Origin of the sequence: Streptomyces sp. NPDC100445, assembly GCF_044759735.1 — a bacterium.
GTDB lineage: Bacteria > Actinomycetota > Actinomycetes > Streptomycetales > Streptomycetaceae > Streptomyces.
On record NZ_JBIVZV010000020.1, the window covers coordinates 1 to 51524 of the forward strand.

At 72.6% G+C, this 51524-nt stretch carries 40 protein-coding genes and 2 pseudogenes; 23 read left to right on the top strand and 19 right to left on the bottom strand.

The window, feature by feature from the left end:
- Positions 1 to 126: 126 nt before the first annotated feature.
- The 4 genes from opcA (ACIQVT_RS34270) to tkt (ACIQVT_RS34285) are packed head-to-tail and all read right to left on the bottom strand — an operon-like array spanning position 127 to position 5872.
- The gene (opcA, locus tag ACIQVT_RS34270) at positions 127 to 1053 is read right to left on the bottom strand and encodes a glucose-6-phosphate dehydrogenase assembly protein OpcA (protein ID WP_403763528.1); all 927 of its coding nucleotides are present in this window, start codon (positions 1051 to 1053) and stop codon (positions 127 to 129) included.
- Entirely contained in the window at positions 1050 to 2636 is a 1587-nt protein-coding gene (gene zwf, locus ACIQVT_RS34275; protein WP_403763531.1) for a glucose-6-phosphate dehydrogenase, read from the bottom strand. The genes opcA (ACIQVT_RS34270) and zwf (ACIQVT_RS34275) overlap by 4 nt, the downstream gene beginning before the upstream one ends.
- Entirely contained in the window at positions 2636 to 3778 is a 1143-nt protein-coding gene (gene tal, locus ACIQVT_RS34280) for a transaldolase (protein ID WP_403763534.1), read from the bottom strand. Before tal (ACIQVT_RS34280) ends, zwf (ACIQVT_RS34275) begins: the two co-directional genes overlap by 1 nt.
- A gap of 18 nt (positions 3779 to 3796) precedes the next feature.
- Entirely contained in the window at positions 3797 to 5872 is a 2076-nt protein-coding gene (tkt, locus tag ACIQVT_RS34285; protein ID WP_403763537.1) for a transketolase, read from the bottom strand.
- Positions 5873 to 6015: 143 nt separating this feature from the next.
- On the opposite strand from tkt (ACIQVT_RS34285), the gene ACIQVT_RS34290 reads away from it, so the two are divergent.
- Entirely contained in the window at positions 6016 to 6945 is a 930-nt protein-coding gene (locus ACIQVT_RS34290; protein ID WP_403763540.1) for a helix-turn-helix domain-containing protein, read from the top strand.
- A 91-nt stretch (positions 6946 to 7036) separates the two neighbouring features.
- Here the strand turns inward: ACIQVT_RS34290 and ACIQVT_RS34295 are convergent, their stop codons facing one another.
- Positions 7037 to 8425, bottom strand: a complete 1389-nt coding sequence (locus ACIQVT_RS34295; RefSeq protein WP_403763543.1) for a glycoside hydrolase family 16 protein — start codon at positions 8423 to 8425, stop codon at positions 7037 to 7039.
- 386 nt (positions 8426 to 8811) lie between these two features.
- On the opposite strand from ACIQVT_RS34295, the gene ACIQVT_RS34300 reads away from it, so the two are divergent.
- On the top strand, positions 8812 to 9150 hold the full coding sequence (locus ACIQVT_RS34300; protein ID WP_403763546.1) for a nuclear transport factor 2 family protein: 339 nt from the start codon (positions 8812 to 8814) through the stop codon (positions 9148 to 9150).
- A gap of 206 nt (positions 9151 to 9356) precedes the next feature.
- Positions 9357 to 10694: a 6-phospho-beta-glucosidase gene (locus tag ACIQVT_RS34305; protein ID WP_403763549.1), complete on the top strand. Its 1338-nt coding sequence runs from the start codon at positions 9357 to 9359 to the stop codon at positions 10692 to 10694.
- Between the two features lie 604 nt (positions 10695 to 11298).
- On the opposite strand, the gene ACIQVT_RS34310 is transcribed toward ACIQVT_RS34305, so the two are convergent.
- Positions 11299 to 12411: an ATP-grasp domain-containing protein gene (locus tag ACIQVT_RS34310; protein WP_403763552.1), complete on the bottom strand. Its 1113-nt coding sequence runs from the start codon at positions 12409 to 12411 to the stop codon at positions 11299 to 11301.
- A 276-nt stretch (positions 12412 to 12687) separates the two neighbouring features.
- Between ACIQVT_RS34310 and ACIQVT_RS34315 the strand changes: the two genes are divergently transcribed.
- Both ACIQVT_RS34315 and ACIQVT_RS34320 read left to right on the top strand, forming a co-directional pair.
- Positions 12688 to 13593: a metallophosphoesterase family protein gene (locus tag ACIQVT_RS34315; protein ID WP_403763555.1), complete on the top strand. Its 906-nt coding sequence runs from the start codon at positions 12688 to 12690 to the stop codon at positions 13591 to 13593.
- Entirely contained in the window at positions 13541 to 14221 is a 681-nt protein-coding gene (locus tag ACIQVT_RS34320; RefSeq protein ID WP_403763558.1) for a 4'-phosphopantetheinyl transferase, read from the top strand. The genes ACIQVT_RS34315 and ACIQVT_RS34320 overlap by 53 nt, the downstream gene beginning before the upstream one ends.
- Before the next feature lie 140 nt (positions 14222 to 14361).
- Here ACIQVT_RS34320 and ACIQVT_RS34325 read toward each other — a convergent pair whose 3' ends face one another.
- Together ACIQVT_RS34325 and ACIQVT_RS34330 are read right to left on the bottom strand one after the other, a co-directional pair.
- Positions 14362 to 14589 (bottom strand): hypothetical protein, encoded by a 228-nt coding sequence (locus ACIQVT_RS34325; RefSeq protein ID WP_403763561.1) that lies wholly within the window; start codon positions 14587 to 14589, stop codon positions 14362 to 14364.
- A gap of 314 nt (positions 14590 to 14903) precedes the next feature.
- Positions 14904 to 15560, bottom strand: coding sequence for a helix-turn-helix domain-containing protein (locus ACIQVT_RS34330; protein WP_403763564.1), 657 nt, complete (start codon positions 15558 to 15560; stop codon positions 14904 to 14906).
- 240 nt (positions 15561 to 15800) lie between these two features.
- Here ACIQVT_RS34330 and ACIQVT_RS34335 point away from each other — a divergent pair, with 240 nt between their 5' ends.
- The 7 genes from ACIQVT_RS34335 to ACIQVT_RS34365 all read left to right on the top strand — a co-directional run bounded on the left by ACIQVT_RS34335 (position 15801) and on the right by ACIQVT_RS34365 (position 24899).
- Positions 15801 to 16472 (top strand): hypothetical protein, encoded by a 672-nt coding sequence (locus tag ACIQVT_RS34335; RefSeq protein WP_403763567.1) that lies wholly within the window; start codon positions 15801 to 15803, stop codon positions 16470 to 16472.
- Positions 16473 to 16702: 230 nt separating this feature from the next.
- Positions 16703 to 17701 (top strand): LacI family DNA-binding transcriptional regulator, encoded by a 999-nt coding sequence (locus tag ACIQVT_RS34340; protein WP_403763570.1) that lies wholly within the window; start codon positions 16703 to 16705, stop codon positions 17699 to 17701.
- 120 nt (positions 17702 to 17821) lie between these two features.
- Positions 17822 to 19168 (top strand): ABC transporter substrate-binding protein, encoded by a 1347-nt coding sequence (locus tag ACIQVT_RS34345; protein WP_403763573.1) that lies wholly within the window; start codon positions 17822 to 17824, stop codon positions 19166 to 19168.
- Positions 19169 to 19173: 5 nt separating this feature from the next.
- On the top strand, positions 19174 to 20127 hold the full coding sequence (locus tag ACIQVT_RS34350; RefSeq protein ID WP_403763576.1) for a carbohydrate ABC transporter permease: 954 nt from the start codon (positions 19174 to 19176) through the stop codon (positions 20125 to 20127).
- Positions 20124 to 21005 carry a carbohydrate ABC transporter permease gene (locus ACIQVT_RS34355; RefSeq protein ID WP_403763579.1) on the top strand — a complete coding sequence of 294 codons (882 nt, stop codon included), beginning with the start codon at positions 20124 to 20126 and terminating at the stop codon, positions 21003 to 21005. The genes ACIQVT_RS34350 and ACIQVT_RS34355 overlap by 4 nt, the downstream gene beginning before the upstream one ends.
- Positions 21006 to 21058: 53 nt before the next feature.
- A complete protein-coding gene (locus ACIQVT_RS34360; RefSeq protein ID WP_403763582.1) occupies positions 21059 to 22666 on the top strand; it encodes a glycoside hydrolase family 13 protein in 1608 nt (535 codons plus the stop codon).
- Between the two features lie 55 nt (positions 22667 to 22721).
- The gene (locus tag ACIQVT_RS34365) at positions 22722 to 24899 is read left to right on the top strand and encodes a discoidin domain-containing protein (RefSeq protein ID WP_403763585.1); all 2178 of its coding nucleotides are present in this window, start codon (positions 22722 to 22724) and stop codon (positions 24897 to 24899) included.
- A gap of 108 nt (positions 24900 to 25007) precedes the next feature.
- Here ACIQVT_RS34365 and ACIQVT_RS34370 read toward each other — a convergent pair whose 3' ends face one another.
- Positions 25008 to 26330, bottom strand: a complete 1323-nt coding sequence (locus ACIQVT_RS34370; protein ID WP_403763588.1) for a toll/interleukin-1 receptor domain-containing protein — start codon at positions 26328 to 26330, stop codon at positions 25008 to 25010.
- A 276-nt stretch (positions 26331 to 26606) separates the two neighbouring features.
- Here ACIQVT_RS34370 and ACIQVT_RS34375 point away from each other — a divergent pair, with 276 nt between their 5' ends.
- On the top strand, positions 26607 to 28667 hold the full coding sequence (locus tag ACIQVT_RS34375) for a phosphocholine-specific phospholipase C (protein ID WP_403763591.1): 2061 nt from the start codon (positions 26607 to 26609) through the stop codon (positions 28665 to 28667).
- 55 nt (positions 28668 to 28722) lie between these two features.
- A complete protein-coding gene (locus tag ACIQVT_RS34380) occupies positions 28723 to 29556 on the top strand; it encodes a phospholipid scramblase-related protein (protein WP_403763594.1) in 834 nt (277 codons plus the stop codon).
- Between the two features lie 87 nt (positions 29557 to 29643).
- Here ACIQVT_RS34380 and ACIQVT_RS34385 read toward each other — a convergent pair whose 3' ends face one another.
- Together ACIQVT_RS34385 and ACIQVT_RS34390 are read right to left on the bottom strand one after the other, a co-directional pair.
- Positions 29644 to 30774, bottom strand: a complete 1131-nt coding sequence (locus ACIQVT_RS34385) for a hypothetical protein (RefSeq protein ID WP_403763597.1) — start codon at positions 30772 to 30774, stop codon at positions 29644 to 29646.
- Positions 30771 to 31571, bottom strand: a complete 801-nt coding sequence (locus tag ACIQVT_RS34390; protein ID WP_403763600.1) for a phosphatase PAP2 family protein — start codon at positions 31569 to 31571, stop codon at positions 30771 to 30773. Before ACIQVT_RS34390 ends, ACIQVT_RS34385 begins: the two co-directional genes overlap by 4 nt.
- 246 nt (positions 31572 to 31817) lie before the next feature.
- Here ACIQVT_RS34390 and ACIQVT_RS34395 point away from each other — a divergent pair, with 246 nt between their 5' ends.
- The gene (locus ACIQVT_RS34395; protein ID WP_403763603.1) at positions 31818 to 32432 is read left to right on the top strand and encodes a TetR/AcrR family transcriptional regulator C-terminal ligand-binding domain-containing protein; all 615 of its coding nucleotides are present in this window, start codon (positions 31818 to 31820) and stop codon (positions 32430 to 32432) included.
- Between the two features lie 162 nt (positions 32433 to 32594).
- On the opposite strand, the gene ACIQVT_RS34400 is transcribed toward ACIQVT_RS34395, so the two are convergent.
- Complete coding sequence (locus ACIQVT_RS34400; RefSeq protein ID WP_403763641.1) at positions 32595 to 33548, bottom strand: heme o synthase; 954 nt, start codon at positions 33546 to 33548, stop codon at positions 32595 to 32597.
- 390 nt (positions 33549 to 33938) lie between these two features.
- On the opposite strand from ACIQVT_RS34400, the gene tkt (ACIQVT_RS34405) reads away from it, so the two are divergent.
- From tkt (ACIQVT_RS34405) to pgl, 5 genes are read left to right on the top strand one after another with little or no spacing between them, the layout of a single operon-like run.
- Positions 33939 to 36026, top strand: coding sequence for a transketolase (gene tkt / locus ACIQVT_RS34405; protein ID WP_403763606.1), 2088 nt, complete (start codon positions 33939 to 33941; stop codon positions 36024 to 36026).
- Between the two features lie 33 nt (positions 36027 to 36059).
- Complete coding sequence (tal, locus tag ACIQVT_RS34410; protein ID WP_403763609.1) at positions 36060 to 37178, top strand: transaldolase; 1119 nt, start codon at positions 36060 to 36062, stop codon at positions 37176 to 37178.
- A 1-nt stretch (position 37179) separates the two neighbouring features.
- Positions 37180 to 38718, top strand: coding sequence for a glucose-6-phosphate dehydrogenase (gene zwf / locus ACIQVT_RS34415; protein ID WP_403763612.1), 1539 nt, complete (start codon positions 37180 to 37182; stop codon positions 38716 to 38718).
- Complete coding sequence (gene opcA, locus ACIQVT_RS34420; RefSeq protein ID WP_403763615.1) at positions 38715 to 39776, top strand: glucose-6-phosphate dehydrogenase assembly protein OpcA; 1062 nt, start codon at positions 38715 to 38717, stop codon at positions 39774 to 39776. Before zwf (ACIQVT_RS34415) ends, opcA (ACIQVT_RS34420) begins: the two co-directional genes overlap by 4 nt.
- Complete coding sequence (gene pgl / locus ACIQVT_RS34425) at positions 39773 to 40555, top strand: 6-phosphogluconolactonase (protein WP_403763618.1); 783 nt, start codon at positions 39773 to 39775, stop codon at positions 40553 to 40555. The genes opcA (ACIQVT_RS34420) and pgl overlap by 4 nt, the downstream gene beginning before the upstream one ends.
- A gap of 69 nt (positions 40556 to 40624) precedes the next feature.
- Here pgl and ACIQVT_RS34430 read toward each other — a convergent pair.
- The 6 genes and pseudogenes from ACIQVT_RS34430 to ACIQVT_RS34455 form a co-directional block, all read right to left on the bottom strand.
- Positions 40625 to 40789, bottom strand: a pseudogene (locus ACIQVT_RS34430) (LLM class flavin-dependent oxidoreductase); the annotation flags it as partial.
- Positions 40790 to 40860: 71 nt separating this feature from the next.
- Positions 40861 to 41700: a carbohydrate ABC transporter permease gene (locus ACIQVT_RS34435; protein ID WP_403763620.1), complete on the bottom strand. Its 840-nt coding sequence runs from the start codon at positions 41698 to 41700 to the stop codon at positions 40861 to 40863.
- Positions 41697 to 43058, bottom strand: a complete 1362-nt coding sequence (locus tag ACIQVT_RS34440; protein ID WP_403763623.1) for an ABC transporter permease subunit — start codon at positions 43056 to 43058, stop codon at positions 41697 to 41699. Before ACIQVT_RS34440 ends, ACIQVT_RS34435 begins: the two co-directional genes overlap by 4 nt.
- Before the next feature lie 8 nt (positions 43059 to 43066).
- Complete coding sequence (locus ACIQVT_RS34445) at positions 43067 to 44392, bottom strand: ABC transporter substrate-binding protein (RefSeq protein ID WP_403763626.1); 1326 nt, start codon at positions 44390 to 44392, stop codon at positions 43067 to 43069.
- Positions 44393 to 44429: 37 nt separating this feature from the next.
- Complete coding sequence (locus ACIQVT_RS34450) at positions 44430 to 46055, bottom strand: glycoside hydrolase family 13 protein (RefSeq protein ID WP_403763629.1); 1626 nt, start codon at positions 46053 to 46055, stop codon at positions 44430 to 44432.
- 168 nt (positions 46056 to 46223) lie between these two features.
- Positions 46224 to 47495 (bottom strand): ABC transporter substrate-binding protein, encoded by a 1272-nt coding sequence (locus ACIQVT_RS34455; protein ID WP_403763632.1) that lies wholly within the window; start codon positions 47493 to 47495, stop codon positions 46224 to 46226.
- 123 nt (positions 47496 to 47618) lie between these two features.
- On the opposite strand from ACIQVT_RS34455, the gene ACIQVT_RS34460 reads away from it, so the two are divergent.
- The 3 genes from ACIQVT_RS34460 to ACIQVT_RS34470 all read left to right on the top strand — a co-directional run bounded on the left by ACIQVT_RS34460 (position 47619) and on the right by ACIQVT_RS34470 (position 51281).
- Positions 47619 to 48125, top strand: a complete 507-nt coding sequence (locus tag ACIQVT_RS34460; RefSeq protein ID WP_403763635.1) for a PadR family transcriptional regulator — start codon at positions 47619 to 47621, stop codon at positions 48123 to 48125.
- Positions 48122 to 48874 (top strand): ABC transporter ATP-binding protein, encoded by a 753-nt coding sequence (locus ACIQVT_RS34465; protein WP_403763638.1) that lies wholly within the window; start codon positions 48122 to 48124, stop codon positions 48872 to 48874. The genes ACIQVT_RS34460 and ACIQVT_RS34465 overlap by 4 nt, the downstream gene beginning before the upstream one ends.
- 124 nt (positions 48875 to 48998) lie before the next feature.
- Entirely contained in the window at positions 48999 to 51281 is a 2283-nt protein-coding gene (locus tag ACIQVT_RS34470) for an FtsX-like permease family protein (protein ID WP_403763644.1), read from the top strand.
- Positions 51282 to 51329: 48 nt separating this feature from the next.
- Here ACIQVT_RS34470 and ACIQVT_RS34475 read toward each other — a convergent pair.
- Positions 51330 to 51524 (bottom strand): annotated as a pseudogene (locus ACIQVT_RS34475) (glucose-6-phosphate isomerase); the annotation flags it as partial.

The following is a 51524-nucleotide window of genomic DNA, read 5'->3' on the forward strand; positions in this document are numbered from 1 at the left end:
GTGTACCGCTCCGCACGACCGGGATCGGCCTCGAACAACTCCCGCAGACGCAACCGCCCACGAGCATGATGATCGGCCAGCGCCGCCCACTCGGGGCGGTCGGTGAGGTTGGGGTAGTCGGCCATGTCAGGCGATCTCCTTGGCGGCCTCGCCCTGGAGGGCGATGGCGTACATCTCGTCGGCGTCGAGGCGGCGGAGCTCCTCGGCGATGAGTTCGGAGGTGGGGCGGACCTTCAGGGCGAGGCTGCGCGGCGGCTGGCCCGGGAGGGTCAGCGTGGCGAGGGGCCCGTCGGGACGGTCGATGACGATCTCGCCGTTGTCGGTGCCGAGCCGAACGGCCGTGACGACCGGGCCCGGACTGACCACGCGGTTAACGGACACCTTCAGGCGGGCCTCCAGCCAGCGGGCCAGCAGTTCGGCGCTGGGGTTGTCCTCCTCGGCCTCGACGGCGGCGGAGGTCACCTTCACCCGGGCCTGGTCCAGGGCCGCGGCGAGCATCGAGCGCCACGGCGTGAGCCGGGTCCAGGCGAGGTCGGTGTCGCCGGGCGCGTAGGTGCGCACCCGGGCCTGGAGGACCTCCAGCGGCCGCTCGACGGCGTACAGGTCGGTGATCCGGCGCTGGGCGAGCGCGCCCAGCGGGTCCTCGGCGGGGGCGGCGGGGGCGTCCACCGGCCACCACACGACGACCGGCGCGTCCGGCAGCAGCAGCGGCAGGACGACGGAGTCGGCGTGGTCGGAGACGTCGCCGTAGGTCCGCAGGACGACCGTCTCGCCGGTGCCGGCCTCGGAGCCGACCCGTACCTCGGCGTCCAGCCGGGAGTGGGTGCGGTCGCGCAGTGTGCGGGCGTGCCGCTTGATGACGACCAGGGTGCGCGAGGGGTGCTCGCGCGAGGCCTCCTCCGCGGCCCGGATGGAGTCGTAGGCGTTCTCCTCGTCCGTGACGATGACCATCGTCAGGACCATGCCCACGGCCGGTGTGCCGATGGCGCGGCGGCCCTGCACCAGCGCCTTGTTGATCTTACTTGCCGTGGTGTCGGTCAGGTCGATCTTCATGGCCTGCGCCAGCTCCGTCCGTCTCGTGCGAGCATCTCGTCGGCTTCCCTCGGTCCCCAGCTGCCCGACGCGTACTGCGCCGGCCTGCCGTGCGCCGCCCAGTACTCCTCGATCGGGTCGAGGATCTTCCAGGACTCCTCCACCTCCTGGTGGCGGGGGAAGAGGTTGGCGTCGCCGAGCAGCACGTCCAGGATGAGCCGCTCGTACGCCTCCGGGCTCGACTCCGTGAACGACTCGCCGTAGGCGAAGTCCATGGACACGTCCCGGATCTCCATCGAGGTGCCCGGCACCTTCGAACCGAAGCGCACGGTCATGCCCTCGTCCGGCTGGACGCGGATGACGATCGCGTTCGAGCCCAGTTCCTCGGTGGCGGTGGAGTCGAACGGGGAGTGCGGGGCGCGCTTGAAGACCACCGCGATCTCGGTGACCCGGCGGCCCAGCCGCTTGCCGGTGCGCAGGTAGAACGGGACGCCCGCCCAGCGCCGGTTGTCGATGCCCAGCTTGACCGCGGCGAAGGTGTCGGTCTTCGACTGGGGGTCGATGCCGTCCTCCTCCAGGTAGCCGACGACCTTCTGGCCGCCCTGCCAGCCGGTCGCGTACTGCCCGCGCACGGTGTGCCGGCCGAGGTCCTCCGGCAGGCGCACCGACTTCAGCACCTTCAGCTTCTCGGTGAGCAGCGCCTCCGCGTCGAAGGCGATCGGCTCCTCCATGGCGGTCAGCGCCATCAGCTGGAGCAGGTGGTTCTGGATGACGTCGCGGGCGGCGCCGATGCCGTCGTAGTAGCCGGCCCGGCCGCCGATGCCGATGTCCTCGGCCATGGTGATCTGCACGTGGTCGACGTACGAGCGGTTCCAGACCGGTTCGTACATCTGGTTGGCGAAGCGCAGCGCCAGGATGTTCTGGACCGTCTCCTTGCCGAGGTAGTGATCGATCCGGAACACCTGCTCCGGGTCGAACACGTCGTGGACGACCTTGTTCAACTCCTCGGCCGACTTCAGGTCGTGCCCGAAGGGCTTCTCGATGACCGCGCGCCGCCAGGCACCCTCCGGCGGACTGGCCAGGCCGTGCTTCTTCAGCTGCTGCACGACCTTGGGGAAGAACTTCGGCGGTACCGACAGGTAGAACGCGAAGTTGCCGCCCGTGCCACGGGAGGCGTCCAGCTCCTCGACGGCGTCCTTCAGCTGCTTGAACGCGGTGTCGTCGTCGAAGTCGCCGGGGATGAACCGCATCCCCTCGGCGAGCTGCTGCCACACCTCCTCGCGGAACGGGGTGCGGGAGTGCTCGCGCACGGCGTCGTGCACGACCTGCGCGAAGTCCTGGTTCTCCCAGTCACGGCGGGCGAACCCGACGAGGGAGAAGCCCGGCGGCAGCAGACCGCGGCTGGCCAGGTCGTACACGGCCGGCATGAGCTTCTTGCGGGACAGGTCACCGGTCACCCCGAAGATGACCAGGCCGGACGGCCCGGCGATCCGGGGGAGCCGGCGGTCACCGGCGTCCCGCAGCGGGTTCACCCAGTCGGCGGCCGGGCCGACCGGCACGCGAACCTCCTCGGGTGCCTGGGCGGCGGGTGCGTTCTCGGTCATCAGGCGTCAACTCCCTTGCTCTCCAGGGACGCGGCGACGGCATCCAGCAGGTCCTGCCAGGCCGCCTCGAACTTGGCGACGCCCTCGTCCTCCAGCTGCCGGACGACCTCGTCGTAGGAAACACCGAGCCGCTCCAGGGCGGCCAGGTCGGCGCGGGCCCGCTCGTAACCGCCGGTCACCGTGTCACCGGTGATCACGCCGTGGTCGGCGACGGCACGCAGCGTGGCCTCCGGCATGGTGTTGACGGTGCCCGGCGCGACCAGCTCGTCCACGTACAGGGTGTCCTTGTACGCGGGGTCCTTCACCCCGGTGGACGCCCACAGCGGGCGCTGCCGGTTCGCCCCGTCGGCGGCGAGCGCGCGCCAGCGTCCGGAGGCGAGGACCTCCTCGTACGCCTCGTAGGCCAGCCGGGCGTTGGCGAGGGCCGCGCGGCCCTTGAGCGCGAGGGCCTCGTCGGTGCCGAGGGCGGTCAGCCGCTTGTCGATCTCGCTGTCCACGCGGGAGACGAAGAAGGACGCCACCGAGTGGACCGTCGACAGGTCGACGCCGCGCTCGCGGGCCTTCTCCAGGCCCGCCAGGTAGGCGTCCATGACCTCCCGGTAGCGCTCCAGGGAGAAGATCAGGGTCACGTTGACGCTGATGCCGAGGCCGACGACCTCGGTGATCGCCGGGAGCCCCGCCCGGGTCGCCGGGATCTTGACCATGACGCCCGGCCGGTCGACCAGCCAGGCCAGCTGCCTGGCCTCGGCGACGGTCGCCGCGGTGTCGTGGGCGAGCCGCGGGTCGACCTCGATGGAGACCCGGCCGTCCAGCCCGCCGGAGGCGGTGTACACGGGTTCCAGGACGTCGGCGGCGTCGCGCACGTCGGCGGTCGTCATCATGCGCACCGCCTCCTCCACCGTCACCCCGCGCACGGCGAGGTCGGCGAGCTGCTCCTCGTACCCCTTGCCGGAGCCTATGGCCGCCTGGAAGATCGACGGGTTGGTGGTGACACCGACGGCGCTTCCGCTCGCCACCAGCTCGGCGAGGCTCCCCGAGGTGAGCCGCTCGCGGGACAGGTCGTCCAGCCAGACCGACACCCCCTCGTCGGCGAGGAGCTTGAGCGCCCCCGGGGTCGCGATTGCTTCGGTCACAGTGATCATCTTTCTTTCGCGTCGGTATCAGGCGCGCGCGGCGGCGAGCGACTCGCGGGCCGCAGCGGCGACGTTCTCGGGGGTGAAGCCGAACTCGGCGAACAGGGTCTCGGCGTCCGCGGAGGCACCGAAGTGCTCCAGGGAGACGATGCGGCCCGCGTCGCCCACGAACCGGTACCAGGTCAGACCGATGCCGGCCTCGACGGCGACCCGGGCCTTCACGGCCGGCGGCAGCACCCGCTCGCGGTAGGCGCGCGGCTGCTCCTCGAACCACTCCACGGACGGCATCGACACCACACGGGTACCGATCCCCTCGGCCTCCAGCCGCTCCCGCGCGGCCACGGCCAGCCGCACCTCGGAACCCGTCGCGATGACGATCACCTCCGGCACCTCCGTCGAGGACTCGCGCAGCACGTAGCCGCCCTTGGCCGCGTCCTCGTTCGGCGCGTACACCGGCACGCCCTGGCGGGTGAGCGCGAGCCCGTGGGGGGCGGGGTTCGTGGCGTGCCTCCTCAGGATCTCGGCCCAGGCGATCGCGGTCTCGTTGGCGTCCGCCGGGCGGACGACGTTCAGGCCCGGAACGGCACGCAGCGAGGCCAGGTGTTCGACCGGCTGGTGGGTCGGACCGTCCTCGCCCAGACCGACGGAGTCGTGCGTCCACACGTACGTCACCGGGAGCTGCATCAGCGCCGACATCCGGACGGCGTTGCGCATGTAGTCCGAGAAGACCAGGAAGGTGCCGCCGTAGACGCGGGTGTTGCCGTGCAGGGCGATGCCGTTCATCGCGGCGGCCATGGAGAACTCGCGGATCCCGAAGTGGACCGTACGGCCGTACGGGTCGGCGCCGGGCAGCGGATTGCCCTCGGGCAGGAAGGAGCTGTCCTTGTCGATGGTGGTGTTGTTGGAGCCGGCGAGGTCGGCCGAGCCGCCCCACAGCTCGGGCAGGACCGGGCCGAGCGCCTGGAGCACCTTGCCGGACGCGGCCCGGGTGGCGACCGGCCTGCCCTCCTCGAACACCGGCAGCGCGTCCTCCCAGCCCGCGGGCAGCTCGCCCTTGCTGACCCGGTCGAACAGCTCGGCCCGGTCGGGGGCGGCCGCGCGCCACTCGGCGAGCCGCTTGTCCCAGGCCGCGTGCGCCTCGGCACCCCGGTCCTGGGCGCGGCGGGTGTGGGCGAGGACCTCGTCGGCGACCTGGAAGGTCTTCTCCGGGTCGAAGCCGAGGAGGCGCTTGGTGGCGGCGATCTCCTCCTCGCCGAGGGCGGAGCCGTGCGAGGCCTCGGTGTTCCGCGCGTTCGGCGCGGGCCAGGCGATCACCGTGCGCATCGCGATGATCGACGGCCGCCCGGTCTCGGCCCGGGCGGCCTCCAGGGCCGTGTACAGGGCGGGGACGTCGATGTCGCCGTCGGCGGCGGGCTCGACGCGCTGGGTGTGCCAGCCGTAGGCCTCGTACCGCTTGAGCACGTCCTCGGAGAACGCGGTCGCGGTGTCGCCCTCGATGGAGATGTGGTTGTCGTCGTAGAGGAAGACGAGGTTGCCGAGGCGCTGGTGGCCGGCGAGGGACGACGCCTCGCCGGAGACGCCCTCCTCCAGGTCGCCGTCGGAGACGATCGCCCACACGGTGTGGTCGAAGGGGGAGGTGCCCTCGGGGGCGTCCGGGTCGAACAGGCCGCGCTCGTAGCGGGCGGCCATCGCCATGCCGACGGCGTTCGCGGCGCCCTGGCCGAGCGGTCCGGTGGTGGTCTCCACGCCCGCCGTGTGGCCGTACTCGGGGTGGCCCGGCGTCCGGGAACCGTGGGTGCGGAACGCCTTCAGGTCGTCCAGCTCCAGCTCGTACCCGGCGAGGAAGAGCTGCGTGTAGAGCGTCAGCGAGGTGTGGCCGGGGGAGAGGACGAAGCGGTCGCGGCCGGTCCACTCGGGGTCGGCCGGGTCGTGACGCATCACCTTCTGAAAGATCGTGTACGCGGCGGGCGCCAGGGCCATCGCCGTGCCCGGGTGCCCGTTGCCGACCTTCTGGACCGCGTCGGCCGCCAGAAGACGGGCGGTGTCCACGGCGCGCCGGTCGAGGTCCGTCCACTCGAAGCCGTCGGAAGTCTGGGTCGTCATCTTCAAGAAATCCTCGTTCAGTGCGGTTGGCTGGCCGGACGTGTTCAAACTTAAAAGTCTGACTTTTCCGGGGAAAGGTCGGGGTGTGTCAGCCTGTGGTGAATCTGGGACAGTGATCGCGACAGGGACGGCACGAAACGGGCATGACCGACAAGACCGACGGGACACAGCACGCCGCCGATGCCGGCAGCGGCGGCGGGACGAGCGACGACGACGGAATCAGAACCCTTCCCTTCCCGGCCGACCTGGCCGTCGGCGGCGTCGGCCTCCAGATCGGACCGATGGGCGAGGACCGCACCTGGCACACCGACGCCCCCCTGCACCGCGTTCACCGCATCGACTTCCACGTGGTCATGCTCTTCACCGACGGCCCCGTACGACACATGGTCGACTTCGCCGAGTACGAGGCGACGGCCGGCGACCTGCTGTGGATACGCCCCGGACAGGTCCACCGCTTCTCCCGGGAATGCGTGTACCGCGGAACCGTCCTGACCATGCAACCCGGCTTCCTGCCGCCCGCCACCGTCGAGGCCACCGGCCTGTACCGCTACGACCTGCCGCCCCTGCTGCACCCCGGCCCCGCCCAGCTCGGCGCGCTCCAGGCGGCCCTGGACCAGCTGCGCCGCGAGTACGAGGACACCGCGACGCTCCCGCTCGGCCTCCACGCGGCCGTGCTGCGGCACACCCTGACCGCGTTCCTGCTGCGTCTGGGCCACCTCGCCGCCGGCACGGCACAGGACGGCCCGCAGCAGGCCGACAGCGCCTTCACCCGCTTCCGGGACGCCGTCGAGGAGGGCTTCGGCGCCCAGCACAGTGTCAGCGCCTATGCCGACGCGCTCGGTTACTCCCGTCGCACCCTGGTCCGCGCCGTCCGCGCGGCCACCGGGGAGACCCCGAAGGGATTCATCGACAAACGCGTCGTACTGGAGGCCCGGCGCCTCCTCGCCCACACCGACCTGCCGATCGGACGCGTCGGCGCGGCGGTGGGCTTCCCCGACGCGGCCAACTTCTCCAAGTTCTTCCACCTGCACACCGGCCAGACCCCGGTCGCCTTCCGCGCGGAGCTGCGGTAGCGCAAGCACCGGACCGGCACCGGACCGGCACGCCGAAGGGGCCCGCGGAGGATCCGCGGGCCCCTTCGCTCGACCGGTCGCCCGGTGGCCGTCAGTGTCCGAAGTCGAACCAGTTCAGGTTCACGAAGTCGGCCGGCTGGCCACTGGTGAAGGTCAGGTAGACGTCGTGGGTGCCCGTCACCCCGCTGATGTTGGCCGGCACCGTCCGCCAGGACTGCCAGCCACCGGTGCTGCCCACGGCGAAGCTCCCGACGGGCGCGTTGCCGCGGTTGTCGAGCCGTACCTCGACCAGGCCGCTGACCCCGCCCGCGGCGCCGCTCGCGACCCGGGCGACGAACTGCCTCGCGGGCGAGGAACCGAAGTCGACGCCCTTGTACAACGCCCAGTCACCGTTGGCCAGGGAGCCGATGTCCTGCCCGCCGCCGGTGTCCGTGGTGGCCTCGGTGACGACCCCCGACTGGCTGTCGTAGGACTCGCCCTGCACGGGGGAGTAGGCGTCGCGGTTGCCGGGCGGCGGGGGAGTGGGGCCGCCTCCGCCGCCCGTGGACTGGAGGACCTGCACGTAGTCGACGACCATCGGGTGGCCCGGTTCGGTCCCGCCGTCCGGTCCGCCGCCGAAGGCGCCCGGGAAGCCGCCGCCCATCGCCACGTTCAGGATGAGGAAGTAGCCGTGGTCGGTGGCGTTCGCCCATGTCGTGGCGTCGACCTGGTTCGCCCTGACGGTGTGGAAGTTGACGCCGTCCAGGTAGAAGCGGATCTCCTCGGGGCTGGTCGAGCGGTCCCACTCCATGGCGTACGTGTGGAAGCCCGCCTGGCAGGTGGTGCCGGCGCAGGGGGTGGAGCCGCCGATGCCGGTGGTCTCGTTGCACGGGCCGCCCGAACCGGTCCCGCAGTGCATCGTGGCCCAGTCGTTGTTCAGGCCCTGGACGTTCTCCATGACGTCCAGCTCACCGATGCCGGGCCAGTTCCAGAAGTTGCCGCGGAACGGCGCGCCCAGCATCCAGAACGCCGGCCAGTAGCCCTTGGCGGCGGCGCCGGTGACGTTCGGCATCTGGATGCGGGCCTGCACGCGCAGCTTGCCGCCGGCCGGGGGCCGGAAGTCGGTGCGGTTGGTCTCGATCCGGCCGGACGTCCAGTGGCCCGAGGCGTCCCGGCGCGGGGTGATGAGCAGGTTGCCGTTGCCGTCCAGCGCGACGTTGCTCGTGCTGGACGTCATGGTCTCGACCTCGCCGGTGCCCCAGTTGGCCGCGCCGCCGGGATACGACGTACCGGTGTCGTACTGCCAGTCGGCGCCGTTGACGCCGGAGCCCGCCGCGCCGTTGAAGTCGTCCGCGAAGACCTGGGTCCAGCCGGAGGGCGGCGAGGGGGCGGAGGCGCCGGCGGGCAGGGTGCCGGCGGCCACCGCGGCCAGGGTGAGGCCGAGCGTGCCGAGCGCGGCCACGAGTGCCCTGCGGACGGACCGTCGCCGGCCGGTGGTCACCGGCCGCGGGCCTCCGAGGGGTCTGCCGTCGTGGGATCTGCCGCCGTGCGGTCTCCCGCCGTGCGGGGGCGGTGTTGCGGGGGTTTCGCTCATCGGTTGCCTCTCTGGGTACGGCGTGGACGCGCGGGTGTGCTTGAGAGCGCTCTCAGATGTGCGGCCAATGTGCTCCCCGCCCTGGCGGTCGTCAAGGGTTGAAACAGATAAACGCCTTCAACGGCAGGGGAGTTCACCGTGTGAAGGCTGCGGCGGGGCCGTCGGCCGGCCGGCGGGGACCCCGTGGCCGGTCCCGCAAGTTCCGCGCGGACACCCCGGCGGCACCGCCCGTCCCGGACCCGTGACCGGCCTATCGTGGCGGGGTACGGTCACCCTCCCACCGAGGACAGCGCATGAACGGGTCTCCGGCCGGCGTCGTAGAGGCGGCCTTCCGGCACTACCGGGCACAGGACCGCGCGGCGGCCCTGCCCCTCTACGCCGACGACTTCACCTTCACCAGCCCCCAGGACGACCACATCGACAAGGCGGCGTTCTTCGCCCGCTGCTTCCCCACCGCCGACCGGTTCGCCGAGCAACGGATCCTGCACCTCGTCGCCGTGGACGAGGAACTGGTCCTCGTACACTACGAGTACGAACCGGTCTCCGGCGGGCGGTACCGCAACGTCGAGGCCGTCACGGTGCGGGACGGCCGCATCCGGGAGGTGCAGGTCTTCTTCGGCGGCGCGGTGTGAGCAGGCGGTGCGGGTCCTCCTCGGCCGGGCGGCCCGGGTCGTCGGGCACATCGGGCACGGCGGGCACATCGGGCACGACGGACGGCGCCGGCACGTGCGGGACGGCGCCGGACGGCGAGTAGGGTCGGCGGGACGGCCGCTCCGGACGGCCGCGCCGCGCGCGGACCCGGTCAGGCGGTCTCGGGAAGCGGGCGAAGGGGACGGGTGTGAAGCTGACGATTCTGGGTGGCGGCGGGTTCCGGGTGCCCCTCGTGTACGGGGCACTGCTGACCGACCACGCCGAGGGGCGGGTCACCGAGGTCACCCTCCACGACCTGGACGACCGCCGGCTGCACGCGGTGACCCGGGTGCTGGCGGAACAGGCCGCCGGTGTCCCCGACGCGCCCCGCGTGTCCGCCACCACCGACCTGGACGACGCCCTGCGCGGCGCCGACTTCGTCTTCTCCGCCATCCGTGTCGGCGGCCTCGCCGGGCGGGCGGACGACGAACGCGTCGCGCTCGCGGAAGGCGTGCTCGGACAGGAGACGGTCGGTGCGGGCGGCATCGCCTACGGCCTGCGCACCGTCCCCGTCGCCGTGGACATCGCCCGGCGCGTGGCCCGCCTCGCCCCCGACGCCTGGGTCATCAACTTCACCAACCCGGCCGGACTGGTCACCGAGGCCATGTCCCGCCACCTCGGCGACCGCGTCATCGGCATCTGCGACTCGCCGGTGGCCCTCGGTCGCCGCATCGCCCGCATCCTCGGCGCCGATCCGGGGGAGGCCTTCATCGACTACGTCGGCCTCAACCACCTCGGCTGGGTGCGCGGCCTGCGCGTCGGCGGACGCGACCAACTCCCGCGGCTGCTCGCCGACCCCGAGCTGCTCGGCTCCTTCGAGGAGGGCCGGCTGTTCGGCGCCGACTGGCTGCGCTCGCTCGGCGCGGTCCCCAACGAGTACCTGCACTACTACTACTTCAACCGGGAGACCGTCCTCGCCTACCAGGAGGCCGAGCGCACCCGCGGGGCGTTCCTGCGCGACCAGCAGGCCCGGTTCTACGCGGAGGCGGGCGACCCCGGGACCTCCGCCCTGCTCGCCTGGGACCGCACCCGCGCCGAGCGCGAGGCCACCTACATGGCGGAGAACCGGGAGAGCGCCGGTGCCGGCGAGCGCGAGGCGGACGACCTGTCCGGCGGGTACGAGAAGGTCGCCCTCGCCCTGATGCGGGCCGTCGCCCGCGACGAGCGCACCACCCTGATCCTCAACGTCCGCAACCGCTCCACCCTGTCCGCGCTCGACGCCGACGCCGTCGTCGAGGTCCCGTGCCTGGTCGACGCCAACGGCGCCCACCCGCTGGCCGCGGCGCCGCTCCCCGGTCACGCCACCGGACTGGTCTGCTCGGTCAAGGCGGTCGAACGCGAGGTGCTGGCCGCCGCCGAGTCCGGTTCCCGCAGCCTGGCCGTGAAGGCGTTCGCCCTGCATCCGCTGGTCGACTCCGTCACGGTGGCGCGCCGACTGGTCGAGGGCTACACCGCCGTCCATCCGGGCCTGTCGTACCTCACCTGAGCCTGCGCATGGGGCTCGTGGCCGCATGGGGCGCGGGTGACGGGCCCGGGCGCGGGTGCTGGTGCTGTGGGGGTCCGCCCGAGTCCAGCGGCAGCGCCTGGTCCGCCCGCCCCGATGCCGGGCACCTGCCGGGGTGGGGTGGCGAGGGGGTTGGGGTGACGTCGGCCGGCGGCTCCCGCAGCTGAGCCCACGCGCCCCGGGCCGTGGCCCACGGAGCGTCGGTGACGCGCCCGGCGCACGTGCCGTGACGCGTCCGTCGGCCTACAGCGGCAGCGCCTGGGCCGCCCGTCCCGGTACCGGGCGGTGAGGGCTTCCGCGTTGCGTCCGCCGGCGGCTCCGTGCCCCACCTGGGCTTGCGCGCCGGGCTCGTGGCCGCATGGGGCGCCGGTGGCGGGCCGGGTGCGGGTGCTGTGGCGGTCCGCCCGACCCGGCCGCAGTGTTTCGGCCTCCCGCTCTGGTGCCGGGAGTCTCCCGGTGCAGGGTCGTGAGGGCGTTCGGGTCGCGTCGGCCGGCGGCTCCCGCAGCTGAGCCCACGCGCCCCGGGCCGTGGCCCACGGAGCGTCGGTGACGCGCCCGGCGCACGTGCCGTGACGCGTCCGTCGGCCTACAGCGGCAGCGCCTCCGCTGCCCGGCCGGGGGCCGGTACGGCGGGCAGTACCGTCTCGGTGGACGTCGTCCGCTGTCGGGGCAGCGAGACGGGTGCGAGCGGGCGCGGGCCGGACACGACCGTGTAGTCCTGGCCGAGGAACGGCGGATCGATCACCCCGGGGTCCTCGCCCAGCGCCAGCCGCACCGCGGCCCAGGGCGCGTTGATCCCGCACAGCGCCAGCTGGTGCAGCCCCCCGGCGGGACGCGTGTTGACGTCGAGCAGCACCGGCCGGTCGCCGAGCATGCGGAACTGGATGTTCGACAGATAGTGCAGCCCGAAGCCCTCGGCGATCAAACGGGCCGGTTCCAGCCACCGTTCGTCCAGGGTGAAGCCCCGGCGGCGGCCGTTCTTGGTGCGGCCCACCGCGAGCCGCAGCCGGTTGTCCGGCCCGGTCAGGCAGTCGACGGACACCTCCGGCTGCTCCAGACGCGGCATCACCAGCCAGTCCACGGGCTCCTCGGCCCGCCGCAGCGCCTCGACCACGAGGTCGAGCCGCACGTGCGGGCCGGGGAAACCGGCGAGGGCGGACAGCGAGAGAGGGGCCCGGGTGATCACCCGGAAGCCGACGCCGCCCGCACCGGAGGCCGGTTTGAAGCACACCTGGTGCCCACCCGACTCCAACTCTTTGACGACCACAAGGAGTTCGTCGGCCGTGCGGACCCGTCGCCACGGCGGCACCGGGACGCCCACCGAGCGGACCGCCTCGTATGCGGTCGCCTTGTCCTCGAACACCGCCACCGCCTCGGGCGTCGGCGCCAGCAACGCCGTACCCACCGCCGAGAACTCGGCCCGATGGGCCACGAGCGCCGCTTGGTGCAGCCGGGGCACGAACACGTCGATGCCGCGCCGGGCGCACTGGTCGAGGGCGTACTCGACGTACGCGGCCGGGGACAGGCCCTCGGGCTCCAGCTCGGCGGTGTCGGCGGCGGCCAGCACGGGGGAGTCCGGGTCGCCGTGCGTGGCGTGGATCTCCACCGCCCGGTCGCTGGGATTGCGCCGGAGCTGATCCATGAAGAACACGTTCTCCGCGTACGTGCGGTTGAGCCAGACGCGTACGCGAGAGGGCATACCGGCCGCCTTTCGGGGGTGTGCGGGCACGGCGGAGCGGCCCGGGCCCGGGCAGGAAGGAGGAAGGGTCACCGAACGGCCCCGCGAAGGGAGAAGGGAAGGGCGCCGGTGTCGGGGCGATCATACGGCTTTCACCTGCCCGCTCGTGCAACGCGCGTGTTACGGATCCGGGCCGTCCGCCGCCGCGCCGGGACACGCGGCCGGGGAGCCCCTTGTCCGTTGCCCCGCGCATGTGTTGTTGTGGTCCTGTCGGATGATCGGGAAGGGGCGTGCGGGGTGGAGTCGACGGCCGGGGCCGGACAGCTGCTGGCCATCAGCGACCTGCACATCAGTTACCCGGACAACCGCGCACTGGTCGACACCATGCGCCCCGGGAGCGACGAGGACTGGCTCATCGTGGCCGGTGACGTCGCGGAGACCGTCGCCGACATCCGCTGGGCACTCGGCACGCTCGCGAAACGCTTCCGCAAGGTCCTGTGGGCGCCCGGCAACCACGAGCTGTGGACCCACCCGAGCGACCCGGTCACCCTGCGCGGCGCCGCCCGCTACGACCACCTGGTCGAGATGTGCCGGGAGCTGGGCGTGGTGACCCCCGAGGACCCCTACCCGGTGTGGCGCGGCGCCGGCGGCCCGGTCGTCGTGGCCCCCCTGTTCCTGCTGTACGACTACTCGTTCCTGCCGGCCGGCTGCGCCACCAAGGCGGAGGGACTGGCCTACGCGGAGAGCACGGGCATCGTCTGCAACGACGAGTACCTGCTGCACCCCGACCCCTACCCGAGCCGTGAGGCCTGGTGCCGGGCGCGGGTGGCCGAGACCGAGCGCCGGCTGGCCGAACTGCCCGAGGACCTCCCGACCGTGCTGGCCGGCCACTACCCGCTGGACCGGCACCCCACTCAGGTGCTGTGGCACCCCGAGTTCGCCATGTGGTGCGGCACCCGGCTGACCGCGGACTGGCACCGCCGGTTCCGGGTCGCCACGATGGTCTACGGCCATCTGCACATCCCCCGCACCACCTGGCACGACGGAGTCCGCTTCATGGAGGTCTCCGTGGGCTACCCCCGCGAATGGCGCAAGCGACCGGATCCGCCGGGAAGGCTGCGCCGCGTCCTGCCGATGGAGGTCCAGGCGAGTGATCGAGGAGCTGCTCCCGGAGTCGGTCGTGGCCGTGGAGGCGCACGCTGACGACCCGCTGTGGCAATCCCCGCTCCATCCGGCCGAGGAAGCGCTCGTCGCGCGGGCCGTGGACAAGCGGCGCCGTGAGTTCGCCGCCGTCCGGGGCTGCGCCCGGCGCGCCATGGAGAAGCTCGGCGTGCCGCCGCAGCCCGTCCTCAGCGGCGAGCGGGGCGCGCCGCGCTGGCCGGACGGCCTGGTCGGCAGCATGACCCACTGCGACGGCTACTGCGCCGCCGCCCTGGTCCGCGCCACCGACCTCGCCTCCCTCGGCATCGACGCCGAGCCGCACGGCCCGCTCCCGGACGGGGTCGGCGCGTCCGTCTTCCTGCCCGTGGAGGTGGCGCGGCTCGACCGGCTCTCGGGCCGGCGGCCCGCCGTGCACTGGGACCGCGTCCTGTTCAGCGCCAAGGAGTCCGTCTACAAGGCGTGGTTCCCCCTCACCCGGAAGTGGCTGGACTTCTCCGAGGCCGACATCACGCTGCACCCGGACCCCGATGCCGAGGCGTGCGGCACTCTGAGCGCCACACTCCTCGTGCCCGGCCCCGTGGTCGGCGGCCGGCGGCTGGGGGTCTTCGAGGGACGCTGGGCCGTGCGCGACGGGGTGGTCACCACGTCCGTGGTCGTCCCCCACACCTGAGCACCGCCCTACGGCCCACCCCGACGCCGCACCCACGCCCGCACCCGTCTGCGTGGATCGGGCCGGCCCCAGTCGGCCCCGGTCGCCCCGGTCGCGTCCCGGGAGCCCGTTCGGGACTCGACCGGGAGCCGTCCGGGAGGTCAGGCGCGCGGCCCCGAGTCGCGCAGCAGCCGGAAGAACCTCTCCTCGTTGCCGGTGAGGCCCGCCCGGGCCAGTGCCCGTTCCGCCTCGGCGAGCACGGTGGGCGGGACGACGGCGGGCCGGTCCTCCCGCGACGGCCCGTCGAATGCGGCGCGCACCGTGTGGAGCAGCCGCAGATAGGCCTGCACGGCGGTGCGCTCGCGGTCGGTCAGTACGGCGGTGGGCATCGGTCGGCTCTCCCCGAGTAGGCGTCACGGTCACGCGCCCCGCGGCGCGTACGGAACCAGCTTGCCGCCCACCACTGACAACGCCGTTCGGCTCGGCCCGGGTTCGCCCGCTCAGCGGACGCGGAACCGCACCGCCGGCGGCGCGGGCGACCCGGGGCCGCCCGGACGAGACCGGGCGCACCGTCTCCCGGGGCCGGACCGCACGGTGTTGAACCGGTCGGTGGAAGAGGTCACTTGCCGGCCACGGGGTGCGGAGGGCCTGGCGTCCCGCGGGGCGCACGTGCCCCGTGCCGGCTGCCACGGACGTGTCCCGCTCAGGACTCGGGGCGCTTGACACTCTCCAGCAGCATGTCGAGCCACTCCGCGACCTTGTCCCGGTGCTGGTCGGTGGGCAACTGCGCGGCACGCCAGGCGATCCCGCGCACGCCGTGGTCCTGGAGCAGCCGCTCCAGCGGGTCCTCGGGGTCCTGGGCCGCGGCCCGCTCCCGGTCGGCCAGCTTCTGGAGCAGCTCCTGCTCGGTGCGCTGCAACGCGCCGGCCAGGGCCTCCGGATCCTCCGCGGTGAGGAATCCCGCGTGCACCCGGAAGAAACGCTGGAGGGCGTCGCAGTGCTCCATCGTGGGCCGCCGGTCACCGTTGATGAGCGCGCCGGCCTGCTGCCGGGACATGCCCGCGCCGTCGGCTATCTCCTGCTGGGTGTACCGGCGTCCGCCGGGCTTCAGCCGGGTGCGGCGCAGCAGGTTCAGGCGCTGGAGGAAGCGCGCCTGGACGTCCGGTTCACCCGCGGGCCGGCCGCTGAGCAGCGCCCTGACCACCGCCTCCGGCACGCCGCAGGCGACGGAGAGCCGCCCGACGTCGAAGACCTCGGTGTGCGGTACACCGAGCCGGTCGGCGAGCGCGGTGACGCGGGCGACGACGGCCGGCAGCTGGGCGGTCGCCGCGGCGCCCGGATCCTCGTAGCCATCCGTCACCGACAGAACTCCTACGTCTCTCGAGGGCTTCAGATGCGTCCGTGCTTCTCACGAGCGGTCGCCGTGAACTTCCCGGAGAGTAGCGGGTGCCTCGAACTCACATCCAGGTGTCGCCACAACTGTGGCGAATTTCAGCCGTCAACCGGCATGAAATGCCACGATAGTTGACACGAACCCTGCTGGGCAGCAGGATCGCAACGCCGCGTGAAAGGCCGCAGAGGCAAGAGGGGTGACCTCCCGATGGCACATCAGGCAGGAGGGCAGCGGCCGGCACCGCGGCCCGTCCCCGACACCTGCGAGACCCAGGCGTACCTCCAGGATTACGCAACACTGCTGGAACAGCTGTCCTGCCCGTCCCTGGTCGTCGACCGCCACTGGAACGTGGTCATGACCAACAACGCGTTCGAGACACTCTTTCGCGGTGTGCGCCCGCATCCGACGGCCATGCCCGGCGACAACTTCCTCCGCTTCGTCCTGTTCCACCCGGACGCGGGCGAGGTCCTCGGCGAGCACGAGCCGGGCTGGTGCCTGCCGATGCTCGCCCAGTTCCGCGCCGCCCTGGAGACGTACGGACACGACCACGAACTCCAGGCGGTCCGACGGGAGATCGCCCAGGACCCGATCATGGAGGCCGCCTACCGGCAGGGGCTGCCGCACTGGATCCGGGCCGTCGGCGAGGCCGGGAGCCGCCTGGACGGCGCCGTGCGCCTGCTGCTCCACCCCGACCCGCGCCGCGGGCACACCGAGTGCCGCATCGTGGAGGAGGCGCCGGAGCAACTGCGGGAGCTGGGCTACCGGCGCCTGTCGATGGTCCTGCGCGACCCCCGCCGGCCCCCGGCCCCGGTGCGCCGTCCGCGCCGTGCCCGGGGCGTGGGCACACATCTGACGGTCGTCGCGTCCCCCGACAGCTGACCCGGCACCGCCGGCGTTCAGGTCGCCGGCGGCGCCGGGCCGGCACAACAGGTACCCGGTCATCCGAACGGCAACCGGCCGGCGCACGCGAACCCGGTCACCCGATCGGCGCCCGGACCCCGCCGCCCGAACGACACCAGCCCCCCTCCTGTAACCGACCGCACGGCCCGCTCTCTCCTCCTGCATCCGCTACGCAAGTCGTTTGCATGACTTGCGCTACGCTTGCGCGCATGACGCGACGACTTGCGGAAGTGGCGAAGAAGGTCGGGGTCAGCGAGGCCACGGTCAGCCGGGTGCTCAACGGCAAGCCCGGGGTCTCCGACGCCACCCGGCAGGCGGTGCTGACGGCCCTCGACGTCCTCGGCTACGAGCGCCCCACCCAGCTGCGCGGTGAACGCGCCCGGCTCGTCGGCCTGGTCCTGCCCGAGCTCCAGAACCCCATCTTCCCGGCGTTCGCCGAGGTCATCGGCGGTGCGCTGGCCCAGCTGGGGCTCACCCCGGTGCTGTGCACGCAGACCAAGGGCGGCGTCTCGGAGGCGGACTACGTCGAACTGCTGCTCCAGCAGCAGGTCTCCGGCGTCGTCTTCGCCGGCGGTCTCTACGCCCAGGCCGACGCGCCGCACGACCACTACCGGCTGCTCGCGGAGCGCAACATCCCGGTCGTCCTGGTCAACGCGGCCATCGAGCACCTCGGCTTCCCGGCGGTCTCCTGCGACGACACCGTGGCCGTCGAGCAGGCCTGGCGCCACCTGGCCTCCCTCGGCCACGAGCGCATCGGCCTGCTGCTCGGCCCGCGTGACCACGTGCCTTCCGCCCGCAAACTGGCCGCCGCCCGGGCGGTCGCCGGCGACCTGCCCGAGGAGTTCGTGGCCCGGGCCATCTTCTCCCTGGAGGGCGGACACGCGGCCGCCTCCCGGCTGATCGACCGCGGCGTCACCGGCCTCATCTGCGCCAGCGACCCCCTGGCCCTCGGCGCCGTGCGCGCCGCCCGCCGCAAGGGCCTCGACGTCCCCGGCCGCGTCTCCGTCGTCGGCTACGACGACTCGGCGTTCATGAACTGCACCGAGCCCCCGCTCACCACCGTCCGCCAGCCCATCGAAGCCATGGGCCGCGCGGCCGTGGAGCTGTTGAACGCGGGGATCGCCGGCACCGCCGTACCCGCCGAGGAGCTGTTGTTCGAGCCGGAACTGGTGGTGCGCGGCTCCACCGGGCAGGCGCCCCGCGACTGATGCCGCGGCTGCCTGTCGAATAATTGCAAATTCTGCGCGACATCTTGCGGTCCGGTCGGGACGGTGCTTGAGTGTGCGGCGCCCACCGCTCCCGCCACGCGTGCCATGAGGGGTCCACCGATGACAAGCACCGGGTTCCGCCGTACCGTCGTCGCGATCGGCGTCTGCTCGTCCCTCGCCCTAGCCGCCGCCTGCGGGTCGGGCGACGACGGCTCGGCGAGCGGCAAGACCCGTATCACCGTCAACTGCGAGCCGCCCAGGAGCGCCCAGGTCGACCGCGCCTTCTTCGAGGAGGACGTCGCCGCGTTCGAGAAGCGGAACCCGGACATCGACGTCGTCGCGCACGACGCCTTCCCCTGCCAGGACCCGAAGACCTTCGACGCCAAGCTCGCCGGCGGCCAGATGGAGGACGTGTTCTACACGTACTTCACCGACGCCCGGCACGTCGTGGACGTCCGCCAGGCCGCCGACATCACGCCGTACCTCGGCGAACTGAAGAACTACCGCAGCCTCCAGAAACAACTGCGCGACATCTACACCTTCGACGGCAAGGTCTACGGCGTCCCGCGCACCGGCTACTCCATGGGACTGATCTACAACCGCGCCCTGTTCCGCAAGGCCGGCCTCGACCCCGACCGGCCCCCCGCCACCTGGGACGAGGTCCGCGCCGACGCGAAGAAGATCGCCGCCCTCGGCGACGGCACGGTCGGGTACGCCGACTACAGCGCGCAGAACCAGGGCGGCTGGCACTTCACCGCCGAGCTGTACTCGCGGGGCGGCGACGTGGTCGACGCGGACGGGAAGGCCACCGTCGACAGCCCCGAGGGCCGAGCCGTCCTGCGCTCCCTGCACGACATGCGGTGGACCGACGACTCCATGGGCAGCAGACAACTCCTCGTCATCAACGACGCGCAGCAACTGATGGGCGCCGGCCGGCTCGGCATGTACCTCGCCGCCCCCGACAACATCCCGATCCTGGTCAAGGAGAAGGGCGGCGACTACAAGGACCTCGCCCTCGCCCCCATGCCGGGCGGCCGGGGCACCCTCATCGGCGGCGACGGCTACATGTTCAGCAAGCACGACACGCCCGCCCAGATCCGCGCCGGCCTCAAGTGGCTCGACGCCATGTTCCTCACCCCCGGCAAGGGCTTCCTCGGCGACTACGCCCGCGCCAAAAAGCACGACGCACCCGTGGGCCTGCCCGAGCCCCGCCTGTTCACCGGCGCCGCCGACGCCGTCGACCAGCGGGCCAAGAAGGCCGATGCCAACGTCCCGGTGGAGAACTACCGGGCCTTCCTCGACGGCAACACCCGGCTGCGGATGCGGATCGAGCCGCCGCACGCCCAGCAGATCTACTCGGTCCTCGACGCCGCCGTCTCCGCCGTCCTGACCAAGAAGGACGCCGACATCGACCAGCTCCTCCACGAGGCGTCGGACAAGATCGACTCCATCCTGGCCCGGAGCTGACCGCCATGACGAAGACGGCCGAGCGGCGGCCCCCGGCACCGGCCGCCGTCCCCCCGGCCCCGGCACCGCCCCCGACCCGGGACCGCGCCCGGCGCCGCCTCGCCGACCAGGCCCGCGCCTACGCCTTCCTCCTCGGCGGCCTCCTCTGCTTCGCCCTGTTCTCCTGGTACCCGGCGATCCGCGCCGTCGTCATCGCCTTCCAGAAGTACACCCCGGGCTCACCGCCCGAGTGGGCCGGCACCGCCAACTTCACCCGCGTCCTGCACGACCCGGAGTTCACCGCCGCCTGGCGCAACACCCTCACCTTCACCGCGCTCGCCCTGCTCATCGGCTTCGCGATCCCCTTCGTGCTCGCCCTCGTCCTGAACGAACTGCGGCACGCCAAGGCCTTCTTCCGGGTCGTCGTCTACCTCCCGGTGATGATCCCGCCCGTGGTCAGCGCCCTGCTGTGGAAATGGTTCTACGACCCCGGCACCGGCCTCGCCAACGAGACCCTCCGCTTCCTGCACCTGCCCACCTCGAACTGGTCCAACGGCACCGACACCGCCCTCGTCTCCCTGGTCGTCGTCGCCACCTGGGCCAACCTGGGCGGCACCGTCCTCATCTACCTCGCCGCCCTCCAGTCCGTCCCCGGCGAGCTGTACGAGGCCGCCGAACTGGACGGCGCGAACCTCCTCCAGCGCGTCCGGCACGTCACCGTCCCGCAGACCCGGTTCGTCATCCTGATGCTGATGCTCCTCCAGATCATCGCCACGATGCAGGTGTTCACCGAGCCGTTCGTCATCACGGGCGGCGGCCCGGAGAACGCGACCGTCACCGTCCTCTACCTCATCTACAAGTACGCCTTCCTCTACAACGACTTCGGCGGCGCATGCGCCCTCAGCGTCCTGCTGCTGCTCGCGCTCGGCGCCTTCTCCGCGCTCTACCTCCGCCTCACCCGCACCGAGGGGGACGCGTGAGCACCGCCACCCGCACCCTGATCTCTCCGGCCACCCTCGCCCGCCCGCGCGGCAAGGCCGTCTACTGGACGGTGTTCACGGCCGTCGTCGTCCTCTTCGCGTTCGCCTTCCTCTTCCCGGTGTACTGGATGGTGACCGGCGCGATGAAGTCACCGGACGAGGCGGCGCGCACCCCGCCGGCACTCCTGCCGCCGCACTGGCGCCTCAGCGGCTACACCGACGCCTGGGACCTCATGGAACTCCCGCGGCACCTGGGCAACACCGTCGTCCAGGCCGCCGGCGCCTGGGCCTTCCAACTGGTGTTCTGCACGGCCGCCGCCTACTCCCTGTCCCGGCTGAGACCGGCCTTCGGCAAGGTGATCCTCGGCGGCATCCTCGCCACCCTCATGGTCCCCGCGCAGGCGCTGGTCGTCCCCAAGTACCTGACCGTCGCCGACCTGCCGCTCATCCACACCAGCCTGCTCAACGACCCCCTCGCCATCTGGCTGCCGGCCGTCGCCAACGCCTTCAACCTCTACCTGCTCAAAAGGTTCTTCGACCAGCTACCGCGCGACGTGCTGGAGGCCGCCGAGATCGACGGCGCCGGCCGGCTGCGCATCCTGTGGTCGGTCGTCCTGCCCATGTCCCGGCCCGTCCTCGGCGTGGTGTCCATCTTCGCGCTGGTCGCCGTCTGGCAGGACTTCCTCTGGCCGCTGATGGTCTTCTCCGACACCGGGAAACAGCCGATCAGCGTGGCACTCGTCCAGCTCTCCCAGAACATCCAGCTCACCGTGCTCATCGCCGCGATGGTGATCGCCAGCATCCCGATGGTGGCGCTGTTCCTCGTCTTCCAGCGGCACATCATCGCCGGGATCGGCGCGGGCAGCACCAAGGGCTGACACCGGCACCCCGACACCGCCTCCCCGGCCCCGTCTACCGAAAGGCACGCTCCGTGGGACAGCCCCGCCATGCCCCCGAGGACCCCGACTGGTGGCGCACGGCCGTCATCTACCAGGTGTACGTCCGCAGTTTCGCGGACGGTGACGGCGACGGCACCGGAGACCTCGCGGGCGTCCGCTCCCGGCTGCCGTACCTCGCCGAACTAGGCGTGGACGCCCTGTGGTTCAGTCCCTGGTACCCCTCGCCCATGAAGGACGGCGGCTACGACGTCGCCGACTACCGCGCCATCGACCCGGCCTTCGGCACCCTCGCCGAGGCGGAGAAGCTCATCGCCGAGGCCCGCGACGCCGGCATCCGCACGATCGTCGACATCGTGCCCAACCACGTCTCCGACCGCCACCCCTGGTTCCGGGCGGCACTCGCCGCCGGCCCGGGCAGCCCCGAGCGGGAGCTGTTCCACTTCCGGCCGGGGCGCGGCGCGCACGGCGAACTCCCGCCGAACGACTGGCCGTCGCAGTTCGCCGGCTCCACCGCACCGGTGTGGACCCGGCTGCCCGACGGCGACTGGTACCTGCACCTGTTCACCCCCGAGCAGCCGGACCTGAACTGGGCCCACCCGGCCGTCCGCCGGGAACACGAGGACATCCTGCGGTTCTGGTTCGAACGGGGCGTCGCCGGAGTCCGCATCGACTCCGCCGCCCTGCTCGCCAAGGACCCCGGCCTGCCCGACCTGGCCACCGGACCGCGACCGCACCCCTTCGTCGACCGCGACGAACTCCACGCCGTCTACCGCTCCTGGCGGCGCGTGGCCGACGAGTACGGCGGTGTCTTCGTCGGCGAGGTCTGGCTCCCCGACCCCGAACGGTTCGCCCGCTACCTGCGCCCCGACGAACTCCACACCGCCTTCAACTTCACCTTCCTCACCTGCCCCTGGGACCCCGCACGGCTGCGCGCCGCCATCGACACCACCCTCGCCGAGCACGCCCCCGTCGGCGCCCCCGCCACCTGGGTGCTGTGCAACCACGACGTCACCAGGACGGTCACCCGCTACGGCCGCGAGGACACCGCCTTCGACTTCGCCACCAAGGCCTTCACCACGCCCACCGACCTGGCGCTCGGCACCCGCAGGGCACGCGCCGCGGCCCTGCTCTCACTGGCGCTGCCCGGCTCGGTCTACCTCTACCAGGGGGAGGAACTGGGCCTGCCCGAGGCCGACGTCCCGGCCGACCGGGTCCAGGACCCCATGTACTTCCGGTCCGGTGGCACCGCCCCCGGCCGCGACGGCTGCCGCGTCCCCCTGCCCTGGGCCGAGGACCTGCCGCACGCGGGTTTCGGCGCCCACGCCGAGCCGTGGCTGCCGCAGCCGGCCGACTGGCCCTCGTACGCCGTCGACCGCCAGCGGCGCGACCCGGACTCCGTGCTCACCCTCTACCGCCGGGCCGTCGCCCTGCGCCCGGAGTTCGGCGACGGTCCCCTGACCTGGCTGCCCGCCCCCGACGGCGTCCTCGCCTTCTCCCGCCCGGGGGGAGCCCTGTGCGTGGTGAACCTCGCGCCCACGCCCGCCGTCCTCCCCCCGCACTCCCGGCCGCTGCTGACCAGCGGCCCGCTGGACGGCGCCGGCCGGCTGCCACCCGACACGGCGGCCTGGCTGCGCGCCTGAGCCGCCCCGTACGCACCCCGCTATCCCCGCACCCCCACCACGAAGGGATCAGCACATGCACCCCAGTACCGCCGGACACGTCAGGCGCATGCCGGCCGTCGGAGCCGCCGTCGCCCTCGCCGCCGGCATGCTCGTCACCCTCGCCCCGGCCGCCCACGCGGCGCCGGGCGCCACCCTCCCCTTCACCTCCGTGGAAGCCGAGTCGGCCACCACCACCGGCACCCGCGTCGGCCCCGACCTCACCCAGGGCTCCCTCGCCTCGGAGGCCTCCGGCCGGCAGGCCGTGCGCCTCGCGGCGGGCCAGCGGGTGGAGTTCACCGCGCCCCGCGCGTCCAACGCGCTGAACATCGCCTACAACGTCCCCGACGGTCAGTCCGGCACGCTCGCCGTGTACGTCAACGGCACCCGCCTCGCCCGGACCGTCCCCGTCACCTCCAAGTACTCCTACGTCGACACCGGCTGGATCACCGGCTCCCGCACCCACCACTTCTTCGACAACGCCCGGCTGCTGCTCGGGCGGGACGTCCAGGCCGGCGACAAGGTCGCCGTGGAAGCGGCCGGCACCCAGGTGACCGTCGACGTCGCCGACTTCGAGCAGGTCGCCCCCGCCGCCACCCAGCCCGCCGGCTCGGTCTCCGTCGTCTCCAAAGGCGCCGACCCCACCGGCAACACCGACTCCACCCAGGCGTTCCGCGACGCCATCGCAGCCGCCCAGGGCGGCACGGTGTGGATCCCGCCGGGCGACTACCGCCTCACCTCCTCCCTGAGCGGCGTGCAGAACGTGACGCTCCAGGGCGCCGGCGACTGGTACTCCGTCGTGCACACCTCCCGCTTCATCGACCAGACCGCCTCCTCCGGGAACGTCCACATCAAGGACTTCGCGGTCATCGGCGAGGTCACCGAACGCGTCGACTCCAGCCCCGACAACTTCGTCAACGGCTCCCTGGGCCCGGGCTCCTCCGTGTCCGGCATGTGGATCCAGCACGTGAAGGTCGGCCTGTGGCTGACCGGCAACAACGACAACCTCGTGGTGGAGAACAACCGCATCCTCGACACCACCGCCGACGGCATCAACCTCAACGGCAACGCCCGGGGCGTCCGCGTCCGCAACAACTTCCTGCGCGACCAGGGCGACGACGCCCTCGCCATGTGGTCCCTCTACTCCCCGGACACCGGCTCCAGCTTCGAGAACAACACCATCTCCCAGCCCAACCTCGCCAACGGCATCGCCGTCTACGGCGGCACCGACATCACCGTGCGCGACAACCTGGTCTCCGACACCAACGCCCTCGGCAGCGGCATCGCGATCTCCAACCAGAAGTTCATGGACCCGTTCAGCCCGCTCGCCGGGACGATCACCGTGGACGGCAACACACTGGTGCGCACCGGCGCCATGAACCCCAACTGGAACCACCCCATGGGCGCCCTGCGCGTCGACTCCTACGACAGCGCGATCAACGCGACCGTCGACATCACCAGTACGACGATCATCGACAGCCCCTACAGCGCCTTCGAGTTCGTCTCCGGCGGCGGTCAGGGCTACCCGGTCCGCAACGTCGCCGTGACCGGCGCGACGGTCCGCAACACCGGCACGGTCGTCGTCCAGGCCGAGGCGCAGGGCACGGCCACCTTCAAGAACGTCACCGCCACCCAGGTCGGGGCGGCCGGCGTCTACAACTGCCCCTACCCGGCGAACTCCGGCGCCTTCACCCTCACCGACGGCGGCGGCAACTCCGGCTGGTCCACCACCTGGTCCGACTGCTCCACCTGGCCCCAGCCCGGCCAGGGCAACCCCGAACCCGACCCGAACCGGAACCTCGCCAAGGGCCGCCCGGCCACCGCCACCGGCTCGCAGGACGTCTACACGCCCGGCAAGGCGGCCGACGGCGACGCGAACACGTACTGGGAGTCCACCAACAACGCCTTCCCCCAGTCCTGGACGACCGACCTCGGCGCCCCGTACGCCGTACGCCGACTGGTCCTGAAACTCCCGCCGTCCACAGCGTGGGGCGCCCGCACCCAGACGATCACCGTGCTCGGCAGCACGGACGGCTCAACCTTCACGACCGTGGCCGCGGCGCACGCCTACCGCTTCGACCCGGCCACCGGCAACACGGTGACCGTCCCCCTGCCCACCGGCACCAGCCTGCGCCACCTACGCCTCACGGTCACCGCCAACACCGCCTGGCCGGCCGGCCAGTTCAGCGAGGTGGAGGCCTACACGACACCTTGATCCCGGAGCGTGCCGGGTCATCGGCCGGCGGCCGGGAGGAGGCAGCGGGGCGGACCGTCACCTGTCCGCCCCGCCGCTACCGGCAGGTGCCTCCTGCCAGGGGCGGGGTCAGCCGCACATGGCCAGCAGGGCGTCCACGGACGCCTTGAGCTTGTAGGCCGCCAGCTGCTCCGCCCGGCTCGGGGCCGGCTCCACCGGGATGGCGTCCGACAGGTCGACCTCGTACAGTTCCTTGCGGTGCGGCACGTGGTCCGGCGGGGCCAGCAGGACGACGGTGAGCCACGGGAAGTCCGCGCGCAGCGAGCGGGCAACCTCGGCGACCGCGTCCAGCGGGTAGTCGGCCAGGCTGACCACGAGGTAGTCGCTCACCCCTTCGGTGGGGTGCATGTCGGCCGGCGTCCCCCAGGCCGGCGGCACCTTGAAGACCTGGAAGAGCTGCTGTCTGCACGCTTCGAGGAGGGTCTCCGCCACGGGGCGTTCGTCGACGGGGAGGTCGTCCTGCTCGTCCAGCACGCCCACGCTCCAACTGTGCGGGCGGACGTACAGCGCACGCTGCACGTGGTGTTCCGCCATCCAGCCCTCGTGAGCCGCGAAGACGACGGTCCGGCCGCGGACCCCGCTCTCGCGGACCTCGGGGAGGAAGCACCGCGCGGCGGCGGCGTTCACCCAGCCGGGCATCAGCTGCTCGGCCAGGCCCCTCATCGAGGAACCGTCGAGGATGGCCCTCAGTTCACCGAGCGCCTGGGCGAGCAGGGCGCCCTGTTCCGCGGCGGCGGTCATCAGGCGGAAGGCCAGCAGCAGGTCGGAGCCGACGCGCGCCCGGAGCTGGGCGAGTTCGATGCCGTCCATGTGCAGTGCCCGCGCGGCGTTCACGACGGCGGACGCGCTGCGCTTGCTCGCCCGGTCGAGGTAGGCGGCGATCCGCCGGGCCCAGTCGGCGGTGTCGGCGCAGGTCGGGACGTCCCCGACGTGCGCGAACTCCCGCAGGGCCCAGTCGACGAGGTGACCGGGGTCCGCGTCCGGCCCGGGGACCGGGTCGAGCGGCGCGGTCCTGTCCTCGATGCTCGCCTGGAGGGTCATCAGGGGGCCGAACCCGTGCTTCCTGGCCTCCCGGGAGGTGACCCCGCCCAGCAGGACCGGCAGGACGTGCGGCAGGCTGTGCATGTGGTAGCGCGACATGAGGATGTCGCTCTCGCGCCGCACCCACTCCGAGCCCTCCACGGTCTTGGGGCCCAGCAGGACGATCGCCGCGTCGCACGTGTACAGCTCGAAGTAGACCTCGTCGGACCAACGGTCGCCGTTGCGCAGGCTGTCCATGTCCACGAAGACGCTGTAACCGCGCTCCTCCAGCTCGGGCACCAGGCGTTCCAGGGCGTCCTTGACGCACGCGTCCCTGCCCGCGCCGTGACTGACGAAGACCCGTAAACCCATGCCCCCGGCCCCCATGTGCCTGCCCCGGGCAACGCGAGGCCGCCCGTTCCTCCCTGGACCCAAGATGTGACGCGCCGTCAGCCGGAAGGTCAGCGGAACCGGCAAACACCGTGCACGGCGCACCCGTCCGTCCCGCCCCTGCCCGTACCGCCGACTTTCACGCGGGCGCCACCGGACCCTTCCCTGACGTTTGCTGCTCTTGGAACACTCGCTCCGCACACATTCCGTCAGTCGGCGGGTGTGCGGACGTACGCCAGGACGAGAGGACCCTCACCCATGCCCGAAGTCAACCGGCGGCGCTTCCTCCAAGTGGCCGGTGCCTCGACGGCGTTCACGGCGCTGTCCGGCAGCATCCAGCGGGCGGCGGCGCTGCCCGCCCACTACCGCACCGGATCGGTGGACGACGTCGAGCACATCGTCGTCCTGATGCAGGAGAACCGTTCCTTCGACCACTACTTCGGCTCGCTGCGCGGAGTCCGGGGCTTCGGCGACCCCCGTCCGGTCACCCAGAACGGCAGGTCCGTCTGGCGGCAGTCCGACGGCACCAAGGACGTCCTGCCCTTCCACCCCGACGCCGACGATCTGGGCCTGGCCTTCATCCAGGACCTCCCGCACGGCTGGAACGACGGACACACCGCGTTCAACGGCGGTAAGTACGACAAGTGGGTGCCCGCCAAGTCCGCCACCACGATGGCGTACCTGACCCGCGACGACATCCCGTTCCACTACGCCCTCGCGGACGCCTTCACCATCTGCGACGCCTACCACTGCTCGCTGATCGGCTCCACCGACCCCAACCGCTACTACCTGTGGTCGGGCCACACCGGCAACGACGGCAAGGGCGGCGGCCCGGTCCTCGGCAACGAGGAGGCGGGCTACAGCTGGACGACGTACCCCGAGCGCCTGGAACGGGCCGGGGTCTCGTGGAAGATCTACCAGGACGTCGGCGACGGCCTGGACGCGGCCGGCTCCTGGGGCTGGATCAACGACGCCTACCGCGGCAACTACGGCGACAACTCGCTGCTCTACTTCGACCAGTACCGCAGCGCCCGGCCCGGCGACCCGCTGTACGACAAGGCCCGCACCGGCACCGACGCCCGCAAGGGCGAGGGCTTCTTCGACCGGCTCAAGGCGGACGTCCAGGGCGACCGGCTGCCGCAGGTCTCCTGGATCGTCGCCCCGGAGGCCTTCACCGAGCACCCCAACTGGCCCGCCAACTACGGCGCCTGGTACGTCTCGCAGGTCCTGGACGCGCTCACCTCCAACCCGGAGGTGTGGGGCAGGACGGCGCTGCTGATCACCTACGACGAGAACGACGGCTTCTTCGACCACGTCATCCCGCCCTACCCGCCGGCCTCCGCCGCCCAGGGCCTGTCGACGGTAGACCCGGGACCCGACCTGTTCAAGGGCGACGCCACGCACGCCGCCGGCCCCTACGGGCTGGGGCAGCGGGTGCCGATGCTCGTCGTCTCCCCCTGGAGCAAGGGCGGTTACGTCTGTTCCGAGACGTTGGACCACACCTCGGTCATCCGGTTCATCGAGCGCCGCTTCGGTGTGCGCGAGCCGAACATCTCGCCCTGGCGGCGGGCCGTCTGCGGCGACCTGACCAGCGCCTTCGACTTCTCCCGCAAGGACACCGCACCCGTCGCGCTGCCCTCCACGGCCGGCTACCGGCCGCCGGACGGCGCCCGCCACCCGGACTACGTCCCCAAGCCGCCCGCCCACCCCGCCCTGCCCGGGCAGGAGCCCGGCGGCCGGCCCACCCGCCCGCTGCGGTACGCGCCGGTGACGGACGGTTCCGCGGACACCGCGGCCGGCCGGTTCACGCTCACCTTCGCCTCGGGGGCGCAGGCGGGCGCCGTCTTCCTCGTCACGTCCGGCAACCGCGCCGACGGGCCCTGGACGTACACCACGGAGGCCGGCAAGAGCCTGTCGGACACCTGGAACTCCGCCTATTCCGGCGGCACCTACGACCTGACCGTGCACGGCCCCAACGGTTTCCAGCGCGTCTTCCGGGGCCGCAACAAGGTGGCCGGGCCCGAGGTCACCGCCCGGCACACCGGTGACGACGTCCAGCTCACGTTCACCAACAAGGGTTCGGGGACCGTGAAGCTGACGCTGGCCGACGGCTACGGCGGTGCTCCCGTGCCGGTGACCGTGCGGGCGGGCGCGACCGTGCTCAGGACCGTCGGTCTGGCGGCGAGCAGGCGCTGGTACGACCTGACCGTCACCTGCGACACCGACCCGGCCTTCGTGCGCGGTTTCGCCGGCCACGTGGAGAACGGGCTGCCCGGCGTCAGCGATCCGGCCATCGGTCACCCGGTGAACGGGCGGTGAACACCGCTCCGTGCGGACTGGTCAGGTACCGGTCAGAGCAAGGTAGTGTGCCCCGGTGACCACGCAATCAAACACCCCGGCAGGCTGGTACCCGGATCCGCACGGGGCGGTCCGGACGCTCCGTTACTGGGACGGCGCGCAATGGACCGAGCACACCAACCCGGTGCAGCAGTCCGCGGCACCGGTGCCGCCGCAGGCCCCGGCCGCGCAGGGCGCCTTCCCCCAGCAGCAGACGCCTGACAGCAAGGTGCAGCGGCAGGCCGGCGTCACGGCCGGCGGCCCCGGCGGCGGCACCCTGTTCACCGAGCCCGTCCTGGTCGTGAACCAGAAGGCCAAGCTGATCGAGCTGACCAACGAGTACAAGGTCATGGATCAGAACGGCCACCAGCTGGGGTCGGTCACCCAGGTCGGGCAGGGCGTGCTGAAGAAGATCCTGCGCTTCGTCTCCAGCCTCGACCAGTTCATGACGCACCGGCTGGAGATCCGTGACGCCCACGGCGTGCCGCAACTACTGCTGACCCGCCCCGCCAAGATCTTCAAGTCCCGGGTCGTCGTGACCCGTCCGGACGGCTCGCCGGTCGGCGAGATCGTCCAGAAGAACGTCTTCGGCAAGATCAACTTCGCGATGACGGCGGACGGCCGGCAGGTCGGCGCGATCAAGGCGGAGAACTGGCGGGCCTGGAACTTCGCGATCGTCGACCACGCGGACAACGAGGTCGCCCGGATCACCAAGACCTGGGAAGGCCTCGCCAAGACGCTGTTCACGACCGCGGACAACTACGTCCTCCAGATCCACTACCAGCTCCCCGAGCCGCTGGTCAGCCTCGTGGTGGCCACGGCGCTGACGGTGGACACCGCGCTCAAGCAGGACTCGCGCGGCTGGGGCTGACCGACCGGGCGGGAAACGGGTGCGGCCACGGCGGCCGGTGCCACGCGGATGCCCTCCGCGCGCACCGGCCGCCGTCGGCGTACGCGGTCACAGCGCCGTGAGGTGTCCCGGCTGCTCCGGCTGCCGGGGCAGCAGCCCCGGCTCGGCCGTCGCCGTCGCGGGCCGCAGGGCCAGCACCGCCGCCACCGGGTGCTCGTCGTCGACGGTGTGACCGGCGTGGCCGGCGTGAGCGGAATGACCGGCGTACCCGGCCTGCCCGCCTAGTCCGCCGAGCCGCGGGTCGAGCCGCCGATCCGGCCTTGCCGCGGGCCGCCCGTCGAGCCACCCGTCAGGTCGTCCGTCGGGCCACCCGTCGGGCCGTGCGTCGAGCGGTGCGGGTTCCCGCGCGGGGACGGCCGCGGGGGTCGCCCGCGTCAGCAGCACCACGCCCGACGCGGCCAGCGCCGCACCGGCCAGGGCCAGCAGCACCCCGCCGGCGCCGCCCCTGAGGCCCTGTCCCAGCAGGGTGAGGCCGATCACCGCGGCGGCCATCGGGTTGGCGAGGGTGACGACGGCCAGCGGGGCGCCGAGGCCGCCGCGGTATGCCGTCTGCGACAGCAGCAGCCCGCCCACCGCGAACGCGGCGACGAGCACGGCCACGACGATCACCTCGGTGCCGACCGCCGGCCCGGACCGCTTGGTGGCCGCCACGGTCACCGTCTGGGTGAGCGCCGAGGCGACACCGGAGGCGAAGCCGGACGCGGTCGCGTGCCGCAGGCCCGGCCGGGCGCCGGGGCGTGACAGCAGCCCGATGGCCGCGGCCGTCGAACCGGCGACCGCCAGGGCCTCGGTCAGCGACAGCACCCGGTCCGGAGCCGGACCGGAGGCGGCGACGAGCAGGGCCCCGAGCCCGAGCAGGGTCAGTGCCGTGCCGCGCCACTCCACCGCGCTGACCCGCCGGCCGGCCGCCCGCGCGCCCAGGGGGACCGCCGCGACCAGGGTGAGGGCGCCCAGGGGCTGTACGACGGTCAGCGGGCCGTACTTCAGGGCGACGACGTGCAGCAGCGCGGCGACGGCGTTCAGGCCGACCGCGGACCACCAGGCGCCGGTGCCCAGCAGCCGCAGCAGGCCGGTGCCCGCACTGCGCGCGGCGAGTCGTTCCTGGGCGACGGCGGCCAGCGCGTAGGCGACGGCCGACACGAGCGACAGGGCCAGGGCCAGGGTCGCGGCGGCGCTCATCGGGCCGCTCCCACCAGGACGGGTTCCGGCGTGGCGAGCCGGCCGGGTCCGTGCCCGGCCGCGACGGCCGTGTGCCGCGGCGGGTGGATCACCGCGAGGGCCAGGGCGAGCATCGCCGTGGCGACGAGGGCGTCCAGCCAGTAGTGGTTCGCCGTACCGGTGATCACCAGCAGGGTGAGCGCCGGGTGCAGCAGCCAGAGCGCGCGCCACCGGGACCGCGTGGCCGCGATCAGGCCGACCGCCACCATCAGCGCCCAGCCGAAGTGCAGCGAGGGCATGGCCGCGAACTGGTTGGAGAGGTGGTCGCTGGACGGCGGTCCGTACACGGACGGCCCGTAGATCCGCGCGGTGTCCACCAGGCCGGTGCCGGTCAGCATCCGGGGCGGGGCCAGCGGGAAGGTGAACGGCAGCACGAGGGCGGCCGTGGTGACGGCGGCGAGGACCCGGCGGGCCCAGACGTAGTGCGCGGGCCGCCGCACGTAGAGCCAGACGAGGAACGCGACCGTGGCCGGGAAGTGGACGGTCGCGTAATAGGTGTTCGCCAGGTGGACGAGGGTGTGGCCGTGCAGCAGCGCGGACTGCACGTCGTTCTCGTGGGGGAGGTGCGCGGCGCGTTCCAGGTGCCACACGTGGCGGGCATTGCGGAAGGCTTCGGCGGTGTGGCCGACGGCCAGCCGCCGGCCGAGCTTGTAGACCAGGAAGAGTCCCGCGACCAGCAGGAACTCACGTATCAGGGGCGGGCGTGCCGGGATGTCCGGCTCCGCCTTCGCCCCCGCAGGCTCGGTTCGGGCATTCATCCCCCGGCCCCTTCGCTGACGGTGGTGCGTGTGGTGGTGCGTGCGCGTCCCGGTGTCAGGTCCCTGCCGGACCCGGAATCGATCGATACGTCGCCGTACCGATACGCCAGTGTACCGATACGGTTCGGTACCGGTACACTGGTGTATCGATTGAGGTGCGACACACTGGAGACGGGCCGGTCACCGGCCCGACCGCGGTGGGTCGCCCCGCCGGACGGGCCGAACACGAGTGAGGGGAAGCAGCGCATGACGTCGCAGGCCGCGGACGAACCGGAGACGGTCGTCGCCTCGCGCCGCTCCAAGATCACGCCGGAGCGTGAGCGGGAGTTCTTCGACGCCGTGCTGGAACAGATCCGCGAGTGCGGCTACGACTCCGTGACCATGGAGGGCGTCGCCGCCAGCACCCGGTGCAGCAAGTCCACGCTCTACCGGCAGTGGAAGACCAAACCGCAGTTCGTCGCGGCCGCGCTGCGCGCCAACCGCCGGGTGCGTTTCGCCGGCATCGACACCGGTTCGCTCGCCGAGGACCTGCGCCAGGCCGCGCGGGCCGCGGGCGACTGGTCCGGCAAGGACACCCGGCTGCTCCAGGCCCTCGGGCACGCGGTGACCGCTGACCAGGAACTGGCGCAGGCGCTGCGCGAGGCACTGGTGCTGCCCGAGATCGCCGCGCTGGAGGAGATGCTGGCCCGGGGCGTGGCCCGGGGCGAGGTCCCCGCGGAGAACCCGGCCCTGGCGTACGTGCCCGCCATGATGTTCGGCGTCCTGCGGGTGCGGCCGGTGCTCTGCGGCCAGTACGCCGACTCCGACTACCTCGCCGGTTTCGTGGAGGCCGCCGTGCTGCCCGCACTCGGACTCACCTGAACCCAGGCCGCCGTTCACGGGATGACTGAACGGTGGTCTGACCGCGCCGCACCGTGGGGACGGGGGCGGCGCGCACCCCCCGGGGGGGGGGGGGGGGGGGGGGGGGGGGGGGGGGGGGCCCCCCCCCCCCCACCCCTCCCGTCGGCGTCCGCGGGGTCCGGCTCAGCGCAGGAAGGGGTCCACCGCGACCGCCACGAACAGCAGCGAGACGTAGGTGATCGACCAGTGGAAGAGCCGCATCTCCTTCAGCTTCCCGCCGGTGACCTCGGACCGGGCCCGGTTCTGGAGCGCGTGCGCCTCCCACAGCCACCAGCCGCCCGCGGCCAGCGCGACGGCCGTGTAGAACCAGCCGGTGTAACCGAGCGGGGTGAGCAGCAGGGACACGGCGACCATGACCCAGCTGTAGAGGACGATCTGCCGGGCGACGACCTTGTTGGAGGCGATGACCGGGAGCATCGGGACGCCCACGCGCGCGTAGTCGTCCTTGACCTTCATGGACAGCGGCCAGTAGTGCGGCGGCGTCCAGAAGAAGATGACCAGGAAGAGGATGAGCGGGGCCCAGGAGAGGGAGTCCGTCACGGCCGACCAGCCGATCAGGACCGGCATGCAGCCCGCGATGCCGCCCCACACGATGTTCTGGGACGTACGCCGCTTGAGGAGCATCGTGTAGACGACGACGTAGAAGAGGAGCGCGCCGAGGGAGAGCCAGGCCGACAGCCAGTTGACGGTCAGGCCGAAGAGCAGGGTGGAGACGACCGCGAGGGTGACGCCGAAGGCCAGGCACTCGCGCGGACCGACCATGCCGGTCACCAGGGGCCGCTGGGAGGTGCGGTCCATCAGGGCGTCGATGTCCCGGTCGATGTACATGTTCAGCGCGTTGGCGCCGCCCGCGGAGAGGTAGCCGCCGACGCAGGTCAGCAGGACCAGCTTCAGGTCGGGCACGCCCTGCTGGGCCAGGAACATCACCGGGACGGTGGTGATGAGCAGCAGCTCGATGATCCGTGGCTTGGTCAGCGCCACGAACGCCTTGACACGGGCCCCGAACGGCCGGTGAACCTGGCCCTGGCTCGCACCGAGCACACCCGGTGGACGGGATTCGACGGCCGTCACGCACACCCCTGACAGAGACATCCCAGCGAGCCGCCCCATGGGAAGCGGGGTCGAGGGCTCGCGCGTACCACGCCACTTTAGACGTTGCCCATACCCCGTCCTTCGCGGGGGTGGGGTCGTGTTGACGGGGCGGCCGGCGCGGACGGTCGGACGTGCGTACAGGGGCTCGATTGAGCAGTCAGATGAGCGGCTCCGTATTCATGTGCCACATGCCTTCCCGGCCAGTCGGGAGGCGGATCGCACCGACTCCCGGCAGTCTGTAAACACTCGAAAAAACGCACGTCCTCACGGGGGTAGGCTCGACAGCGGCCGGTGGGCGACAAGCACGCCGGCGGCCGGGTGGGCGCATGCCCCGACGACCGGCGACCGACATGTGGAGAGGAGCCCTGACCCAGGGTGAGCACCAAGCCGACCACCACAGACCTCGAGTGGACCGAGCTGGACCAGCGGGCCGTCGACACCGCCCGCGTCCTGGCCGCAGACGCCGTACAGAAGGTCGGCAACGGCCATCCCGGTACGGCGATGAGCCTGGCCCCGGCCGCGTACACGCTCTTCCAGAAGGTGATGCGGCACGACCCGGCGGACCCGGAGTGGGTCGGGCGCGACCGCTTCGTGCTGTCCGCCGGCCACTCGTCCCTGACCCTCTACACCCAGCTCTACCTGGCCGGCTTCGGCCTGGAGCTGGACGACCTGAAGTCGTTCCGGACGTGGGGCTCCAAGACTCCCGGCCACCCCGAGTACGGGCACACCCGGGGCGTGGAGACCACCACCGGTCCGTTGGGCCAGGGCGTCGCCAACGCGGTGGGCATGGCGATGGCCGCCCGCTACGAGCGCGGCCTGTTCGACCCGCAGGCGCCCGCCGGCGAGTCCCCCTTCGACCACTTCGTCTTCTGCATCGCCGGTGACGGCTGCCTCCAGGAGGGCATCTCCGCCGAGGCGTCCTCCATGGCCGGCCACCAGAAGCTCGGCAACCTCGTCCTGCTCTGGGACGACAACCACATCTCGATCGAGGGCGACACCGAGACGGCGGTGTCCGAGGACACCGTGAAGCGGTACGAGGCCTACGGCTGGCACGTCCAGCGGGTCGCGCCCCAGGAGAACGGCGACCTGGACCCGCAGGCGATCTTCGCCGCGATCCAGGAGGCCAAGCGGGTGACCGACCGGCCGTCCTTCATCGCGATGCGCTCCATCATCGCCTGGCCGGCCCCGCACGCGCAGAACACCGAGGCCGCGCACGGCTCGGCGCTCGGCGAGGACGAGGTCGCGGCCACCAAGCGCGTCCTCGGCTTCGACCCGGAGAAGACCTTCGAGGTCGCCGACGAGGTGCTCGCCCACACCCGCGAGGCGCTCGACCGGGGCCGGCAGGCCAAGGCCGAGTGGGAGAAGTCGTTCCAGGAGTGGCGGGACGGCGACGCCGAGCGCGCCGCCGAGTTCGACCGGATCGCCAAGGGCGAGCTGCCCACCGGCTGGGAGGAGAAGCTCCCGGTCTTCGAGCCCGGCAAGGCCGTCGCGACGCGCGCCGCCTCCGGCAAGGTGCTCCAGGCGCTCGGCGCGGTGATCCCCGAGCTGTGGGGCGGCTCCGCCGACCTCGCCGGCTCCAACAACACCACGATCGACAAGGACAGCTCCTTCCTGCCGGAGGGCAACCCGCTGCCCGAGGCCGACCCGTACGGCCGCACGATCCACTTCGGCATCCGCGAGCACTCCATGGGCGCCGAGCTGAACGGCATCACCCTGCACGGCAACACCCGCGTCTACGGCGGCACCTTCCTGGTGTTCTCCGACTACATGCGCAACGCGGTGCGCCTGTCGGCGCTCATGCACCTGCCGGTGACGTTCGTGTGGACGCACGACTCCATCGGCCTGGGCGAGGACGGTCCGACCCACCAGCCGGTGGAGCACCTGGCCTCGCTGCGCGCGATCCCCGGCCTGAACATCGTCCGCCCGGCGGACGCCAACGAGACCGCGATCGCCTGGCGCGAGATCATGCGCCGCTGGACCAAGGAGTTCGGCAAGGGCCAGCCGCACGGCCTCGCGCTGACCCGCCAGGGCGTGCCCACCTACGAGCCCGACGAGAACGCCGCCCGCGGCGGTTACGTCCTGTTCGAGGCCGACGGCGGCGAGGCGCAGGTCATCCTGATCGCCACCGGTTCCGAGGTCCATGTGGCCGTGGAGGCGCGTGAGCGGCTCCAGGCCGACGGCGTTCCCACCCGGGTCGTGTCGATGCCGTCGGTGGAGTGGTTCGAGCAGCAGGACCAGGGGTACCGGGAGTCCGTGCTGCCGCCGTCCGTGAAGGCCCGAGTCGCCGTGGAGGCGGGCGTCGGGCTGACCTGGCACAAGTACGTCGGGGACGCCGGCCGCATCGTCTCCCTGGAGCACTTCGGCGCGTCCGCCGACGCGAAGGTGCTCTTCCGGGAGTTCGGGTTCACGGCCGAGAACGTGGCCGCCAAGGCGCGGGAATCCCTCGCCGCCGCACAGCGCTGACGCCCACATACGACACGTAGGAGATGTAATTCCATGACAGACGCACTCAAGCGCCTCTCCGAGGAAGGCGTCGCGATCTGGCTGGACGACCTGTCGCGCAAGCGGATCACGTCCGGCAACCTCGCCGAGCTGATCGACCAGCAGCACGTCGTCGGCGTCACCACCAACCCGACGATCTTCCAGAAGGCGATCTCCCAGGGCGACGGCTACGACCAGCAGCTGTCGGACCTCGCCGCCCGCAAGGTCACCGTCGAAGAGGCCATCCGCATGATCACGACGGCGGACGTCCGTGACGCCGCCGACATCCTGCGCCCGGTCTTCGACGCCACCGACGGCCAGGACGGCCGGGTCTCCATCGAGGTCGACCCGCGCCTGGCCCACAACGAGCACGCGACCGTCGCCGAGGCCAAGCAGCTGGCCTGGCTGGTCGACCGCCCGAACACCCTCATCAAGATCCCCGCCACCATGGCGGGCGTCCCGGCCATCAGCGAGGTGATCGGCCGCGGCATCAGCGTCAACGTCACGCTGATCTTCTCGCTGGAGCGCTACCGCGCGGTCATGGACGCCTACCTCTCCGGCCTGGAGAAGGCCAAGGAGCGCGGCCTGGACCTGTCCGAGATCCACTCCGTGGCGTCCTTCTTCGTGTCCCGCGTGGACACCGAGATCGACCGGCGCCTGGACGAGATCGGCACCGACGAGGCCAAGGGGCTGCGCGGCAAGGCCGCCCTCGCCAACGCGCGCCTCGCCTACCAGGCGTACGAGGAGGTCTTCTCCTCCGACCGCTGGAACGCGCTGGAGAACGCGGGCGCCAACAAGCAGCGTCCGCTGTGGGCGTCGACCGGCGTGAAGGACCCGGCCTACCCGGACACCCTCTACGTCACCGAGCTGGTCGCGCCGAACACGGTCAACACCATGCCGGAGGCCACGCTGGAGGCCACCGACGACCACGGCGAGATCACCGGCGACACCGTCTCCGGCACCTACGAGCAGGCCCGTGCCGACCTCGACGCGCTGGAGCGGCTCGGCGTCGCCTACGACGACGTCGTGCGCGTGCTGGAGGAGGAGGGCGTCGAGAAGTTCGAGGCGTCCTGGAACGACCTGCTGAAGTCGACCCAGGCGGAGCTCGAGCGCCTTGCCCCTTCGGAGGGCTGAGTTGTCACCCGTTTCCGGTTCCGGAGCGAACCCGCTTCGCGACCCGGCCGACCGGCGGCTCCCGCGCATCGCGGGGCCGTCGGGCCTGGTCATCTTCGGCGTCACGGGCGACCTGTCCCGCAAGAAGCTGATGCCCGCGGTGTACGACCTCGCCAACCGGGGTCTGCTGCCGCCGGGCTTCTCGCTGGTGGGCTTCGCCCGCCGCGACTGGGAGCACGAGGACTTCGCCCAGGTGGTCCACGACGCGGTCAAGGAGCACTCGCGCACCCCGTTCCGTGAGGAGGTCTGGCAGCAGCTCATCCAGGGGATGCGGTTCGTCCAGGGCACCTTCGACGACGACGAGGCCTTCGAGCGGCTGCGCGCCACCATCGGCGAACTGGACAAGGCCCAGGGCACGGGCGGCAACTTCGCCTTCTACCTGTCGGTGCCGCCGCGTTCCTTCCCCGTGGTCATCCAGCAGCTGAAGAAGCACGGCCTGGCCGACCAGTCGGGCGGTTCCTGGCGGCGCGCGGTCATCGAGAAGCCCTTCGGGCACGACCTGAAGTCGGCCGAGGAGCTGAACAAGGTCGTCCACGAGGTGTTCGAGCCGGAGCAGGTGTTCCGGATCGACCACTACCTCGGCAAGGAGACGGTCCAGAACATCCTGGCGCTGCGCTTCGCCAACACGATGTTCGAGCCGATCTGGAACCGGTCCTTCGTGGACCACGTGCAGATCACCATGGCCGAGGACATCGGCATCGGCGGCCGGGCCGGCTACTACGACGGCATCGGCGCCGCCCGCGACGTCATCCAGAACCACCTGCTCCAGCTGCTCGCGCTGACCGCGATGGAGGAGCCCGCCTCCTTCGGCGCGGACGCGCTGGCCGCGGAGAAGACCAAGGTCCTCGGTGCCGTACGGCTGGAGAAGGACCTGGGCCGCAGCACCGTGCGCGGGCAGTACGCGGCCGGCTGGCAGGGCGGCCAGAAGGTCATCGGCTACCTCGAAGAGGACGGCATCGACCCCCAGTCGAAGACCGACACCTTCGCCGCGGTCAAGCTGGGCATCGACAACCGGCGCTGGGCGGGCGTCCCGTTCTACCTGCGCACCGGCAAGCGGCTGGGCCGCCGGGTCACCGAGATCGCGGTGGTCTTCCAGCGGGCCCCGCACTCCCCCTTCGACCACACGGCGACGGAGGAGCTCGGCTCGAACGCGATCGTCATCCGCGTCCAGCCCGACGAGGGCATCACGGTCCGGTTCGGCTCGAAGGTGCCGGGCACCTCGATGGAGATCCGGGACGTGTCCATGGACTTCGCCTACGGCGAGTCGTTCACGGAGTCCAGCCCGGAGGCGTACGAGCGGCTCATCCTGGACGTGCTGCTCGGCGACGCCAACCTCTTCCCCCGCACGGAGGAGGTCGAGCTGTCCTGGAAGATCCTCGACCCGGTCGAGGAGTACTGGGACAAGCACGGCAGGCCCGCGCAGTACAGGTCCGGCACCTGGGGGCCCGCCGAGGCGGACGAGATGCTCGCACGAGACGGACGGAGCTGGCGCAGGCCATGAAGATAGACCTGACCGACACCACCGCCGGCGAGATCAACAAGGCGCTCGTCAAGGGCCGCCGTGCCATCGGCACCCCCGCCGTCGGCATGGTCCTCACCCTCGTCCTGGTCACCGACGAGGAGAACGCCTACGACGCCCTGAAGGCCGCCAACGACGCCTCGCGCGAGCACCCCTCGCGCACGCTGGTGGTCATCAAGCGGGTCTCCCGCGGCCCCCGCGACCGCACGTCCTCACGTCTGGACGCCGAGGTGCGGGTGGGCGTGGAGGCGGGCACCGGCGAGACGGTGGTGCTGCGACTGTACGGCGAGGTCGCCGACCACGCCGACTCCGTCGTCCTGCCGCTGCTGCTGCCGGACGCGCCGGTCGTCGTGTGGTGGCCGGTGGCCGCCCCGCTGGACCCGGCGAAGGACCCGCTGGGCGCGCTGGCCCAGCGCCGGGTCACCGACACCTACGCGGCCGAGCACCCGGTGCGGGAGCTGTCGGCCCGCGCCGAGGCCTACGAGCCGGGCGACACCGACCTGTCCTGGACCCGGATCACGCCGTGGCGCTCGATGCTCGCGGCGGCCCTGGACCAGGTCACGTGCCAGGTGACGGCCGTCGAGGTGGAGGGCGAGGAGTTCAACCCGAGCTGCGAGCTGCTGGCGATGTGGCTCGCGGACCGGCTGGACGTGCCCGTGCGGCGGTCGCCGTCGTCCGGTCCCGGTCTGACGGCGGTCCGGATGGACACCAGTTCCGGGCCGATCGTGCTGGACCGGGCCGACGGCTCGCTGGCCACGCTGACCATCGAGGGCCAGCCGGCCCGCGCGGTGGCGCTCAAGCGGCGGGACACCGCCGAGCTGATCGCGGAGGAGCTGCGCCGGCTGGACCCGGACGACACCTACGCCTCGGCGCTGCGCTACGGCGTGGAGCGGCTGACGACGGTCCCGGAGCAGCAGCCGGCGGCGGACGCGCCCGTCGCCGAGCCGGAGCCGGTCGAGGAGGCCGTGAAGGCCCCCGCGAAGAAGGCGGCCGCCAAGACCGCGAAGAAGGCACCGGCGAGGAAGGCGGCGGCGAAGTGAGCACACCGCAACTGGTCGTCCACCGTGACAAGGAGCTGATGGCGCAGGCCGCCGCGGCCCGTCTGATCACGAAGATCGTGGACGCGCAGGCCTCCCGGGGCGCGGCGTCCGTGGTCCTCACGGGCGGCCGCAACGGCAACGGCCTGCTGGCCGCGCTGGCGGCGGCACCCGCGCGGGACGCCATCGACTGGGGCCGCCTGGACCTGTGGTGGGGCGACGAGCGGTTCCTGCCCGAGGGCGACCCGGAGCGCAACGACACGCAGGCCCGCGAGGCCCTGCTGGACGCGGTGCCGCTGGACCCCGCTCGCGTGCACACCATGCCCGTGTCGGGCGGCGCGCACGGCACGGACGTCGAGGCGGCGGCCGAGGCGTACGCGGCTGAGCTGGCGAAGGCGGCCGGCCCCGAGGACCACGGTCCGGTCCCGGTCTTCGACGTCCTCCTGTTGGGCGTGGGCCCGGACACCCACGTGGCCTCGCTCTTCCCGGAGCTGCCGGCCGTACGGGAGACCGAGCGCACGGTGGTGGGTGTGCACGGCGCGCCCAAGCCGCCGCCGACCCGGATCTCCCTGACCCTCCCGGCGATCCGCTCGGCCCGCGAGGTGTGGCTCCTCGCGGCCGGCGAGGACAAGGCGGAGGCGGTGGCGATCGCCCTGTCGGGCGCGGGCGAGGTGCAGGCACCGGCGGCCGGCGCGTACGGCCGGTCACGCACGCTGTGGCTGCTGGACGCCACGGCGGCCTCGCAGCTGCCGCGGTCGCTGTATCCGCCGGCTTCGCCGTGAGGATGTGACGCGCCACCGGGGCGGCGGGAGTCCTCTCCCGCCGCCCCGGTGCTTTTTCTCCCCCCGTCCGGCGACGGCCAGCGGGGCGTGGTCGGGCAGCATGACACCGCCGGAGCCCAGCCGCAGCCGGTGGGTGTGGGCCGCGAGGTGGGCGAGGACGACGGCGGGGCTGCTGCTGGATATGCAGGGCATGGAGTGGCTCCCGGCGCCCGGTGCGCGGTGCTCCCCTCCCCGGTGCGGCGCGGGGAGGGGAGGGGGCGGGAGGCCCGCCGAGGGGGTCGGAGTTGGCCGGAGATCATCCCGCCTCACTTGACCGACCCGGCCATCACCCCCTGTACGAAGTGCCGCTGGAAGGCGAAGAACACGACCACCGGCACGATCAGCGACAGGAACGCGCCCGGCGCCAGCACATCGATGTTGCTGCCGAACTGCCGTATCTGCGACTGGAGTTGAACGGTGAGCGGCTGGGCGGAGCTGTCGGCGAAGAGGAGGGCGACCAGCATGTCGTTCCAGACCCACAGGAACTGGAAGATGGCGAGCGAGGCGATCGCGGGACGGCCCACCGGCAGCACCAGCCGGGTGAAGATGCGCCACTCGCTGCCGCCGTCCATCCGGGCCGCCTCCAGCATCTCCTTCGGCATCTCGGCGAAGTAGTTGCGCAGCAGGAAGACGGCGAAGGGCAGGCCGTACGCCACGTGGAACAGGACGACCCCGGGAATGGTCCCGAACAGCCCGAGCGCGCCGAACAGTTTGGCCACCGGCAGCAAGCCGATCTGCACCGGCACCACCAGCAGGGCCACCACCAGCAGGAAGAGGGGTTCGCGCAGCGGGAAGTCCAGCCAGGCGAAGGCATACCCGGCGAGGGCCGCGAGGGCGACGACCAGGGTGGTGGCCGGCACCGAGATCAGCACGGTGTTCCAGAACGCCTGGGTGATGCCCGCGTTCTTCAGCAGGGCCGTGTAGTTGTCGAGGGAGAGCCGGCCGGGGTCGGCCAGGGCGGTCCACCAGCCGCCGCGGGCCGTGTCCCCCGCCGAGCGCAGGGAGGAGAGGAACAGCCCGGCGAGCGGGGTGAGCCAGACCAGCCCGATGACCACCAGGGAGGCCTGCACCAGGCCGCTGCCCAGGCCGCGCCTGATCGCGTTCATCGCTGACTCCTTCGGAAACGGCGGACGTTGAACACCATCGCGGGGACGACGAGGAGCAGGAGCAGGACGCCCAGGGCGCTGCCGAGACCCTGGTTGTTGCCGCCGCCGAAGGAGACCAGCCACATCTGGGTGGCGAGGACGGTGGCGTCCTCCTGGACCGGTCCGGGCGCGATGACGTAGACGAGGTCGAAGACCTTCATCACGTTGATGACGAGGGTCACGAAGACCACGGTGAGCACGGGCGCGAGCAGCGGGACGGTGATGCGGCGGAAGATCTGCCACTCGTTGGCGCCGTCCATGCGAGCGGCCTCCAGGGCGTCGCGCGGCAGGGTGGAGAGCCCGGCGCCGATGAGGACCATGGCGAAGCCGGTCCAGATCCACAGGTAGGCGCCGATGATCGCCGGGGTGACGAGGGTGGGGCCGAGCCAGGAGACGCCCTGGTAGGGCGGGGCGAAGTTGGCGGCGGGCAGCCGCACGGCGTACGAGCCGTCGCGCAGGCCGGTGAAGCGGAAGGAGCCGTCGGCGGCGGTGGCCGTGCTCGCGACGGTCCGGCCGTCGCGTACCGCCTCGACCTTCATCCCGGGCAGTCCGCTCTCCCGCGGGTCGACCTTGCCCTGCCTGCCGCCCCCGCCGGGGGTGAAGTCCAGGTAGACGACGCCGCGCAGGTCGCCGGGGGCGGCCCTGGTGCCGGCCGCGGCGGCCGCGGGTGCGGCGTCACGCGGCAGGTCACCGGGCAGGACGCCGACCATCGGGAGGGTGACCGTCTCGCCCGGGGCGGCGCCCGTGCTCGTGCGGTAGGAGCCGTCCCGGTCCTGGGTGAGCGCTCCGGTGCGCCCGCGCGCCGTCGGGTACGTCGAGGTTCCCTCGAAGGCGTCGTGGACGGAGACGACGGCGGCGTTCAGCACGCCCTTGTCGGGGTCCGCGTCGTAGGCGAGGCGGAAGATGATGCCGGCGGCGAGGAAGGACACGGCCATCGGCATGAAGAGGATCAGCTTGAAGGCGGTGGCCCAGCGGACCTTCTCCACCAGGACGGCCAGGATCAGGCCGAGCCCGGTGAGCAGGGCGGGGGCGACGACCACCCAGACGGTCGTGTTGCGGATGGCCTTGAGGGTGGCCGGGTCGCGGAACATCTCGGCGTAGTTGCCGCCGCCGACGAACCGGGTGCCGGAGGCGTCGAAGAAGCTCCGGCCGACGGAGAACAGCACGGGGTAGACGACGAGCGCGCCGAGCAGCAGCAGCGCGGGGAGGACGAAGAGCACGGCGATCAGCCGGGTGCGCCGCCGGCCGCGGCGCACGCGCGCCGGGCCGGCGGCGGCCCGCGGGGCCGCCTGCTCTTTCACGACGGTGGTGGCGGTCATGGCGCGGCTCAGCCCCGGTAGGCCTTGGCAGCGGCGGACTCGAGCTTCGCGGCGGTCCCCTTGGGGTCGGACGGGTCGCGCAGGAAGTCCTGGAGGAGCTTCCACTCGCCGGCGCCCTTGGTGCCGCCGAAGGCCGCCGGTGCCTGGTCGGACATGTCGAAGCGGACCGAGTCGCCGGCGCCGACGAGGGACTTGGCGGTGGCGCGGGTGACGTCGTCGCCGTACCGGTCGAGGGGGAGTTTCCGGTTCGGCGACAGGAAGCCGCCCGCCTTCGCCCACACGGCCGCCGCCTCGGGGGTCGCCAGGTACTCCAGCAGCTTCATGCCGGCCTTGGCGTTCTTGGCGTCCTTGAGGACGACCGCCGCGTCACCGCCGCTGACGACCGGTGCGCTGCCGCCGTCCACCGCGGGGAACGGGAAGAAGTCGGCGTCCTTGCCGATGGCCTTGCCGTACTGGTCGTGGGCGACGCCGGCCACGAAGTCGCCCTCGTAGACCATGCCGGCCCGGGGCTTCGGGCCGAAGACCTTCTCCACCGAGCCGGGGAAGTCGGTGTTCAGTGCCCCGTCGCGGCCGCCCGCGACGAGCTGCTTGTCCTCGAACAGCTTGCCGAGGGTGGTGAGCGCCTTCACGACGCTGGGGTCGGTCCACTTCAGCGTGTGGGCGGCGAGGGCGTCGTACTTCCGGGGGCCGGCCTGGGAGAGGTAGACGTTCTCGAACCAGTCGGTGAGGGTCCAGCCGTCCTGTCCGGCGACCGCGAACGCGGCGAGCCCGGAGTCGGAGACGGTGTGCCCGGCCTTCAGCAGGTCGGCGTACGTCTTCGGCGGCCGGACCCCGGCCGCCGTGAGCGCCTCGGGGCTGTACCAGACGGTCGACTTGTGGGCGGCCTTGAAATAGAGGCCGTACAGGGTGCCGTCGACGCTGCCGTACTTCTTCCACACGGGGGCGTAGTCGGCGTCGACGGTGCGCCGGGCGGTCGGCGAGAGCGGTGTCAGCCAGCCCTTCTTCGCGAACTGCTGGAGCACGCCGACCTGCGGGACCATCACGACGTCGGGCGCGTTGCCGCCCTCGATCTTGCTGCCGACGACGGTGGAGACGTTGTCCCCGGTGGACACGAACTGCGTCTTCGCGCCGGTCCGCTCGGTGAAGGCGTCCAGCACCTTCTGGAAGTTCTTCTGTTCGCTGCCGGACCAGACACCGGCCACGGTGACCGTCTGGCCGCCGAGCGGCTTGTCACCGCCGCCCGCGGAGACGGGGCCGCCGCCGCAGGCGGTGGCGCCGAGGGCGAGCGCCAGGGCGGTGCAGCCGGTGAGCAGGGTGGTGTGTCGTCGCATCATCGTCGACGGACCTTTCCTAGAGGGGAACGGCGGGGGTTCAGAGGTCGGTCAGCCACCAGGCGGCCGTGGACCCGGGCAGCACGCCGGGCGGGCAGGGGCCGTCGCTGGAGAGCAGGGGGGTGCCGGGGACCGGCGCGGGCGTGGGCGCCGTACCGAAGTTGACGGCGCACACCAGACCGTCGCCGCGGACGAAGCCGAGGACGCCGGGCGGGGTGTCGAGCCAGCGCAGGGCGCCCTCGCCGAGCTGGGGCAGCGAGTGCCGCAGCTGGAGTCCGTCGCGGTACAGGTGCCAGAAGGAGCGGGTGTCGGCGAGGGCCCGGTCGGTGGCGTACTCGGCGAAGTACGACGGCTGGGGCAGCCAGGGTTTGGCGCCTTCCGTGCCGGAGGTGAAGCCGAACGGCGAGGCCTGCCCGGACCAGGGCAGCGGCACCCGGCAGCCGTCGCGGATGCGGGCGCGGCTGCCGGTGCGCCGGAAGATCGGATCGGTGAGCACGTCGTCGGGCAGGTCGACGACCTCGGGCAGGCCCAGCTCCTCGCCCTGGTAGATGTACGCGGCGCCGGGCAGCGCCAGCATCAGCAGCGCGGCGGCGCGGGCGCGGGCGGCCCCGGATCCGCCGCCCCCGGTGGTGGGTTCGCCGTAGCGGGTGACGGTGCGGACCTGGTCGTGGTTGTTGAGGACCCAGGTGACGGTGGAGCCGGTGCCGGCGATGTCCTGCATGGCCTCGGAGATGACCTTGCGGAAGGCGTCGGCGTCCCAGGGGGCGCCGAGCAGGTCGAAGAAGAAGGCCTGGTGCAGTTCGTCGGGGCGGACGTACAGGGCGTGTTCGCGGGCGGTGGGCACGGAGACCTCGCCGACCAGGAGGCGTTCGCGGCCGTCACGGCCGGTGTACTCCTCGCAGACGGCCCGCCAGCGGCGCCACACCTCGTGCACCTCGGGCTGGTTCCAGGCGAGCGGGTTGACCGAGTCGCGGGTGCGGGCGTCGGCCTGCGGGTCGTCGGAGTCGGGCAGCTCGGGGTGCTTGAAGAGTCCGGCGGCGACGTCGATGCGGAAGCCGTCCACCCCCCGGTCGAGCCAGAACCGCAGGACGCGCTCGAACTCGGCGGGGACCTCGGGCTCGCGCCAGTTCCAGTCGGGCTGTTCGGGGGTGAACATGTGCAGGTACCACTGGCCGGGGCGGCCGTCGGGCTCGGTGACCCGGGACCAGGCCGGCCCGCCGAACATGGCGTGCCAGTTGTTGGGCGGCTCGCTCCCGTCGGGGCCGCGGCCGTCGGCGAAGTGGAAGCGGGCGCGGGCCGGGCTGCCGGGTCCGCCGGCCAGGGCGGCGCGGAACCAGGGGTGCGCGCTGGAGCAGTGGTTGGGGACGATGTCGAGGAGGACCCTGATGCCGAGCCGGCGGGCCGCGGCCATCAGCAGGTCGAACTCGGCGAGGTCGCCGAAGACCGGGTCGACGTCGCAGTAGTCGGCCACGTCGTAGCCGTGGTCGTGCTGCGGCGAGGGGTAGAACGGGCTCAGCCAGATGCCGTCGACGCCGAGCTTCTTGAGGTACGGGAGCCCGGCCCGGACGCCGGCGAGGTCGCCGATGCCGTCGCCGGTGCTGTCCAGGAAGCTGCGGACGTAGACCTGGTAGATCACCGCGTCCCGCCACCAATGATGCCTGTTCAACCCTGTGAGCCTGTCTCTGAAGGGGGCTGTTATGCATGCATGTTAGGTAGGCGGCGCGCGGGGGTGTCAACGAAGTGCGCGGGAGTTACTGACGAGTTGCGTGGATGAACAGGGACAAATCACCGCACGACGCACGCAGTCGTGATGGCGGCGTTACCTAACAAGTAACTATCGACGGGCGATGGCGTCGAGCTCGCGCGCCAGCCGGCGCACGGCCTGGCCGGGCGTCTGCCGCCCGGTGAGCGCGTCCTGCACGACCGCCTGCACCGCCAGGCTGACCTGGTCGTAGTGCGGGCTCCTGGGGCGCGGCCGGGCGGTCACGACCGCGGTGCGCAGGGTCGGCAGGTAGGGGAACCGCCGCACCAGCGCGGGATCCCGGTACAGCGCGGCGCGCACCGGTGGCAGCGCGCCCCGCACGAGCACCTCGCGCTGCACGGGCGCGCTGGTGAGGTAGGCGATCAGCCGCGCCGCGGAGTCGGGGTGCCGGGCGTGGGCGTTGACCGCGAGGTTCGAGCCGCCGAGGACGCTCGTCCCCGGTCCGTCGGGCCCGGGCAGGGGGACGGCGCCGATCCGCCCGGCGACCTTCGAGCCCGGGGCCGAGGCGACGGCGTACGCGTAGGGCCAGTTGCGCAGGAAGAGCAGCTCACCGTCCTGGAAGGCCCGCTTGGACTCTTCCTCCTTGTACGTCAGCGCCCGCTTCGGTATCCAGCCCTCGCGGACGCCCCGGGCGAGGAAGCCGATGCCCTCGCGGGCCGCGGCGGAGTCGACGGTGACGCGGTTGCCCTCGCCGCCGAGGATGGTGCCGCCCGCCGAGTACACGGCCTCGGCCGCGTTGACGGTGAGCCCCTCGTAGGGCAGGAACTGGCCCGCGTAGCCGCCGAGGCCGTACTTCGGCGCGATGGTCCGCGCGTCGTGCTCCAGCTCGGCCCAGGTGCGCGGCGGGCGCACACCCTCCTTCGCGAGGACGTCCTTGCGGTACAGCAGCAGCCCGGCGTTGGTGACGTACGGCACGGCGTACAGCCGGCCGCGGTACGTCGCCGTGTCCACCACCGGCGGCAGGAAGCTGCGCAGCGGGAAGCGGGCGCGGGGCAGCGGGCTGATCCAGCCGGCCGCCGCGAACTCCGACGTCCAGTCGACGTCGATGTTGAGGACGTCGAACCGGCCCCGGTCGCCGCCGCGCAGGTCGGTCGTCATCTGCGCGTGCGTCTCGTCGGCGGAGTCCGGCAGCTCGACGAGGGTGACCCTCTCCCCCGGGTGCGTCCGGTTCCAGCCCCGCAGCAGCGGACCGAGGTAGCCGGTGAGGTCCCCGGCGGTGGCCAGGGTGAGCGGGCCGCGGCCGCCCCGGGCGGCCTCGTCGGCGCGGGCACCGGAGGCGACGTACCCTGTCATGATCACCGCGAGTACGAGAAGGCCCCTACCGGCGGCGCGCATCCACCGCATAGGTTCCTCCCTGTACACCGGCACCCCGGGCGCCTTCGCCCGGGGACAGAGGCCATGTATACCTGTTAGGTATGCGCGATACTAGGGCCTGGAGCACATGCGGCAGACAGGAGGACAGCACGCGTGCGCCTGCCCCTCCTGGCACTCCTCGCCCGCGGCCCCGCCCACGGCTACGAGCTGAAGCAGGACCTTGAGCAACTGCTGGGCTCCGCGTACCCTCAGCCCAACGTCGGCCAGGTCTACGTCACCCTCGGCCGCCTGGAGAAGTCCGGGCTGATCGAGGGCGAGGACGTCGAGCAGTCGAGCCGGCCCAACAAGAAGGTCTACCGTCTCACCGACGCCGGACGCGAGGCACTGCACGTCTGGTTCGAGGCGACCGAGGACGAGCCGCGGGTGCGGGACGAGTTCTTCATGAAGCTCGCCCTCGCCCCGCAGACCGGTCTCGCCGACCAGGTCACCCTCATCAACCGGCAGCGGCGCCAGTACCTCAACACCATGCGCGTCCTGTCGAAACTGGCCGCGGCCGAGGACCGGGACAACCGAATCGCCCAACTGCTGATCGAGGGCGCGATGCTGCACCTCCAGGCCGACCTCGACTGGCTGGAACGGTGCCAGGAGGAACTGGAATGAGCGAGCACGCCGTGCCCGTGCTGCGGGCCGAGGGGTTGGTGAAGACCCACCACGGCGAGGGCGCGCCCGCGCGCGCCGTGCGCGGGGTCGGCCTCGCCGTGGCGCGCGGCGAGTTCGTGGCGATCACCGGCCCGTCCGGCGCGGGCAAGTCCACGCTGCTGCACCTGCTCGGCGGACTCCAGCGGCCCGACGAGGGCAGCGTCTGGCTCGACGGCCGGTGCACGGACTCCTTCGGCGAGGCCCGCTGGGCGGTGGAGCGCAGGAGGTCCCTCGGGATCGTCTTCCAGTTCTTCAACCTGGTGTCGAACCTCTCGGTCGCCGACAACGTCGAACTGCCCGCCCTGCTGGCCGGCGTCCCGCCGCGCAAGGCCCGCGCCGAGCGTGCGGAGCTCCTCGCCGAGCTGGGCCTGGAGGGCAAGGAGCGCAGCATGCCGGGCGAACTGTCCGGCGGCGAGCAGCAGCGGGTCGCGCTCGCCCGGGCGCTGGTCAACCATCCGCCGCTGCTGCTCGCCGACGAGCCGGCCGGCAGCCTGGACAGCAAGGGCACCCGCGAGGTGATGCGGCTGCTGTCCCGCTTCCACGCGCGCGGGCAGAGCATCGTCCTCGTCACCCACGACGCCCGGCTGGCCAGCGCCGCCGACCGGGTGATCAGCTTCTTCGACGGCCGCATAGCCGACGACGCCACCCTGGACGCCACCCCGGCGCCCCGACGCGGCGGCATCTCCTCGGTACTGGAGCTGAGGGACTGATGGACCGACCGCACACCCACCGGCCGGCGGCCCGCCTCCGCACCGCCCGCCCGGGACCGGCGGGGCGGCCCGCGCCGCGCACCGGACTGCCCGCGGCGTGCGCCGGACTGAGGGGCTGAGCCGGGTGCGGGCCGCTCTGCGCTGGGCGCACTCCGATCTGCGCGCGCACCGCGGCGAGGCGCTGTTCCTGGTGCTCGCCACCGCCGGCATCGTCGCCTCGCTGCTCCTCGCCAGCGCCCTGTTCGGTTACGCCACCAACCCCTGGCAGCGGACCTTCGCCGAGGCGCGCGGGGCGCACGTGTGGTTGCACACCACCCCGGCCGCCGACGCGCGCGCCGTGGCCCGGCTGGACGGCGTCACCGCGGTCGCCGGCCCCTACCGCACCGAGTCCGCCACCCTCGCCGTCCGCGGCACCCGCGCCGCCGTGGAACTGCGCGGCACCCCGCGCGAGCCGGCCGTCGGCCGGCCGCTGCTGACCGCCGGACGCTGGCTGGACCCGGCCGCGCCGGACGGCGTCGTCCTGGAGAGCAGTCTCGCCCGCGCCCTGCTGGCCGAACCCGGCGACACCCTCGCCCTGCCGGGCACCGCCCGCACCCTGACCGTCGAGGGCGTCGCGGACAGCGCCGAACCCCCGTACCGCCCGGGCGAGCAGCCCGGGCTGGTGTGGGCGCTGCCGTCCGCGGTGCGCGCCCCCGGCGGCCAGGTGGTCGGGCTGCGGCTGGGGAACCCGGCCGACACGGACTACGCCGTGCAGCGCGCCGTCACCGTGCTCGGCGCGGGCGTGGTCGGCGAGGTCTCCACCTGGCAGCAGGCCCGCGCCGCCGCGCAGGGCGAGAACCGCCTGCTGGGGCAGGTGCTCGGGCTGTTCGGGCTGGGTGCCCTGATCGCCGCCGGGCTCGCGGTGCACGGCGCGATCGCCACCCGTATCCGCGGACACCTGCGGGACCTGTCGGTGCTGAAGGCGATCGGTTTCACGCCCGGGCAGGTGGTACGGATCTTCCTGCTCCAGCACCTGGCGTACGCGCTGCTCGGCGCCGTCGCGGCGACGGCGCTCACCGAGGCGCTGGGCAGCCGGGTCCCGGGACGGCTCGGGGACGCGGTCGGCGTCTGGCAGGGGCTGCCCGGGCACAGCGTGGCGCTGTCCGCGGTGCCGGCGGCGGCGGTGCTGTTCATCGGCCTGACGACGGGGCTCGCGGCCTGGCGGGCGGGCCGGGTGCCACCGGTGCCGGTGCCGCGCCCGGCCGGCCCGGGGGGCGGCCGGCTGACCGGGCCGGCCAGGCGGGCGCTCGGTCTGCGGTTGCCGGCCGCGCTGGTCCTCGGCTGCCACAAGGCGTTCGCGGGACGCGGCCGCTCCCTGGCGACCGTGGCCCGGCTGACGCTGCCGCTGCTGCTCATCGTGGTGGCGCTCAGCGCGTGGACCACCCTCGACCGCTTCCACGGCAGCCCCGAACGGATGGGGCTGCCCACCGCGCTCACGGTCCGCTCGGACGGCACACCGGCCCCGGCCGGCCTGCGGGCCCTGCTGACCCGCGATCCCGGGGTCGCCGCCGCCTACCCCGGCGTGGAGGTGGCCGCGCTGGTCCCCGGGCAGACCGGGACCATCGCGCTGCGCGGCATCGGCACCCGCGCCGAACCGTGCCCCCGCGTCCTCGCCGAGGGCCGCGCCGCCCGCGGGCCGGACGAGGCGGTGGCCGGCCAGGGCCTGCTCGACCTGCTGCACGCGCGGGTCGGCGACTGGGTGCGGATGACGGTGGGCGACCGGCCGCAGATCCTGCACATCGTGGGCCGCGCCATCGAACCCCAGAACGCCGGACGGGTCGTGACCACGTCCCTCGACACCCTCCGCGAGAACGATCCTGGCGTGTCCGCGGCCTTCTGGGAACTGCGGCTGCGTCCCGGCGCCGACCCGCGGCGGGTGGCCGCCGCCCTCACCGCGGCCGGCCGGGGCCACCTGGACGTGCATCCCGTGACCAACCCGGCCGACGGGCTGTCCCCGCTGCGCGCGGTGGTCGCCGGGCTGATCGCCGTGCTGGCCCTGATCGGTCTGGTCGAGCTGCTCACCGCGATCGGCGGCACCGTCCGCGAGGGCGAGCGGGACGTGCTGGCGCTCCGGGCGATCGGGATGTCACCGCGGCAGATCACCGGGATCGCCGTCACCGCGACGAGCTGTACGACGCTGGCGGCGGCCGTCGCCGCCGTGGCGCTGGGGCTGCCACTGGCCCGCCGGCTGATCGACGCCCAGGGCGGCTCCAGCGGTATCGGCGCCGGGATCGCCCAGTACCCCGCGCCGGGGCTGCTGCTCCTGCTGGGCTCGGCCGCGGTACTGGGCGCAGCGGCGCTGGCCGCGGTGCCGGCGGCCCGGGCGGCCCGCCGGCGCCTCGCGGACACGCTGAGCGCGGTGGGCTGAACCCGGCCCGGCGGAGCGGTCCCGCCGGGCCGGACGGCGCCGGGGCGCTCAGCTCCTGCCGCGCAGTTCCCGGTAGGTGGCGACGAGGGCCTTGGTGGAGGGGTCGAGGCCGGGTACGTCGGTGCCTTCGGTGAGGGCGGGCTCGACGCGTTTGGCGAGGACCTTGCCCAGCTCCACGCCCCACTGGTCGAAGGAGTCGATGTTCCACACCGCTCCCTGCACGAACACCTTGTGCTCGTACAA

Coding starts and splice junctions, on each gene's coding strand:
- opcA (WP_403763528.1), bottom strand. CDS start 1,053: ATGAAGATCGACCTGACCGACACCACGGCAAGTAAGATCAACAAGGCG.
- zwf (WP_403763531.1), bottom strand. CDS start 2,636: ATGACCGAGAACGCACCCGCCGCCCAGGCACCCGAGGAGGTTCGCGTG.
- tal (WP_403763534.1), bottom strand. CDS start 3,778: ATGATCACTGTGACCGAAGCAATCGCGACCCCGGGGGCGCTCAAGCTC.
- tkt (WP_403763537.1), bottom strand. CDS start 5,872: ATGACGACCCAGACTTCCGACGGCTTCGAGTGGACGGACCTCGACCGG.
- ACIQVT_RS34290 (WP_403763540.1), top strand. CDS start 6,016: ATGACCGACAAGACCGACGGGACACAGCACGCCGCCGATGCCGGCAGC.
- ACIQVT_RS34300 (WP_403763546.1), top strand. CDS start 8,812: ATGAACGGGTCTCCGGCCGGCGTCGTAGAGGCGGCCTTCCGGCACTAC.
- ACIQVT_RS34310 (WP_403763552.1), bottom strand. CDS start 12,411: ATGCCCTCTCGCGTACGCGTCTGGCTCAACCGCACGTACGCGGAGAAC.
- ACIQVT_RS34325 (WP_403763561.1), bottom strand. CDS start 14,589: ATGCCCACCGCCGTACTGACCGACCGCGAGCGCACCGCCGTGCAGGCC.
- ACIQVT_RS34335 (WP_403763567.1), top strand. CDS start 15,801: ATGGCACATCAGGCAGGAGGGCAGCGGCCGGCACCGCGGCCCGTCCCC.
- ACIQVT_RS34340 (WP_403763570.1), top strand. CDS start 16,703: ATGACGCGACGACTTGCGGAAGTGGCGAAGAAGGTCGGGGTCAGCGAG.
- ACIQVT_RS34345 (WP_403763573.1), top strand. CDS start 17,822: ATGACAAGCACCGGGTTCCGCCGTACCGTCGTCGCGATCGGCGTCTGC.
- ACIQVT_RS34350 (WP_403763576.1), top strand. CDS start 19,174: ATGACGAAGACGGCCGAGCGGCGGCCCCCGGCACCGGCCGCCGTCCCC.
- ACIQVT_RS34365 (WP_403763585.1), top strand. CDS start 22,722: ATGCACCCCAGTACCGCCGGACACGTCAGGCGCATGCCGGCCGTCGGA.
- ACIQVT_RS34370 (WP_403763588.1), bottom strand. CDS start 26,330: ATGGGTTTACGGGTCTTCGTCAGTCACGGCGCGGGCAGGGACGCGTGC.
- ACIQVT_RS34375 (WP_403763591.1), top strand. CDS start 26,607: ATGCCCGAAGTCAACCGGCGGCGCTTCCTCCAAGTGGCCGGTGCCTCG.
- ACIQVT_RS34385 (WP_403763597.1), bottom strand. CDS start 30,774: ATGAGCGCCGCCGCGACCCTGGCCCTGGCCCTGTCGCTCGTGTCGGCC.
- ACIQVT_RS34390 (WP_403763600.1), bottom strand. CDS start 31,571: ATGAATGCCCGAACCGAGCCTGCGGGGGCGAAGGCGGAGCCGGACATC.
- ACIQVT_RS34395 (WP_403763603.1), top strand. CDS start 31,818: ATGACGTCGCAGGCCGCGGACGAACCGGAGACGGTCGTCGCCTCGCGC.
- tal (WP_403763609.1), top strand. CDS start 36,060: ATGACAGACGCACTCAAGCGCCTCTCCGAGGAAGGCGTCGCGATCTGG.
- opcA (WP_403763615.1), top strand. CDS start 38,715: ATGAAGATAGACCTGACCGACACCACCGCCGGCGAGATCAACAAGGCG.
- ACIQVT_RS34435 (WP_403763620.1), bottom strand. CDS start 41,700: ATGAACGCGATCAGGCGCGGCCTGGGCAGCGGCCTGGTGCAGGCCTCC.
- ACIQVT_RS34440 (WP_403763623.1), bottom strand. CDS start 43,058: ATGACCGCCACCACCGTCGTGAAAGAGCAGGCGGCCCCGCGGGCCGCC.
- ACIQVT_RS34445 (WP_403763626.1), bottom strand. CDS start 44,392: ATGATGCGACGACACACCACCCTGCTCACCGGCTGCACCGCCCTGGCG.
- ACIQVT_RS34455 (WP_403763632.1), bottom strand. CDS start 47,495: ATGCGGTGGATGCGCGCCGCCGGTAGGGGCCTTCTCGTACTCGCGGTG.
- ACIQVT_RS34465 (WP_403763638.1), top strand. CDS start 48,122: ATGAGCGAGCACGCCGTGCCCGTGCTGCGGGCCGAGGGGTTGGTGAAG.